Here is a 48,686-nt window from a genome sequence, read left to right on the forward strand (position 1 = left end):
AGAAGAACTTTCAGCCTCGGCAAGGATAGCAAGTTTTTCTTCAAGAGTAAAGTTTTTATGTGCTGCCATTGATTTTGACCTCCCTTAAGAGAAATTTTAGCATGTTGTGCGTTTTAGTCCAATTCTCTTAAGGGGCCAACAAGTGTGATACAATAAATGTAGCTAAAAATCCTAAAAGGATATTTATTATTACTATGAAAAGATATATCTCCCAATTTAAGACTTGCGTGTTCCCATAAGCCTCACCTATAGTAATTTACCTGTTTATATGGGGTTATTGATCATTTTTGATCATATCAACTACTGCTATCTTTCTTATATTCATAGATGATAGATATGTTGTTGCGATTGTTACTATAAAATTTACAGCTATAACGATCAAATATTCTCTGTATTGTATCCTGAAGATAGGATTTATATATATATCTAAATATTTATTATATAAAATATATTGAACCAATACTCCGAAGATAATTACCACTACGCTTGATATAGCTCCATATAAGAATCCTTCTGTCAAAAACATTTCTTTCAGGCTTTTGTCTGTAGTGCCGACAGCTCTTAACATACCAAATTCTTTCATTCGGGATGCTATATTGTATTTAATGTTATTCGCTATATTAAATACACCCATAATGAACAGTATCATTACAATCGCATTTATAAATCTGTGCTTATTTTCATTCAGTACATTAAAATTTTCTATTTCTTCATCTAAATCTCTTAAAATTACTCCAGGTTTCTTATCAATTATTGATTTAATCTTTTTATATAAGACATTATGATTTACTCCTCTTTCTTTGTTGATGCTTACAATCTTATACTGAGTTATCCCCGTATCCCTTTTAAATATATCCGAAGATAGGACAACATCAACGCTGTTATTCACAGTATAATAATTATCATAATCCAACAGATTGTTTACTATTGCCGCCACAGTATATTCCTTATATTCATAGCTATCGTCATTATAATTAATTTTCCAGCTTTCCTCAGAATTTGTGCCTTTGTTTGAAAAAGCAACTCTTATTTTATCTCCCACTTTGAAATTTGCAACGTAAGGCTTTTTATTTTCTGTATTTATGGGATTGGGTATCCTTATAACGGCAAGATTTTCTTTTTTCATCCTGTCAATATCAATTTTGCCTTTTACCAAATATTTCCTCAACTTGGCAAGAGATTTATCATCATAACCGTACATATTATCTTTTAAAATATATTCTTCCGATTTATCTGCCGCCTTTAAATTCTTGACTAACATTCCGTTCATCACATCTTTTATATATGGGGTGCTGTTTAAATTTTCAAAGTACATAGGTTCGGATATATGTTCACCGCTTAACATGAGTCTTGAATATATTAACTGTATAGCTGATAAATCCCTTACTCCGTTTAATGACCTTATTCTCTCTAGTTCTTTGCTGCTTAGCCCGTCGGTTTTTTTCGCACCGGGTACAAGATTTATTTTATAGTCGGAATTATACCCTATGCTATCTGCTATATTGTCTACTTGCCTTTCTTCTAAAAAACTTAAGTAGCTTGCATTTATAAAAAGTATGCCTGCAATACTTATTGATAGTATAATCATTATAAAGCTTCTGCTGTTAGAAAGAATATTCCTTATAGTTACAATTGAATATATGGACAGGTTTTTCCCTGAGGTTACTTTTTTATATATTTTTTTATTGTATTTTTCTCTGAGTCCTAAATTTTTTCTTATAGCTTCTATAGGTGATATCTTTGATATGGTTATATAGACTGCAATAACAATCAAAAGTATGACGGCTGCTGTAACAATTACAGGTATAATAAAGGCTTCCTTAATTATAACAAGCCGGCTTATATTGACAGCTCCTTCAGTAAATACATTTCCAACTAAACCGCTTAACAGCTTTGAACTGATCAAGCCTAATATAATACCTATAGGGACACCCATGGCACTCAATATAAGCAATTCACATAATGTTATTCCAATCAATTGCTTTCTACTGCTACTTATAGCTAATAAAATTCCGTATTCTGATATTCTTTGAAGAATTGATATGCTGTATATTCCGTATATAACTATAAAAGAAGCTGCCAATATTACAAGTAATGAAAAAATATTGTTTTTATATATATTATTTAATTTTCCATATGCCTCTATTAGCGTCGTATTTTTAACTATGCCATCGCTCTTCACATTCAGTTTCTTTGCCAATAAAGATGTCAATTTATTTATATTGTTTTCATCTTTAAATGTCACCATAGAAATGTTTCTGTTTCCTTTAAAATCATCACTAATAGGCAAAAATGCCTGTAAGGTCATACTTCTTTTAAATTCTGGTCTGTCTTCCAATATTCCCACCAATTTATACGTTTTTGTTTCCTTTCTGTCTTCCAGTTTAAGTTGCAGGTCACTGCCAATTTTAGATTCTTTCCCAAGAACATTTAAAACCCACTCTTCAGCGGCGATTTCATTGTCATTTTTCGGATATCTTCCTTCTTTGATAAATGAATTACCACTGAAAGAGCTTCCTAATTTTATGTATTCTTTATCTGCCCTTAGAATATTCAAATAAAAATCCTCGCTTAAGGCAACCGAATCATAATACGCTGCAAATCCTCTGTCTTTTATCGATTTATCCATTTTTATTTTCTTTATCTGATCATTGTTTAATTTTGTAAAAACAACATGGTAGCTACCTTCATCATATTTTATACTATCAATATTTGCCTGGTTGGCACTTTGGCTCAATATTATTATACTTGCAATAACGGCAACACTCAGGATTATAGCCACCAACACAGAAAGGGTCCTTTTTTTATAATATTTGATATATTGTAATGATAATTTAAACATGTATTATATGCCTCCTAACTCCGGAGATTATGCACTAAAAGGTTCAATTTTTGCAGTGTTACTCATGAATGCTTCATAAAACTTATTTGGAGCCATGAAATTTATACTCCCATGTCTTCTACGCTGGTTATAGTATTCCATATACTCTGTTATGATGGAATAAGCCTCCATAAAGGGGTAGCCATCGCCGCATGCTAATTCACAAAGCCGTTCTTTTATTTGGTCATCGGATATTTTCTCACCCTTGTTGGTTAAGGAATATCCCGGAATTGGCCTGCCACCAGCATTGCTGTTAGTAACAGATACGTTAGTTTCTGATTTTTCCTCATTAGCGTTATTTTGTCTTGAGATATTTTCATAAGGGTGTTATTTTCTCTCGCAACATCATCTAATTTTTTTGTATTTTAAAGATGTGTTTTTTGTCATTTATAGGCAACGGCTTAACTAACCCCTTTTTTCTGAAGCTTCGCATCCATCTATTACCATCTGAAAGCAGGATTCATTCCTGCTTTTTTTTATTCCTTCTTGTAAGGTGAGGCAGTTTAAAAGGCCTATACTTCCTTATCAGGAATATTATGAGTATTATGATGAGAATGGCTGGTAGTGCCGATATTATAAAAATCACTAAGTATAGCGCTAAGTTGACAATGAAATTCAGGGTGGATACAAACCCGTTCCTTATACGGACGGCTATCTCATTGCCTGAGAGTATATTCCAGTCTACATACTTAGACACCGCCACAGTCTCCCTGCTGGGCTGAAGCTCAATATTTACAAGGGACATGGCTGTAAGCTGGTCCCAGAGCTTGAGCTGGCCTTTTAGCTGCTCTATCCTCTCCTGCACAGAATCCATTTGCTGCTTTACCTTCAGGGTCTCATCAACTGTTTTAGCCTGCTTCATGATGTCCTTAAGCTGTGCTTCTTGTATTAGGGCATTATCCAGCCTGGCCTGGGCGTCATAATACTGTTCTGTGATATCCTCTGTGTTTATATTTTGATGGACGATTCTTCCAAGACCCTCTAAATAGTCCAGAAATTCCTGGAGTTTCTCTGCAGGTACCCTCACGCTCAGGTTATAAAACTTCCTGCCGTCATAGTCGGATATGTTTGAGGACACCAGATATCCACCCATGGCCTCGGCCTGCTTCAGTATGGAGTCATAGGATGCCTTTGTATCCTCCACCTGGATAGTGGTGTCGACGTTTTTAACCAGTTTCCTTATGCTTATATCCGAAGAGGTAGGATCACCACCTGCAGTCTGGTTTGCTTCAGGTTGGCCTTTGTCTGGTGAAGGCGCTTTTTCCTGTGAGTAGGTCACAGCCTGCTGGGTCTGCTGAGGTCTACCGCCTTGGCTGGCACAGGCAGCAATCACCAGGGCAAGAGTCAGGACCATTATCATAAGCATGACATATTTTTTAATTCCCATTGCTGCTCCCCCTTATTCCTTTTACTATTTAGATGCACAAAAAACAAAAAAGTTCCATATCCTATAAAATATTATAACAGTTTATAGCGACAATGGAAATAAAATTTAGAATATATTCACCAAGCTGAACCTCTGGTTTTCAGGTATATGCTTTACGAGCATCTTTAATGTATTGTACTCGGCCATTGCCTCTTCAGTATCGTTATACTGAACGAAACTTCTAAGCCTTACTAAACTCATATCAATCTTATCAATCTCATCATGATTTATAAGCACTGCCCATATCCCTTTTACGGACGACCATCTGTTAGATGCTTTGTTTAAATCATCAGTGGCCGTATCCCATTTTTCGTTTTCAATTTTTTCCGGCAGGGCTTCGATGCTTTGCGATATCGACATGGCCGTATCCTTAAGATAATAGTATGACCCTAAGTCCAGGACAAATATAAACGCCAGGAGTATTACAGTGATTACTATTGCCGTCTTCACTTTATGACCTCCTTTGCCTGTACGAATAGATTTCCGCTGCTGTCAATAGAGGCTAATAGGACCTCTGACACATCACTTATGCCGAATGCTTTTAGCTGACCTTTAAGCCATGCAAAGTCCTTGTTGGCCGCCTTTAACGTCTTAAAGTCTACTGTGCCGTCTATGACGACAGGAAGCGGCAGACCCTCATATGGAGGATTTAGGTTCAAGTCTTGCGGGGTTACGGGTCTTTTTTCCACCTTTGGTATTACGCTCAGGGTGCCATTTGTCTCAAGGATGGCATATTCTACATCGGCAATATTGTAGTATCCCTGGTTTCTCAGTGCCTCAAGAAGGTCATTTATGTTGTACCTCTCTTTTCTCATCTGGGCCTCTAATAGTCTCCCTTTCTCTATGAGGATGGTTGGTGTGCCGCATATTAATTCCCTGCCGCGTATGCTCTTCATGGATATGTATGACAGTGCAAGCTGGGATATAAGCAGGGTGAGGATTGGTATTATCCCGGCTAAAAGAGGTATGCCGGTATTCTGCATTGGCACAGCACCTAAGTCTGCTATCATTACAGCTACCACGAGCTCGTAAGGTTGGAGCTCGCCTATCTGCTGCTTACCCATTATCCTCATGACAATAACCACTAGGAAATACAGTATCAAGGCTCTTGTAAAAATTACGAGCATAAAAACACCTCCCTGACGTTATTATTCAAAAAGTCAAGGAGGTTTATACCTTGAATCTATTCCATGAGTTTTCTCTTTTTTTCCTCAAACTCCTCGTCGCTTATTTCACCTCTGGCATAGCGCTCTTTGAGGATTTCCAGAAGATCATTCATTTTATGCTGTCTTTTCGAGCTGTTGTTTATTAAGTAAATAACAAGATATATGACAGCGATTACAATAGCCGCCTGCATTATCAATGAGACGAGTCCCCATATAAAGCCGTTGGCCAACCATCTGCCATTCCATCCATTCATCATCCACCACATCATCTTTACTCTCCTTTTTTTTATTTTCATCATAATACTAACATAATCTTTTGATATAATTGTTAAAAATATGTGATGAAATTATGATAATTTATGATAATATATGCGGCAGTGCATACCTGACGTTGCCATCCCTGCCTGTTACGGTCTCTGCTGTATAGAGGGAGTCTATGACAGCCTCCTCGGTAGCCTCTACTACTGCCTTAAAGAGACTGCTCATGGCCTCACTGTTTTGATTTATTACTTCTATCGTATATACAGGGTTTTCCGGCGAATGTTCAATGATATTCTTTGTGGAAAAGGCCACGGCTATATCGCCACTGCCATTACTCATATATGAACCTGTCCTGGCCAGGCCAAGTGGCACTCTTCTTGCCAGCCTCTTTAAGCTATGAGGGCCTAAAGGGGCGTCAGTTGCCACAATGACTATACATGAGCCGTCATCACTATATCCATCAGGGTAGTCTTTTAACATCTCTCCTACTGGTATGCCCTTTATCATCAGGTCTTTCCTGCGGCCAAAATTGGTTAGGGTAAGCACACCCACTGTGTATCCTTCGGGTGTTATGCGTGAGGAGGTACCTATGCCCCCCTTGAACTCGAAGCACGACATCCCCTTGCCTGCACCAATATCCCCTGTCTCTATCTCTCCACCCTTAGCATTCTCTATGGCAGAAAAGACGTGCTCTTTTTTGACGTGCCTACCCTGTATGTCATTTAAGTAGCCGTCATTGCACTCTAAGACTACCGGGTTTACTGTGCCTGTGGTTATTCCTATCTCGGGGTTTTTGGTTATCATGTATTCTACAAGGGCGTCAGAGGCCAGGCCGACGTTTAGCGTATTTGTGAGTAATATTGGCGTCTCAATATAACCCAGCTCATCTATCTGGATAAGCCCAACTGACTTGCCAAATCCATTTCCTACATAGCAGGCTGCAGGGACCTTTTTTTTAAAGAGATTGCCTCCATGGGGCAGGACTGCTGTCACACCGGTCCTGGCTGGGCCCTTACCAGGGACGAGCTTACCCTCCCCAAAGCAGACGGTGGTATGCCCCACCAGTACGCCTTCCACATCGGTTATGGAGTTGTATTGTCCTGTATTCATACTGCCAATAGCGATTCCGTATTCCCTTATTCTTTTTCTCAATTTTTCACCCCCATATAAGACCCATTATATCAAACAGATGAAATTTTTCTCATTAATATTCCTGCTTTTATTTTATCTTGCGGTGACTGAATTCACAACCAGTATTTACAATAGATTTGATAAAAGTTTATTAAAGTGCTATTCTATTAATTAATGAGAAAATACCTGAACAAGGGGGACAGAGTCCGATGTATCATTTATATCTTTTAGAACGGCAGTACGGTAAATTTTTAATGATAGGTCTTGCATTGGTTATAGGACTTGGAGCTGGATTTGGAGCCGTTCTATTTAGATATCTGATTGATTTCATTACAAGGGTTTCATTTGTTGATGGAAAAGTTATATTTTCCTCATTCAATTTCTTATATATTTTACTTATACCAGCCATAGGCGGATTGATTGTAGGGCCGCTTACATATTTTCTGGCAAGGGAAGCCAAGGGACATGGTGTACCTGAGGTTATGGCCGCAGTTACATTTAACAAGGGCAGGATAAGGCCCAGGGTCATATTTGTGAAGTCGTTGGCATCAGCTATTACTATTGGTACTGGTGGTTCTGCTGGTAGAGAAGGGCCGATAGTACAGATTGGCTCGGGTATCGGTTCTGCTTTGGGACAGCTTTTAAAACTATCTGCGGAGAATATACGGCTTCTGGTGGCCTGCGGTGCCGCTGGTGGCATTTCAGCTACATTTAATGCACCCATTGCGGGCACTATGTTTGGGCTGGAGATAATTTTGGGCAAATACAATTCTTCATACTTTATACCTACCATTGTTTCTTCTGTTACTGCTGCATCTGTCTCCAGGTCAATATTGGGAGACAGTCCGGCATTCAGGATTCCACCGTTGGCTTTAAATTCATATTATGAACTTGTCCTGTTTGCAGTTTTAGGGGTTGTGGGAGGGCTTTTTGCTATCCTTTACATAAAGACCCTATATGGTATAGAGGATGTATTTGATAAAGTAACTATACCACCATATGTGAAACCAGCTTTGGGAGGCCTTATTGTCGGACTCATAGGAGTATTTTACCCGCAGGTCATGGGTACAGGGTATGAGTTTATAGAGAGTGCCATAGCAGGGAAAATGGGTATTGCTCTTCTTGCAGTCTTATGCATTTTAAAACTTTTAGCTACATCATTTTCAATAGGGTCCGGCGGTTCGGGTGGGGTTTTTGCACCCGGCCTGTTCATGGGGGCCATGCTGGGTGGAACTTTTGGATATGTTTTTCACAGCATTTTCGGTGGAGGCATTACACCAATAGGAGCCTATGCCTTAGCAGGTATGGGAGCTATATTTGCGGCTACAGCTCATGCTCCTTTGACAGCGATCATTATGCTTTTTGAATTAACCGATGGCTACCATCTCATACTACCAATAATGATAACGTGCGGTATAGCTACGCTTGTATCTACACACCTCCATAAGGAGTCAATCTATACCGTAAAGCTAAAGAGGAGGGGCTTAGATATATTATCAATCAGGGAGAGTGAGCTGAATACAGTAAGAATAAAGGATATTATGACTGAGGATGTGGTATTTGTTGAAAAACAATACACCATTAGTCAGACTGTAGATAAGATGAGGCATACCGGTCATTTCACAATGCCTGTCATGGACAACGGAAACATGGTTGGTATTATAGCCTATAAGGATATTGTAAATGCAATAATAAACGGTAATGAGGATGATACTATAGGTAAGTATATGACTAAAAATGTAGTAACAATATGGCCTGAGGCTACATTAAGGGAAGCCCTGCTCATAATGGGCGATGATGATATAAGTAAACTGCCGGTCATGGAGGATGGAAAGCTGGTGGGTATCGTCTCGAGGAATGATATCTTAAAAGCATCACATACCATTGTAAAAGCAGCATAATAAAGAGGACGGTCATATTGGCCGTCTACTTTTCTTCCAACCTTTTCTTTTTCTCCTCATATTCCTCTTCGCTTATCTCACCTCTGGCATAGCGCTCCTTTAATATTTCCAGAGCATCATTTCCCTTGCGATGTCCATTTCCATTTATGTTGATTAGATGAATGACAAGATAAATAACCCCAATTATGACAGCTATCTGTATTATCATTGAGAAGAGTCCCCAGATAAAGGTACCGGTTCCCCATCCACCATTCCATCCATTCAGCATCCACCACATCATTTTTTATTCTCCTTTCTCTTTTACTAATATAATACTAACATAATTTTTTGATAGAAGTGTTAAGAATATGTGAGGAATTTATGATTTGATGTGGGTTTTACATTGAGTGAATTTATACTATAATGGGAGTAGTAAGTGTTTATGAGGGAGAATAGTATGGTAAAGGGGATAGAGGAACTTCTTGGACTGCACCCGTATTTTAACGTGTGGTTTTATAGTGCCATGGTCAAGCCGCTGCCATACGGGGAGTTTGGACTGTATCCTGACGGTGAGGGCGAGATACGCGGCCTGGCCATGAGATACTTCAACAAGCTCATTGTGGTTGGAGAAAATACAGGACAGTTCTCAGGCATTATAAACGGCATATCCTCTATAAATGGTGAGCTTGAGGCTGTGTCAGAGATGGCTGATGAAATGGGTAGGACTGTAAGGGTACTGGACTATTGCCTTTTAGAGGATATAAAATCGGCTGAGGTAAGCCATAGGGTAAGGCAGGCATCAACAGGAGATGCAGGGGGGATAGTTAAATTTTATGATGGGGGCAGTTTCCCACAGAGCCTTTCTGAGGTGGAGTATACTATTGTGAATAACCGATGGTATCTGGTGGAAGATAGGGGAGAGATTGTATCTGCTGCCTGCACCTTCGCTGAGACTGATGACTATGCCATAATAGGGGTTGTTTATACCCCAGAGAAATTTAGGGGTCGTGGATATGCTACGTCCCTCATGTCAAAGCTTTCTTCAGACCTTTTGCATGAGGGGAAAAGACCGCTTCTATATTATGACAATCCTGTAGGAGGGAAGATATACCTTAAGCTGGGGTTTAAGCCCATAGCAAAATGGGGCATGATAAAACTGGAGGGATAGCATTTGAAATACGAGTTAGTGGTGACCGATATAGATGGCACCCTTGTGGATGACGATAAACAGGTTTCTGAGGTTACATTAAGGTATATAGATAAGTTCAGGGAAAAGGGTGGGCTTTTTACTATTGCCACAGGTAGAGGTGAGAAGGCGGCCAGGCCGTTTATAGAAAAACTTCATATAGACATACCCGCCATAATATTTAATGGTGGGGAATTGTATCATTCTGAGACAGGTCCACTGTATGTGCACTATCTGGATAAAAATATCTTTAATCTGGTGATAGACTGCTTTCTTGGTACAGACCTTGGGATAGTAACATATCATAGGGATAGGATATTCATATCCGATTATAAGCCACCCCATGACCTGTATATGGCTCAGGAGAGGGTAGACGTGGAGAGGGTACCCGACATAAAAGAAGTGGATGAGGTGAACAAGATTCTTCTGGTGGGTGACGTTGGCAAGGCAAAACAGCTGATAAGAAATCTGGAGGTAAAGAACGGGATAAAGATAAACCATGTCCAGACAGAGGATGTTTATTTAGAGGTGATCCCCGATGGGGTGTCCAAGGGAGAGGGTTTAAAGGAGCTCTGTTCCTACCTTGGGGTGCCCATTGAAAAGACTGTTGCTATAGGCGACCATATGAATGACATTGACATGATAATGGCGGCGGGCTGCGGCATAGCTGTGGAAAATGCCATGGATGAGGTAAAGAAGATAGCCAAGTTTGTTACAAAGAGGAATACAGAAGATGGTGTGGCGCATGTGCTGAAAAAGGTCTTAAATTTATAAAATTGCAGTATATTTTATGGTATAATGATAATACAGGATATGTGAAACAAGGGGAGGGGTTGATATGGCCAGGCCGCTATTGGTTATCTATATGATTGCAGTAATGGTAATAGTGGTCGAGGAGCTCTGCAGGCAGGACAGGGTCCTTGGTGCAACATTTTATAACAAAAATAAGCTCCTTTTTGACCTGAGATACAGGAATATAAGCGAAGACAGAAACCTCTTGATGATATATACTGCTGGTACCGTCCTCTTTGCCATGTTTATGTATCTCATGGGATACGGCCTGTCGGATTTTTTGCTTCTATTTGTCTCATATGCGGTGATACTCCTCTACCTTGCGTACAAGAGGGATATAATACTGGTGTACAGGGAGAGGCTTATACACCTTGGTAGTACAGTCCAGATGTTTGACTTTGATATATATAACACATACAGGATATCCTATGATGAAAAGGCACTGTACCTGTATACAGAGGATCCACTGGAAAAACCTGTAAGGATACCTGTTGACGTAAAGACAGAGGTGCTGGTTGAGCTCAATGATATACTATCTCCATATATAAGGCAGATGGTAAAGAAATAATAATAATAATCCATTTCATAAGGGATAATTTCTGATATATGGGGTGAAAACATGAAGAAACCAATGACAGGTGAAATGCCCCGCAACATCACATCGCATAAAGACACACTTATCTCAGAGAATGATATAACTATGTTTCATGAGGGCAGACACTATGAATGTTATAGGTTTATGGGGGCGCACGTCACGGTGGAGGGTGGCACCTCTGGGGTGCGGTTTACTACCTGGGCACCCAATGCGCTTACCGTCAGGGTAGCGGGTGATTTTAACAACTGGACACCTGATGACAGGTATGCCTTAAGGCGCATATCTTCTAAGGGACTCTGGAGTGCCTTTATACCGGGCCTGGCCGAAAATGAACTCTACAAATATGAAATTATCACATCTGAGGGAAGAGTGGTCTTAAAGGCTGACCCCTACGCATTCTATTCTGAAAAAAGGCCAAATACAGCATCTGTTGTGATAAACCCCAGGCCTTTTGAATGGAGGGATGATGAGTGGATTAAAAAGAAGATGGAGTCAAACATTTATGAGAGCCCTGTAAATATATATGAGGTGCACCTCGGCTCGTGGAAAAGAAACGAAAAAGGCGAGTTTCTGACGTACAGGGAAATGGCAAGTGTTCTCCCTGAATACGTCAAGGATATGGACTATACACATATAGAGATTATGCCCATCATGGAGCATCCATTGGATGACTCATGGGGGTACCAGGTGACCGGCTATTACTCCGTGACAAGCCGATATGGCGCCATAGACGACTTCAAATATCTTGTGGATGAATGCCACAGGCATGGTATAGGAGTGATCTTGGACTGGGTGCCAGGCCATTTTTGCAAGAACGACTATGGTCTTTTCAGATACGACGGTACACCCCTGTATGAGTATCAAGACCCGAGAAAGGCTGAGAACAAGGGATGGGGCACGGCCAACTTTGACCTTGGAAGGCCCGAGGTTAAGTGCTTTTTGATATCCAATGCCTTTTATTGGCTCAAGGAGTTTCATATAGATGGTTTCAGGGTAGATGCGGTAGCCAACATGCTTTATTTAGATTACAACAGGAAACCTGGCGAATGGACCCCCAACAGGCATGGTGGCAGAGAAAACTTAGAGGCTATAGATTTCTTACGTGAGCTAAATATAGCCCTGTTTGAAAAATACCCGCAGCTTTTGATGATAGCGGAGGAATCCACATCATGGCCTCTCGTGACACGTCCCGCCTATCTCGGTGGACTCGGTTTTAACTTTAAGTGGAACATGGGCTGGATGAACGATGTCCTAAAATACATATCTATGGACCCCATATTCAGGAAATATCATCACATTCTCATCACATTTTCCATGATGTATCACTACTCAGAGAACTTTATCTTACCCATTTCCCATGATGAAGTTGTTCATGGCAAAAAGTCTTTAGTTGACAGGATGTGGGGAGACTACTGGAACAAGTTTGCCGGTCTCAGGGTCTTTGCCGTATATATGTATACTCACCCAGGGAAAAAGACGCTCTTTATGGGTTGTGAATTTGCCCAGTTTTTTATGACTTATAATTTAATAAAAAATTTAACATAAGCATTTTCGTGTTAATTGTTAGCATAGTAAAAGCATTAAAGGGTGTTTCTACCCAGTTTTTATTCAAAAGTCATCCGGAGTTAAAAATCAGCTCTGGGACGGGCACCTTTGGAATTCTTCATATTACGTTGGAACAATAGGTCATATTTCTGAAGAAACGGTCAGAAAATATATTGAAAGTCAGAAAGCTGGTGATTAATCATGCTACATCTTTATGGATTTACAAAAACCAACAAGTATAGTATTCTAATGTCCAACGATATTGCACAGCAGCTCGAATACACCACCATACAATATCGTATTATCTCAGGGTGTTCCGGGAACATTTGAGTCTTTTGAAAGAAGGCCCATGGTTGAAAACTATACAGCCCACCTTTAATGGCAAATGAAATGCTTGACCTGTTAACTTTGAAAATTTGGGCAGATAAAAACATTAAGTTTTTAGATCCTTGCTGCCAGATAAAACCTTTTTAAGAAAAATCACTAAACGTCTTATTGAAGGGCTTAAAAATGAAATACCAGATTTGGAGGAACGGATAAATCATATTTCCATCGAACACGTATTTGATATCGGTATAATTGAACTTACGGTTTGATGAAGGGATTACTTTATGAACGTTTTGTAGATTTGCTTCGTAATTGCAACGAACTCTTTTATTTCATTCCGTTTATCGTCCTTATGCCATGCAATTCCGTAAGAAATCAAATCGCTTACATCCAAGGGAATGATGGATAGTTCGGAATCTTCTGGACATACAAAATTCGGCATCACTGCTATACCAATTCTCCCTTTGATCATTGTATAAGCTATGAGGGCCGTATCACTAAAATAAACGGTAGAGTCAGGACATTGTATCTGAATATTGTTTTGTACACGTGCCATTTCGGGTGGACATTTTAAAGGGTTTAATACAATAAGGGGCTGATGTCGCAATTCAGTTATTTTAATGATGGTTTTGCAAGATAATGGATGCTCTTTAGGTAAGACACATACAAATCTTCCAGTAAAAAGTTCTGCGTAACCAACCCCTGATAAATCTTCAATACTTTCTCTAACAGCAAAAATCAAATCCAATGCATTATTGTTAAATAGATTTCTTTTTTCTTCATAATCAGCCATTTTTAAGTAAAGATGTACATGAGGCAATTTTTTTTTGTAGGCACTTAATATATTTGGAAGATATTTTACTTCTACGTTTCCGTCATAACCAATCGATAAATTAGACTCAAATGCTTGAGAGTAGTTCTTTGCCTTTGTTACTGCGATATTTATTCTTGTAAGAATATCTTTTATATCATTATAAAATGAAACACCAGCTGGGGTAAGTTCTACTTTTTTCTTTGTTCTAATAAATAATTTTAATCCAAGCTCGTCTTCTAGTGTATTAATTTGATGAGTAACAGCAGGTTGAGTTATATATAAAAGTTGTGCAGTTCTAGAAAAACTCAGGGTTTCAGATAGATGAACGAAACATTCGAGCTGCTTAATATACATTTTGATTATCCCCCTGTATTTATAAAAGTTATTTATTAATTATAACATATTTCAATTGGAGTTCCAAACAGAAAAATGATAGAATTTGCATAAAGGATAACGTGAAAATTCTAACAAAGGGGCAGATATTAATTGCTAACTGATTGCATTATTCTTTCAATCCTTGATTCTGGTGTAAAAAGTGACTTTTCTGCCGGAGATGGCACGGCGCCTCCGCTTATTTTGCTGCTTCTTGCGTTTAGTCCTGCGCTTCGTGAAGATTCGCCGGTAATTCGGCCTGCTGCCTCAGATGCCCGCTGCCTCCGCCGGGTACCCATCGAATGGGGGTGTTGCCCTAAACTCAAGAGCGGCGATGGCTTCGCTAAATGGTCCTCTTGGCAATCTCCGGCAACGGACGTAGTTTCTACACCAGAATCATCCTTTAATTAAAAATAAATTTAAGGTAGTGCAAAAAGTTATATGAAGAACGTATATTGAGATGAATGATTTTCGTCCTCTGGTAAATTGTAATCTGCATCATTGAATTTTTGTCAAGGGTGAAATGAACGGGCTTTCAACCGGCCTTGGCAAAAATTCAGAAGCAGATTAAAGAAATTCTCAAGAGGATGAAAGTAAAAATCTGACAAAATCAAGGTAGATGGCAAGGTTAGGACACCTAAGCCTTGATAACAAAGCATTCGAACCATTTTAAGAGTAAAAACTTTTGACACTACCAATTTAAACTAGGAGGGGAAAATATGCGTTATGTTGTTACAGGAGTAGATGGGCAATTAGGTGGAAGAGTAGCAGAGAACATGCTACATGAGGTATCAGGAGAACAATTAATTTTTACATGTCCAGATTTAAAACGTTTACCAAAAGAAAAGGTACAGGCTTGGAAAAAACAAGGCGTTACAATCAGGGAAGCAAATTATGATAACAAGGAACAAATGACAGAAGCCTTCAGAGGCGGAGATCGTATTTTTTTGGTGTCCAGTATTATAAATGGACCAAAACGTGTTCAACAACATAAAAATGCAATTGATGCTGCTATTGCAGCTGGTGTAAAACATATTACGTACACTTCATTCCTAGGTGCTAATCGTGAAGAATATAATCAATATGTATTACCAGACCACACAGCAACAGAAAAATATTTACGTGAGAGTGGCGTAGATTATAACATTATGAGGAATAACCTTTATATGGAAAACTACTTAATTAATTCTGTTATACTAGCTAATATAAGCGACAACAAATGGATTACTCCAGCAGGTGATGGAAAAGCAACATTTGTGGCAAAAGATGATAGTGGTCGTGTTGCTACTGCATTGTTATTAGGTAAAGGAGAGCATAATAAGGATTATGATGTCACAGGTGGAGAATTGATCAGCGAGGGTGAAATCTGTGCTATGATTGCTGAAGCATCAGGTATTAATTATGAATATGTGCCAGTTAATCCTGATGAATTTTTTAAATATTTAGATTCAATACATGTTCCTCGTACTACAGATGGTGACTATTCTCAATCACCAGTTCCATTTTGTGGTAATGACATGGTAACTAACGAATTTAGCATTAGAGATGGTTTAATGGCAATTGAAACAGATACAATTGAAAAATTGACTGGCAGAAAACCATTGCGTGTTCGTGACTTGATAGATAAATACAGCTTTGTATGGAAAGAAAGAGTAAGTAGCTATTGGGATTTAGGTAAATACCTATAATATTAGCGATTTAAAGTAAATGAGAAAGTTGATTCTGGTGTAGAAACTAAGTCCGTTGCTAGAGGTGGCCAAGAGCACCGTTTAGCAAAGCTGTCGCCGCTTTTGAGTTTAGGACAACACCCATATTCGGTGGGTACCCGGCGGAGGCAGTGGGCATCTGAGGCAGCAGGCCGAATTACCGGCGAATCTTCACGAAGCGCAGGACTAAACGCAAGAGGCAGCAGAATAAGCGGAGGCGCCGTACCACCTCCGGCAGAAAAGTCACTTTTTACACAAGAATCAAAATCAAAAGTTTATCTGAAAAAATGTAATAAATTTAGAAAGGAACTTCTCAATGATTAACAAGAAATACTTCGAGCTTGTAATGAGTACATGGATTATGCTTGCCCTTGGAATGACTATGTCCATAGTAGTTCAGCTTTTGAACACTGGAAAGGTGGCTCTTATAACATTTTTTATAATGACATTAGAATCATTTGTCATTAACTTTATTACTGCCCTTATAATACCAGCTAACAAATTTGGTAATATGTTTGCAAAAAAGTGTGGTGCTAAGGAAAATACTTTGGGGTTTGCAGCATTAAGCAATTTGATAATTAATGGAATTTATGTTACTGTTATCAGTTTTACCATGACACTGATTAATGTGGGTTTTGTGCCTGGGCTATTTGTTGCATGGTGTCATGTATATCCAATTGTATTTGTTATTGGATATATTGTTTCTCTAGCCATTACTCCTTTGGCTTTTAAGCTTACAATAAAAATAGTAGCCAAATAATAGTCTCAAGGAGCGTATGGATGCATCTGCATCCTTTAGTTCAAACAGAGCATCAAGGGAGTAAAACCAGTTTACGTCAAGCTGGTCTCCCCCTCTATTAACCGCCTCAGAGGGCATGGCACGTCATGGATGTGGCACAAGGAGCAGGCCTCTCCTTTAAATGGTTTAGGGACAATTTCTGTGCATTGGAAATAGAGATTGCATCTTCAATGGAAGTAAGCCCCTATTACCTTATCGACAAGTAAGTCCAGAACTCAAGTATAGGAACAAACAGGCTGATATATCTCCCCTACCTTATAGGCGAAAGGACACCCCATATAGACCCAGACGCTCGTGGGGTGTTCTTTGGCCTTTCTGCGATACACGAAAAGAGGGATCTAATACGAGCGATAATGGAAGGCGTGGCCTTTTCGCTCCTTGACGCTTTGAATTTAATCAAGACTACAAGCGTAGGCATCGATGAAATGTTCCTCTGTGGAGGTGGAGGAACAAGCCCCTTATGGAGGAAAATCATATGCGATATATTCGACTGCCCTGTAAAGACCATTATATCAAAGGAGGGATCGGCCATAGGCGTCGCCCTCCTTTCAGCAGTGGTCTCCGGCATATATAAGAGTGTACAGGAAGCAGCCGCCATAGCTATAAAGACCGATACCGTCTGCTATCCCAAAATAAAAAACACTAAAGAACACATGATGAAGTATTACAAGATTTACCGGAACCTATATCCTACACTCAAGGAAGTATTTAAGAAACTGTCGAAGATAAGTGGAGCGACCCACACTTTTTGACACATTCTGAACAAATTGAACCTCGAAAATTTGATTCACATTATTTAACAATAAATCTGAACATTGAAAATATGATATGCAACATAGACTTTAGGGAGGCCATGGAGTACCATACCGACTCTGGCAATGATATAACTGTAATCTATAAGAGGGTTGATGATGCAGATGGACACTATTTATTAGCTGAGACACTCGGCATTGACAGGCATGGCAGGGTTGTAAGTGTCGGCAGAAATATAGGGGACAGTAAAGATGCCAGCATCTGCATGGAAATGTATATAATGAAGAGGGACTTGCTTATAGATATCATCAGGGGATGTATAACCACCGGAAAGTTCAGGAAGGTAAAGAATGCCATATATAATTCACTGGAAGAGTATCGGGTGGGTGCTTTTGAATATAAGGGCTACTTGAGGTGTATAAACTCCTTAGAGTCATATTATAAGACAAGCATGGAACTGTTAGATCACAACATATACAGGCTGCTCTTTTTAAGCAACAGGCCAATATTTACCAAGACAGGAGATGAGGCGCCTGCCAGATACTTAAAAGGGAGCAGTGTGAAGAACTCTATAATAGGTAATGGAAGCCTTATAGAGGGCTCTGTGGAAAACAGCATTATATTCAGAAAGGTACACGTAGGAAAGGGTGCGGCTATAAAAAACAGCATAATACTCCAGGGTAGCATTATAGGAGAGGGCTCCAAGTTGACCAACATAATAACCGACAAGTACACTGAGATAGCACCTGATAAAGAACTGAAAGGTGATGAAGAGATACCTCTTGTGGTTGAAAAAAGGAGAAGTTTTTAGCAAAAAAGGCCAGGCCGTTTTTTACCTGGTCTTCTCTTATGAAGTGGATTGAGCTATTTTAGGGCAGCAGGCAAAGGCCTATTTTCTTAATTTAAAGACGCACCTGGTTGGGTGTATGGTACGGGCATGGTACAAAAAGGACGGATGCTGTGGATTTAATTAATCCAGGAGGAATAGACCCAGTCCTAAAAATGTAAATGCCACGTAGCTTATTATACCCACGATGACCGGTATAAAGAGGTTTCGTGAGAAGTAAGCTGATATCACCGTAGGTATTGATGCTATAAGGTAGGGGTTTGTAATAGATATGTTAAGCCTGCCGTTTGGCATCATTATGCTTGGGAACAGCAGGGCAGACAGCACCGCTACAGGTATATAATCTAAAAACTTCAGACACCAGCCGGGGAGGTTGACTCTGTAAAGGCCCATGGCAGGTAACATCCTGGGTATATAGGTTACAAGGGTCATTCCCACAAGCACAGATATAAACCTCATATCCATTTTTCTAACATCACCCCCATAAAAGCACCGGACAGTGCGGCAATGATGACATTGAAGTTTCCTGGTATCAGATATATAAGTGCAATGGACAGTGCTCCCGAAAATGCTGCTACGATGAACTTCTTTATACCGACAAGCTGCATAAAAAGCAGTGCTATATACATGGCCGGAAGGGCATAATCAAGTCCCCAGTTAAGCCCCGAGGTCATTAGAAGTCTTTCTGAAAGGGCGCCTGCCAGCGAGGATATTACCCAGGCGGTATAGGATGTCAGGAACAGCTGATAAAAGTATGCTGAGTCTGGTTTTCTGCCATTCTGAAAGTCCGTGACGGACACGGCGTAGGTCTCGTCTGTTATAAAAAAGGAGAGCAGCGGGATGTGATGATGCTCGATTTTTTTCATGTAGCTGGAAAGAGACGTACTGTAGAGAAGATGCCTCAGGTTTACTATGAATATGGTGGAGACTATGGTGACTATGTCTACGCCAGTGGACAGCAGGTTTATCGCAATGAACTGGGCACTCCCTGCATAAACAAAGAGAGACAAAGAGACAACCTCCATGACAGTGAGGCCGTTGGCTGCCCCAAGCACGCCATATGCGAACCCTATGGGTATGTATCCTATAACTACTGGTATGGCCGACCTCATACCTCCATAGTCTCTTTTAAGTTCCATCTGTTTTAACATTTGATACCCCCCTGTAGTCGTTTTTACCTATTATATCACATCTTAATGGATTTACCTTATTTTTGTTGACGACATCCGTTTTGAATGGATGTATAATAAATCTTAGGAAAAAGATGTGGTCACTATGAAATTATCAGTGAAGGCGCATGAGGTGGTTCATATGAACGTCATATTTATAGAGATGGTGAACAGGTTAGGAACAATAGTAACCGTCGCCTTTATACTTTCCAGGCTGGATTTGTTTAAAAGGATTATACTTGGCCGTGATATAAACAGGGTCTCAAAGATTTTAATGACGGTAATTTTTGGGGCATTTGGAATACTTGGGACATATACCGGTGTACCGATAAATGGTGCTCTGGCCAACTCCAGGGCTGTGGGTGTTATTATTGCCGGGCTCTTAGGGGGACCATGGGTGGGCCTTGGTGCCGGTGTCATTTCCGGATTGCATCGGTGGGCCATAGATATTGGAGGTTTTACAGCCTTTGCCTGTGCAGTGTCTACAATTGCAGAAGGTTTTGTCTCAGGTATGTTGTCTAAGGGATATGCAAACGCTAAAAATAGTTTTGTATCTGCTTTTTTGATTGGGGCTTTGTGCGAGACGATGCAGATGGGGATAATACTCCTGCTGGCCAGGCCTTTTTCTGAGGCTCTTGGGCTGGTACGCATCATATGGATCCCCATGAGCATGATTAACGCTGCCGGAATAGCCATATTTATGATGATACTGGACATTATATATAAGGAACAGGAAAGACTGAAGGCTGGCCAGGCCCAGCTTGCTATGGATATAGCCGAAAAGACGCTCCCCTACTTCAGAGGCGAGTTTGATTCAGATAGCGCCTATAATGTGGCAAAAATCATCTATGAGATGACTGACCTTGATGCGGTGGCTTTTACAGACAGGGATAAGATTCTGGCTCATGTTGGCTGTGGGAGTGACCATCACGTAGCCGGGGACCCCGTACGCACCAGCCTTACCAGAGAGGTGCTAAGGACAGGAGAAATAAAGGTGGCTGTGCATAAAGAAGGAATAGAGTGCTCCCATGGGGGCTGTCCGTTAAGGTCAGCGGTCGTGTCACCTTTATATAAAAAGGACCAGATGATAGGGGTTCTCAAACTGTACAGGAAAAGGGAAAATGCCATTACAGAGACTGATATCAACCTGGCGAAAGGCCTGGCCGGCCTCATATCCACCCAACTGGAGCTTACAGAACTGGAGCTGCAGAATAAACTCCTGGAGGAAGCGAGGTTCAAGGCACTTCAGGCCCAGATAAACCCTCATTTTCTTTTCAACTCCATAAACACAATTATATCCGTATCGCGCATGGACCCTGAAAAGTCCAGGAAACTCCTTTTGGACCTGGCCACATTTTTCAGACGCAATCTGGAGATTGATAAGGCAAAAATACCACTGTCTAAGGAACTGGAACATGTGAGAGCCTTTGTAGCCATAGAAGAGGCGAGGTTTGGAGACAGGATAAAAGTGGAAATAAATGCTGACGATGTAGATGGCATCTTTTTGCCGCCATTGACCCTTCAGCCGCTGGTGGAGAATGCCATCAAGCATGGCCTCCTGCCAAAGGATGATGGAGGCAGGGTAAGGATAGACGTGATAAGAAGGGGCATGTATGCCGAGATAAAGGTTGAGGACAACGGCATGGGAATGGATGAAACCTTTGATACGAGGACACCGAATCCTGAACATGTTGGTCTCTATAATGTAGACTCGAGGCTTAGGAGTATGTTTGGAGATGGGTGCGGCATTCATATAGCAAGCACAAAAGGAAAGGGCACCACCATAAGTTTTGAGGTACCTTGTCAGGAGGTGGTTCAGTTTGAAAGCATTGCTGGTTGATGATGAAAAGCCTGCCAGGGATGAGCTCAAATATCTTTTGGAGGAGAGGCACGTGCATGTAGTAGGGGAGGCAGCCAACTATAATGAAGCTGTCAAAAAGATTTGTGAGCTAAGGCCCGATGTGGTATTCCTTGATATAGAGCTAGGAGGCAAGAGCGGGATGGATATAGCGAATAGGATCCGGCAAAACGCAAACCAGCCGTATATTGTATTTGTTACTGCCTATGACGAGTATGCTGTCAAAGCATTTGAGGTAGAAGCCACAGACTATATTTTAAAACCATTTTCTGAAGAAAGGTTAGACACGGCATTGAGCCGGATACGTGAAAGACTCCAGGTACACGATGTCGGCAAGATTTCTGTGCAGCAGAATAAACGGTTTCATCTCATAGACATAGATGATATATACTATATATATGCAGAAGGCCGTGATGTAATCATCAAAACAGGCGGAGGAGAGTACAGGACGTCAGCCACCCTTAAGGAGTTTGAGCAGAGGTTTGGCAGGCAGCTTTTAAGGACGCATAAGGCATATCTTGTGAATGTGGACAGGATAAAGGAGATTATACCCTGGTTTAACGGCACCTATATGCTTCATCTGAAAGATATTCCCGATGAAATACCGGTCAGCCGCAGCTATGTGAAAGACATGAAGGAGCGCTTTTATATGTAGCTTATACCGAGTTTATGCATCTTATACAGCTCATGTTGCATTTTATGCAGAAAACCTTCCCTTTAATATGCCGTTGTATGTAGAATCAGAGATGAACTACAGAGGGGAGGGTTAAGCTTATGATAACGTTTTTTGTATCAATAGTAATACTTATCTTAGGATACTTCACATACGGCGCATTTGTGGAAAGGGTTTTCGGAGCTGACGAGGATAGAAAGACACCAGCATACTTGAGACAGGATGGCATCGATTACGTTCCTATGGACTGGAAGAACAACAGCCTGATCCAGTTATTGAACATTGCAGGGCTTGGTCCAATTTACGGGGCAATACAGGGGGCTCTCTGGGGACCGTGGGCTTTCATATGGATTGTACTCGGTGGAATATTTGCTGGTGCGGTCCATGATTACCTTTCCGGGATGCTTTCTATAAGGAATGATGGGGCTAACGTCCCTGCTATGGTTGGGAAGTATTTGGGGAAAGGTATGCAGTCTTTTGTAAACATATTTTCCATTTTACTTTTAATACTAGTTGGGGCCACATTTACCACGGGGCCAGCAGGTCTGCTGGCATCCATGACACCATTGTCGCTGAAGGTATGGGTCATGATAATAATAGCCTATTATTTTATAGCAACAGTATTGCCCATTGATAAGATTATAGGCAGGATTTATCCTTTTTTTGGTGCCCTTTTGATAATAATGGCGCTGGGTGTTGGTGTAATGATGGTATATAACGGTGCTCCCATCCCTGAGCTCACTCTTGCCAATCTCCATCCCAAAGGAGCACCTGTATGGCCGCTGCTCTTTGTAACTATTGCCTGTGGCGCCATATCAGGCTTTCATGCAACCCAATCGCCCCTTGTGGCACGCTGCACGAAAAATGAGAAAGAGGGAAGGTTTATATTTTACGGAATGATGATTGCCGAGTCCATAATAGCCCTTATCTGGGCTGCAGCCGCTATGTCTTTCTATGACGGTACGGCAGGACTGGGTGCTGCATTGGCAAACCCTGCAGGGCCATCGGGTGTGGTTAAAGAAGTGTCAATGAAGCTCTTAGGACCTATTGGAGGGACACTGGCTGTGCTTGGTGTCGTTGTCCTTCCTATCACATCGGGAGATACAGCATTTAGAGGGGCCAGGCTTACCATAGCAGAGATCCTGAATATGGACCAGATAAAGCCGCTTAAAAGGTACCTCATAGCAGTACCGCTATTTATAATCGGTTTTGTACTCACCCAGATAGATTTCTCTATAATATGGAGATATTTCGCATGGTCAAACCAGACCCTTGCCATGATAATGCTCTGGACAGGGGCCGCCTATCTGGCAAGAGAAAGGAAATTCCACTGGATCGCCACAATACCTGCCACATTTATGACAGCGGTCAGCATCACATATATTCTTATGGCACCAGAGGGTTTCAAGCTTTCAACAACGATTGCCTATCCTGTTGGCCTGGCCGCAGCCCTTATAGCCTTCATAGCTTTTATGATCAGTGCATACAGATGGGCCGGGCAGCCGGTATATGAAGAATAGACAAAAAGGGCCGTTCACCAACGGCCCTTTTTGTGCAAAAAATGTAAATTCTTGAAAACATTGAAATCAATATTACATTAAACTATAATATAGGTGAGTCTACATAGAGGAGGGGTATAATGGACAACGCAAAAGAGCTTATCAGCAAAAAGATTGACGAGCTGAGGGATAGGCTTGTAGAAGCTACACAGGAGATAGTAAGGGTAAAAAGTGTGCTGGGTCCTGCAGAGCCTGGAAAACCGTTTGGGGAAGGGCCTGCTAAAGCTATAGAGACTGCTCTTAAAATTTCAGAGGAGTTGGGATTCAAGACAAAGAATGTGGACAACTATGTTGGCTATGCTGAGTATGGCGAGGGCAAAGAGATGGTAGGGGTACTGGGCCATTTAGACGTGGTGCCGGAGGGAGATGGATGGACATATCCACCATATGGTGCTGAGATACATGATGACAGGATATACGGCAGGGGCACCATTGATGACAAGGGTCCGACCATGGCAGCGTTGTTTGGCCTGAAGGCCATAAAGGAACTTGGGTTACCGATCTCAAAAAGGGTAAGGATACTTTTTGGTTCCAATGAGGAGTCTGGCTCCAATGAGATAGAGTATTATCTTGAACATGATGAGGCTCCAACCATTGGGTTTACTCCTGATGCCAACTTCACGGTCATATATGCTGAAAAGGGCATCACCCTCTTTGATGTGGTTATGAGGTTTGACAAAAAGCCAACATCCGGAATAAAAATAGTAAAAATAACCGGTGGAGAGGTTAAAAATATGGTTCCGAGGTTGGCCAGGGCTGTTTTGCATGTTGATGATGAAAGCCTCAAGAAAAGTGTCATTGAGGCTGTAGAGGACTATAGAAAAGAGAAAAATGTTGACCTGAGCTGTGAAGATAATGGCGACGGACTTACCATTGTGTCGACAGGGGTGGCTGCTCACGGTGCTACACCTGAACAGGGTAAAAATGCCATAATGCAGCTTTTCATGTTTTTAGATACCCTGGACCTTGGAGATACCGATGTAAAGAAGTTTATCCATTTCTTTGCGGAGAATGTAGGTATGGAGACCAATGGTAAAAAGTTTGGAGTATACCTTAAAGATGAGACTGGCGAGCTTACCTTCAACATAGGTACGGTGAGTGTTGATGAAAACGAGGGAAGGCTTGGCCTGAATATCCGCTATCCAGTGACATATACCTATGATGACTTTATAAAGCCATTCAATAAGAAACTTGAGGGAACAGGCATAGTGATTGAAAACATGGTTGCACAAAACCCCCTGTACTTTCCAAAAGACCATCCACTGATTCAGACCCTGTCAAAGGTATATCATGAGGTCACAGGAAATGAGCCGGTCTTATTGGCCATTGGAGGCGGCACGTATGCCAAGGAGATGAAGAATATGGTGGCCTTTGGCCCGAACTTCCCAGGTCAACCGGAACTTGACCATCAGACCGATGAGTATATTGCCATAGACCATCTTGTACAGCTTGCAAAGATATACGGAAGTGCAATATATGAGCTTGCCAAATAATAAAACCCGGATATAAAGGTGAGTTGGCTTTATCTGTCCGGCTAAGGTACGGGATATGGTGTATTCCGTACCTTTTATATTTTGTCCTCAGTATAACTAACCACTTAGTCAAATCTGCCGGGCCCAAAGCCTATTAACCCTATGATTATAAATAAAATCCACCATAAAAGGAAAAGTCCTAAAAATATGCCGCCTGCTACAAAGAGCTTTCTATACTGCTTGCCTTTATGCTTTAAGGCAATACCCCAGATAAACAGGAAAGCTGCGGCGGCAATAGAAAACACTGGCAGCCACGAGAAAATATTAAACAACATTATTTCTGTTTTAGTAAGCATAATCTTGCCTCCCTCAAGAGTGATTTCTGCTGTTTTGATTTATAATAAATAGTTTCTTTACAATAATATGATAGCTATTTGTTCCATTAGCATTTGCCTTCGACCAATTTAATGGGCTGTTAATTATTATAGCACAAATTATTGCAAATTTTTTACATAAACATTAAATTTAGTTAACAAATGAATCATATACGTATATTGATGGTATAATTGAAGCAGGTAGATTGAAAAAAGAAAAGGGGGGCTTTGTGAAATGAAAAAACTATTGTCTTTTATCCTTTCATTAGCAATGCTGCTCAGCATTGCGGTCATGCCGGCCTTTGCTGAGGAAGTGCCTGCGTATTCGTCAGACCAGGCAAAGAAACTGATTTCCAAGATTTCAGGCGTTGATGCCAGCAAGATCAGCGCCAACCTAGGCCAGAGATACGATGCGCCTGGCCAGGCCTGGAACCTATATTTCTATGACAACCTTGTAAATGTAAGTGCTACAGTGGATGCCACCACAGGCGAACTTGTAAACTACGGATATTATCTAAACTACTACCCAGGAGATAAAAATGACAATGTGCCTAACTATACAAGGGATGAACTCATAGATACTGCCCTTGACTTTATAAAAGAATATGCACCTGATAAATACGACAAGATAGACAAAAAAACCGATTATCAGTATGGCAGTTTCAACTATAAGAGCGGGCAAACAGTTTACTTTTACCACTTCAAGAGGAATTTAGACCAGTTTAAGGATCTAAATCAGGGTATAGACATAAGCGTTGACGCCACAACCGGTAAGGTGTGTAGCTTTAACCTCAACTGGACGGACATTGACAAGATTGACATGACTGGTGTCCTGAGTGAGGAGGAGGCATCAAAGAGGCTGGATGAGGTGATGGGCACCTACCTTGTACAGGCTCAGATATGGAGAGATGGAAAGGGATCGGAGAACAGGCTCCTCTATGAGCCAGCAAACAATGCAGGCATTTATCCTCTTCCCATGGGTATAGACGCAAAGACAGGTGCACCTGTAAGCTATAACGGGGATAGTTTTGAGGCTGGTAAGAGGGAAGAATACAGCGTAAACAATGCCGTGGTACTGGAGTCTCTGGGCAAAATGGACGAGAAGAAGGCTAAAGATTTCGCAGAGCAATATCTCAAGGATATTGGCAGGGACCCATCTAAAGCGCAGTTAGGTGTCAGCATAAATGACGGTTATCTCTATAATGGGGAAAATTTAAAGGTATATAATATATATGGCAATTACGGGGATGAAAAAGGCAGCTTCAATTTCAGTGCTGTCATCGACTCTGAGACTGGCAGGATATTAAACCTCAGCTATGGGGAGTGGCCCAACATGCCAGGAAGCCCTCAGGCGGATGGCAAAGGAGTTGGAATGGATAAAGCTGTAGAAATTGCCAAGGATTATATATCCAGGTTTAAACTCCCGTTTAAGAATGCCCTTGTTGTGTCGGGTAAAGACTACAACTATACGGTAAACTTCATTATGTACGAGGATGGGGTCCTTTACCCGATGAATAGTGTAAATGTAAACATTAATAATGAGGGCAATATAGTAGGGTTTAACATGAACTTTAGTGCTGTCGATAAACCAGATACCTCAGGGGTTATAACGCTTGAAAAGGCAAAGGAGGTACTTTCCAAATATCAAAAACTTCAGCTCTCTTTTGTGATACCAAGGGATAACTACACAGGCAACCCCAAGGGAGACCCAATCCCTGTGTATCAGTTATCATATATCAATGGGTATGGCATAGACGCTAAGACAGGGGAGTTTGTAGGATATGATAATTCTGCAAAGCCTGTACCTGAGGATGAAAAATTTGACCCGTATGGAACGGTAAGGGGAGATAAGAATGAGAGGGTTCTAAAGATATTCATTGATACAGGCATCATGCCGCAACCCATACCCGCACCGACTGAAAAGGCAACAGCAGGCCAGGCTGCACAGGTTCTTTTCAAGGCGTTTACTCCGGGCTACTATGCAAAGCCGATGATGGAGGGTGCAGCAGACGCCAGTCCCGAGGGTAACGCCCTGGAGGCCCTGAAGGACTATGGTGTAATAAAGGAGGATGTAAAACCATCGGATACAGTAACAAGAGCCCAGCTTGCACTGTGGCTTGCCAGGGCAACAGGTTATGATAAGCTGACAAACTCGGATGTGGCTTTTTCAACCACTGTGAAGGATATAGATGGCCTGGGCAAAGAGATAAAGAACAGCATAGCTATTGTAACGTCATTGAAGGTTATGGACGCAGAGAATGGGAAGTTTAAGCCAGATGACCCGGTGACCTTTTCAGATTTCTGTGCTGCAGTTTATAACGCCATGAAGAATATGTAAATAAAATACTGTCTTTTTATAGATTCTAAACCGCTGCCTTTACCTGCAGCGGTTTTTTATTTAATGTTTAATACCATCCCGTATGGTGAAAAATATTACGGGGTGGTGCCTTCATGGACTTTATATATGACATGGTCATCAGGTATGGCTACTATGGACTTTTTTTATGGACACTGGTAGATGGTACGGGTATACCAAACCCTGTACAGCTTGCCTTTATTGCTTCGGGATATCTCATCATGCACGGTGTCATGAGCCCTTATATTACCATAACAGTTGCAACACTGGGAAATCTCACAGGTAATATTATAGCGTACTATGCGGGATTTTATGAAGGCAGGTCTGCCATTGAGAGATATGGCAGGTATCTTCACATAGATGACGAGGATATAAGGAAGGTGGACCAGTGGTTTAGCAGATATGGAGGACTTACCAATATGGTGAGCCGCTGGATAGGTATAACAAGGACCCCCGCCATATGGGCCGCAGGGATCACCAGGATGAGCGTACGTACATTTGCCGTTTATTCCTTTGTGGGTGACCTGATTTGGGCAGTATTTTTGACCTACTTTTCATATGTGTTTTCTATGAACATTAATGTGTTTTTGACACTTCCGCTTGGCATAAAGATTACTGTCTCAGGTCTGGTAGCCTGTATAGTCATACTGTCGTGGGTTGTGTTTTTGAGGTATTATAAAAAGAAATGAGCAGGCTGCATCTGCCGCTTATCGAGAATATCATAGACTCGATTTAAGGTTGCGCTTGATGCTGCATATCATTCTCCAGCGGGTTTTTACACTGAAATCAATGATATTTTGCATTTGGCTCATCCTGTGTTATACTAAAAATAGAAACCCCATAGGGGAGGGGGTATTTATGAGAGAGGTTTCAGTTATAGCTTCATTTACAGCAGGGCTATTTTCTTTTTTTTCACCATGCATTGTACCGCTCCTGCCGGGCTACGTGTCCTATGTGGCATGTGGAGAGAAAAAGAGGAGGCTCTGGGGGCTTGTAAGTTTTGTACTGGGCTTCTCCATGGTCTTTGTACTGTTCGGGGCCTCGGCCACGCTGATAGGCGGATTTTTAAGGGGCAATATGTTCCTTTTCAGGAAGATAGGCGGGGCTGTGGTTATACTCTTTGGCATATACCAGACCGGCCTTGTACAGTCGTATTTCTTATCTCGTGAATATAAGGCCTTTAAACCGGGAGAGAACACAGGTCTTGTATCATCATTCCTTTTAGGTATATCCTTTGCGGCTGGCTGGACACCCTGTATGAGTCCGATACTGGGCTCAATACTGGTATATGCAGGGATGAGTGATACTGCGTGGACGGGCATGTGGCTCTTGGGCATATATTCCCTCGGCCTGGCCATGCCGTTTATTTCCCTTGGCCTGGCCGTAGACAGGTTTTTTGAATTCTCCAAGAGTATTAACAGATATCTCCCTTACATAAAGATTACCGGTGGGGTCATCTTAATCATATTTGGCACCCTCATATATACCGGTCTTATCACAAGGGTGAGCAGCTATTTTCTATAATGGAGGTGTCTTATGAAAAAGAATATTTTACTGGTTTTTCTTATAGTATTTGCCATGATGTTAGCTTCAGCATGTGGCTTTGCAAACAGTAAAGACAACACTGCTCCGCCGAAGGGGGAACAGGCAGCAGAGGCAGGACAGGACAACAGCGAGACACCTGAGGTAACGCCGGAGGGGAGTGGCTCAGTTGCCCATGAGGTGGGGGTTAATGTAGGGAATATTGCTCCGGATTTTACACTCAAGGATTTGAAAGGCAACGAGGTAACATTAAGCAAGCTTAAGGGCAAAAAGGTATTTTTAAACTTCTGGACCACAGAGTGCCCATACTGCCGTATGGAGATGCCTGAGATAAACAGGTTTTACAGGGAGTATGGAGATAAGATATCAATATATGGAATCAATTTAGGAGAGAACACCGAAAGAGTAGAACGGTTTATCTCAGATAATAAACTGGGTTTTCCCATACTCATGGATGATACCTTGGATGTGGGATATGCTTATAATATTTACTTTATACCTGAGAGTGTATTTATAGATGAAGATGGCGTAGTTAAGGCCGTTATAAACTCAGCAATGAACTATGATCAAATGGTGTCGATCTTTGAGGGCATGGATAAGCCGGAGTAATCCGGCTTCTTTGTATATTTGACACTGGCAATATCTGTATGGTATAATGTTCTTTGTAGATGCAAATAATTTGCAACTGGAGGTGAATATATGAGCCGTGCTTTTATCATATTGCTTGCTGTACTGTTTGCTGCGTCCATACTTATGACAGGATGTACGGCTGTCAGACCAGAGGCAGAAAATGGGAAACTCAATGTCTATATTACCACATATCCACTTTATGACTTTACAATGAAGATAGCGGGGGACAGGATAAATGCCACACAGATTATCCCTACCGGTGTTGATGCCCACGAGTTTGAGCCGTCTCCTAAGCTTATGGCAGATCTGGAACGAAGCGATGTCTTCATATTCAACGGCGGCGGACTGGAAGCCTGGGCAGAGAGGGTAGAGGACTCATTGAATAGGAAAGGTGTAATTGTGGTAAACACAGGGAAAGGTATTGCAAAAGACAACGACCCCCACATATGGCTCAGCCCAATAAGGGCCAAACAACAGGCTGAGAGGATTTATGATGCCCTGATAAAGGCTGACCCCGGTAATGCTGACTATTATACTAAAAACTTTAAGTTGCTGGAGGCAAAGTTTGACGATCTTGATAAAAAATACAGGGATACACTCTCTAAAGCAACATCCCGCAATATTATAACCACCCATGCAGCCTTTGCATACCTCTGTGAGGACTATGGCCTTAATCAGGTGCCAATAACTGGTGTTTCTCCTGGCTCGGAACCGTCACCCAGGAGGATGGCGGAGATAATTAAATTCATTAAAGAGAACAATATAAAATATGTATTCTTTGAGCCCCTGACCAGTCCAAAACTGGCAGATTCCATAGCCAGAGAGACGGGCATAGAAAAGCTGGTCTTAGACCCTGTAGAAGGGCTTACGGAGGAACAGAAGGCCAGAAATGACGATTATTTCTCCATTATGGAAAGAAACCTTATGAGTTTAAAGAAAGCGTTGGTGGAGTAATATGGAAAAGCTCTTGGAGTTAAATGATATAACCTTTGGCTATACCAGCGTTCCTGTCTTGGAAGATGTAAATTTTGAAGTGTACAGAGGAGACTACATGGCTATAATAGGGCCAAACGGTGCTGCAAAGTCTACACTGATGAAGTTGGCTTTAGGAGAGCTAACGCCGTGGAAGGGTACAGTAAAGCTTTTTGGTGTGGACATAAAAAGATTTAATGAATGGGGCAGGGTGGGTTACCTGTCGCAGTATGCTACCCATATAAATACAGCTTTTCCTGCCACAGTGGAGGAGATAGTGATGACGGGCATGAGGGAGTGGCTAAGGCCCATAGGGGGCGGTAACCTCCGCCACAGGGCTGAAAATGTGCTGGATATGGTGGGCATGGGAACTCTAAAACACAAGCTCATTGGGGAGCTTTCTGGTGGACAGAGGCAGAGGGTTTTTCTGGCAAGGCTTCTTGCAGGTTCACCTGAGATAATCTTCATGGACGAACCTACCACAGGCGTGGATGCTATAGCTGAGGCAGAGTTTTACGAGCTTTTAGACGACATGCAGAAGGTATATAACCTGACTATTGTAATAGTGAGCCACGATATAAATGCTGTTCTAAAGAGGGCTACCAAGGTAACCTGTGTAGGTGGCGGAAAGGTGCATGTCCATAATACACCCGATCTTACGCAGGACCATCTGGCGGAAGTGTTTGGATACAGGATCTATGAAGAGGAGTGAGGCAGAGTGGATATATTGAGTTATGCCTTTATGCAGAGGGCTTTTGCAGCCGGTATTATGATTGCCATAATATGTCCTGTAATAGGCACCTTTATAGTTTTAAGAAGGATGTCCATGATAGGTGATGCCCTGTCGCATGTGTCGCTCTCCGGTGTAGCGGCAGGTATGCTGTTTGGATTTTATCCATTTACTGGGGCGCTTATCATGTCAGCCCTGGCCGCACTGTTTATAGAATTTTTGAGGAACTATTTTAAAAAGTATGCTGAGGTATCCCTGGCGGTGGTTATGTCTGGAGGGATAGGCCTGGCTACAATTTTGATAAGTCTTGGGAGGTCCTTCAATGTGGACCTTTTCAGCTACCTCTTTGGATCTATTGTAGCTGTTACACCGGCTGACCTCTGGCTTATACTGGTCATTGGGATATTTATATGCCTCTCTATGGTTTATATATACAGAAGGCTGTTTTATATGACCTTTGATGAGGATGCAGCAAAGTTTTCTGGGATTGATACCAGGGCAATCAACATATTCTTTACGATGCTTACTGCACTTACAGTGGCGCTCTCCATCAGGGTGGTGGGTACACTTTTAGTATCTTCACTCATGGTGATACCGGCGGCCGTGAGCATACAGGTATCTAAGAGCTTTAAGGCCACCATGGCCATCTCGATTGTTGTGGCTTTGGTATCTGTAATAGTAGGGCTTATAGCCTCCTTTGTCTGGGATTTAGCCCCTGGAGGTACCATAGTTATAACATCTGTGCTAATCCTAGTAGTTGTACTGCTTTGGAAGAGGGGCAAGGAATAATGGATATTGAGAAGAGTTTCAGAGAAAAAGGCGTAAGGCTGACACATCAGAGGAGGGTACTCATAGATACATTGAGAGATGCACATAGGGCCATGACAGCCCAGGAGCTTTACAGGGAGGCCAGGATGGCCTGGCCTCACATCAACTTTTCCACAATATACAGGAATATTGAGACGCTAAAGTCCGTAGGGCTTATATGCGAGATGACGGATGGGATAGGTAACACCCTCTTTGCATACAGGGATGAGGAGGAGCACCACCACCACTTAGTATGCAAAGGCTGTGGCAAGACCATATCCTTTGACTCCTGCCCCCTGATTGAACTAAAGCAGGTGCTTGATGAAACAGGTTTTATGCCTACAGGTCACCGGTTTGAGGTATATGGGTACTGTAAGGAGTGCCGGAAAGACAGGGTATAGTGAATTATTTTTGATTCCTCACTTTAAGGTGCCTCCACCCTTTACATGCCGACTTTGCCTGCTTTGGACAGTTCACCTCACTCAACCTCTGAGGGCGGTATCTCCGACTTCTTGTCGCTTATGAGTGCCTTTTCCCAGTCAGGCATTGCAGGGGCCTGGCCGTTTTTTAAGAGCTCCTGCCACTTTTCGTCGGTTAGGCGGTCATTTATTGGCCATGTAAACTCGTAGTATGCGAATGTTGACCCTCTGGTGAGGTATATCTTGCCCATTATGGGCACAGCAACATATATCTCATTGGCCAGGCCGACCCCTTCCTCCAGACATTCATTATAGGAGGTATGGACATCAGCCACACATGCCATGTTTCTGTCTGTCTCTGAGGTTATCTCAAACCAGCGTACAGGCAGGTCCCCTTCGCCCTCTATGGTCGAGGAGGCTAAAGCCTCCAAGATGGCACCGTAGTTATATATGAAGTACCACTCGTCCTGGGTAAGCTCTTTACCTTCCAGCTCTTTTATGGATATATCCCGCAGGCTCTTCAGTGTGTCGCCCATCTGATTGAGGCCTTCTGATAGCCTTTGAATCCTATTGTTTTCTCCGCTATTTCCGATATATTCAACATATGCCTTCAGGGTGTCGTTAACCCAGAGCAGCCTGTTGTAGAATTCAGGCACGGGTTCCACATACCCTGTAGGAGTATATCCGCTGTAGCCATCGCCTCTCTCTGCACCAGACGGTTTACCATAGAGGATGGTGTCATGCCTTAGCTCGGCCCAGCTTGATAAGCCCGTTATAAGCTGCTTGCTGTTCCAGCTTTCCTTCTTCATGAATGAAGGGCTGGAGTCACTTTTTTCAAACAGTGCCTTTAATGACCACAGCCAGCCAGAGTATATGTTATCACGCCATTCCTCATCGCTGAGTGAATTAAATTCGGCGTTGATTTTATCGTAGTTTTCCGCATATTTACCCCATTTTTCATCCTCATTACAGTGATTAAAGAGGAGGTCGCGTGCTTTATTTGAACCCAGTATGCCCATCACATCCAGACCCTTGGGGAACGGCCTGTATTTAAAATGCGTGAGTTCCTGTAAAATCCGTGAGTCTGGTATATACCTCTGACCCATAAATCTAAACTGGATTCCGCCCGGGATATTCAAAAGGTCCTGCTGAATCATTGGAGGCGGCAATTTCTTTGCTTCTGCTGTTATGCTGTCCAGTATCGATGTGTCGCTGAGCCTCTCAACCCTCATATCATCCCCCATGGCTGCCTTTAAAAGCTTTTCGTAGTCGTAGATATTAAGGTCGTCGGTACGCCCCACCATAAAGCTGGTTATATCATACAGCTCTTTGTAGTCTTTATAGGCCTCAGGGTCATTTATTGTGCTTATGGCCATCATAGCGGCCTGGCGTATGGAATCATATGCCGGTGCCTCGTTTATTTCAAAGGGGAATGGTACGGTCCCATACCACATAAATGCCTTAAAATACCTCTGCAGTTTGTCAGAGCGGGTATAGTGGCCACGGGGTTTAAACTGGGTATAGTCCAGGTCGAAGTTGAATATGTCGGACGGGCCCCTACCCTCTGCGGCATTCACCTTTTCCAGCTCTTTTTCCACCATTGTCTGAATTTCCTTTGGAAGGACTATATCCTTATCTGGGGCCAACAGGTTCATGGCCACGGCAAAATAGGCTATATTCTTACCGGCAGCCATCTTTAACTTCTTGTCTTTAACATCACCATATAACCTTACTGAATCCTGATACATCCTGGATGTCATGTCTTCCAGCAGGGCGGCAAGGTGCTCGCTCTCCAGTGTCCTCAGGGTGTAGTCATAAAACATATGGAAGGAATGCAGGATGCTGTCGGAGGTTATAAAGCTGGGGATATTGTTATAGCTGTTAAGCTCATAGGTATAAAAAAGCTGTTCCTTGTCAGATGGTGCTATAAAGAAATAGTCATTAAGAAGCCTCTTTTTCTGGTTCTCCGTAAAATCACCGAACTGGGAAAGGTTTACAATGTCATCCAGTTTCTTAATCGTATAATCCTGATTTACCGGGTTTACAGCAACAGGAGCATATGTCCTATCGACAGTAAATGCAGGTGTTTCTGGTTTGACATCAACCTGCTCCTGCTTTTTGGCACTATCTGAAGTTTTACCTCCAAAGGTGCAGGCTGTAAGCAATAGAGCAAGCAGAAGTGTTAATGATATGAGTCTTTTCATTTAAAATACCCCATTTCTTTAACATTTTTCATAACGAACCCGAAGGAATCCCACTCATATATACCTCTTATTTTTTTCCCGTCCCTGCCGTATTCCAGCGAAACCAGTTCATCTACACTATCGCCATCCACGTCCTTAAAGTGGGCATCCAGTATGGGATGAGAAAGCCTGGAGCCAAGCCATTTGGCGTAAAGGTGGCCATCGAAGGTATACACAAATGGCCTGTTGTCCAGGACCGGGTCGAAGAGCGTCTTTTTATACATGAGCACTAAAATATCGGTCTTTCCATCCCCGTCTACATCGCCGCTGTCTATTTTCCAGGGCATCCTGTCAGGCATATACACCTCCTTGATTTTTCTCCCTGCACTGAGATTAAAAATATACAGCTTGTCTCCGTATTTACCCTTTTTTTCACCAGTTATGTAGTAGATATAATCCCCATCCGTCGTTATGTCCTTCATAAGCCCATCGGAAACATATTCTTGAATATTTGTACCCTTTGCCCAAAATCCGTGTCCCCACATAAAGACGGCAACGTCATCCTTATACAGGTATTTAAAAGGTGCAGCACGGAGATAAAACAATATAAAGGTGATCACTAAAATAGCAATTGACAGTATTTTCTTCATAATTACCACCTGTATACATTATAGCACCTGATGTTGAAAAAAAGGTTAAAAATTGGTTAAAAATTTAGCGAATGGCTGAACGATGATACCTATATGCAATTTATCACATTTGTATTAAAATTAAGATTGGAGGTGGAGATTTTTGAAAGAAAGATTAATAGAACTTATTGAAAATGAAGACAAGAAAAATCCATATACAGATGGTCAGATTGCCAAGATTTTAGGTTTGTCAAGAGGACAAGTTACTACGCTGCGTATGGAGATAGACATACCTAACTCTAGGGAGAGGCTTAAATCCGTTTTAGTTAAAGAAATAAATGACATACTATCAAAAAATGGGAACATGTCAGATAGAAAGTTAACAGCTATATTAAAAGGGCGTGGCTTTGATATATCGAGATACAGTGTAGCCCAAATTAGAAAAGAGCTTGGGATTGTAACTGAAAATTGTAGTACAGGATATATGAGTACTTATGATTGTGTTTCAAAAGAGAATGTTAATGCTAAAAGGCCTGTTGAAGGCGTATGTTCTGAAGCAAAAATAGCTGGTGAGGAAACGTTTGAAGAGCTGATAGGTTATAATGGTAGCCTAAAATTACAGATTCAACAAGCTAAAGCTGCTGTTCTCTATCCACCTCACGGGTTGCACACACTTATCATTGGCCCTACAGGTACAGGTAAGAGTATGCTTGCAGAGGCGATGTACAGATTTGCCATAAAGTGTGGTAAATTATCTGAATCTGCACCATTTGTTGTGTTTAATTGTGCTGATTATGCAGAAAATCCACAATTGCTTATATCTCAACTTTTTGGACATGTAAAAGGGGCATTTACAGGTGCACATACTGATAAAGAAGGGCTTGTGGAAAAAGCAAATGGAGGAATACTTTTCTTGGATGAGGTCCACAGGCTTCCATCAGAGGGTCAAGAACTGTTATATTATCTACTTGATAAGGGCAAATTTAGAAGACTAGGAGAGACTGGGAGTACAAGGAAGGCCAATGTCATGATCATTGCTGCAACCACAGAGGATATCCAATCGTCATTACTTTTGACATTCAGACGGAGGATTCCAATGGTCATTGAACTGCCTCTGCTTTCATCGAGACCTCTTATAGAGAGATACATGATTATCAATAATTTTTTTAACAAAGAGGCAACTAAAATAGGTGTCAGTATTGAAATATCTGGTGAAGCATTAAGACTTCTTCTGCTGTATGACTGTCCTGGCAATATAGGACAGCTCCAGAGTGATATTCAGGTTATATGTGCCAGAGGCTTTTTAGCATATATGAGCATTCCACACAGAAATAACAAAACCATTAAAATTGATTTAGATGATCTTCCACCACATATAAGGCAAGGTATTCTCAACGTACAGAAACGGCTACCAGAAATAGAGGAAATGGTTGAAAGCCACCTTCTTATAAATCCCGGTGAGGATAAAGAAGAGATTTTTGATTATAACAATCCATATGTGTTATCGGGTGAGATATATAGATACATAGAAAAAAAATACAGTGAGCTTAGAAATAGGGGTATGGGGGAAAGTGAGATTAAACGCCAGATAGGTGGCCAACTGGAGATCAGATTTAAACGGGTTATGCGGCGATTTGAAAATAATTTTCCTATTATGAGCCGTGAGGAGCTTGCGGAGATAGTTGGCCAGGATATAATTGACATGGTTGACAAAATGAGGTTTATTGCAGAAAAAGGGTTAAACAAAAGGATGAACAATCATATTTTTGCGTGTATTTCTATTCACCTGAATGCAGCTATAGATAGGATAAGAAACAATAAAACGATAATCAATCCAAGGCTTGATAAGATTAAATCTGATTACAAGCGGGAATATTATATAGCACGGGATATGATACAGATATTGGAGGATAATACAGGAATTAAGTTCCCTGATGATGAGGTCGGTTTTATCGCTATGTATCTCCGGATGCTAACAAGCCCAGAAGAGGTGGCGGTAGGAAAGGTAGGTGTGGTGGTGATAACTCATGGACATGTTGCTAAGGGGATGGCAGAGGTTGCAAATCGGTTATTAGGCGTTAATCACGCGATTGGTATAGAGATGTCTCTTGATGAAAAACCGGAATCCGCCCTGCTAAGAGCCACTGAAGCTGTCAAGATAGCTAATGAGGGGAAGGGTGTAATATTGCTGGTAGATATGGGCTCACTTGTGACCTTTGGGGAGATTATAACTCAAAGGACAGGCATACCGACCAGGACAATCAGCAGAGTAGATACAGTTATGGTTCTTGAGACCGTTAGAAGAGCTATACTCCCTGATGCAGAGATTGACGATATTGTAGAAGACATAGGAGGGGACATGGTTGGTATAAGCAGGCTTATGCCTGTAAATTCACAGGTGGTAAAGGACAGCGCTATCATCACCATATGTATTACCGGTGAAGGAACGGCGATGAGGATTAAAAATCTTTTGATGAAAATGATACCAGGTATAAATGATAGGGTAGACATCATCCCGTTAGGGGTACTAGATAGTGAGGATATAAATCTTGCTATAGATAGGATAAAAGCAGAAAAAGACGTTATAGCAATAGTTGGAACACTAAACCCTGGCAGGAAGGATATACCTTTTATATCTATAGAGGATGTTATAAATGGTAAGGCAGCTTCAAAACTTGGTAGTATTCTGGATATTGATTTAAAAGTTTTACCTGAGAGTTTTATTAAATTGTCACCTCTTTCCAGTGTAATATATCCAGAGCTCATAAGGATTCATCCTGAATATCATTCAAAGGATGAAGTACTTCAAGATTTGGTCCAACTTTTAATAGATAATGGTTTTGTTAATGAAAAATTTCTATTGGATGTGTATAGGCGTGAGATAATCGTGCCTACACTGATAGAGAATGGTATTGCCATACCCCATGGTACTCCTGAAAACGTATACAAATCAGGTGTTGCAATTGCAATCTTGAAAGAACCTATTAAATGGATGGAAAAAAATGTGGTAGATATTGTTTTTATGTTTGCAGTGAAGGAAGATGACAGAGAAATACCTGCCTATCTTTACAGGTTTATCAAAAACAAGGAATTTGTCAGGTACTTAAAACAACTCAAAACACCTGAGTATGTGAAAAATGCCTTTATTGATTTAAACTAAATTAAGAGACATTAGATTTACTGAAACTAAATGTGCAGAGTCACCCTCTGCACATTTTTTTAAGTGGTTAGTCATCATATTAAAAATAAAAACCAATTCTGCCATTATGTTGGCACGAAAATTGCTTCATATAATGGCAGACATGACGAAGGAGTGATTGTAGAAAATGTTGGATGAAGATTTAATTTTAATAAACTTTGTTGCAAAGGATAAAGAGGAATTGCTGGAGAAAATGGCAAGCATTATGACACAAAAGGGGCTAGTAAAAAAGACATATATACGTTCAATACTGGAAAGGGAAAAAACCTTTCCTACAGGTCTACCTGCTGATGGATTTGGTATTGCTATTCCACATACTTATCCTGATCATGTTGAGGAAACTGCCATGGTTGTTGCCACGCTCAAAGATCCGATAAGATTTCATGTCATGGGTAGCCCTGATAATGAAATAGATGTAAAAATAGTATTTATGCTGGCTGTTAAAGATCCAAACAAGCAGATACAACTGCTAAAAAACCTTATGAATATTTTTCAAGATAGGGAGGCATTGCAAAATTTGATTGATTCAAATGATAAAAAGGAGGTGTTAAACTTATTGAGCAAATATCTGAACATATAAAAGAAATTTTCAGTACAATATCTGACAGAAAATGGAGGGGTAAAAATGACGAAAGATAGGGTATTCAATGTATTGTCAATCTGCGGCTCAGGAACTGTAAGTTCATCAATGGTGGCTGAAAAACTCAAGGAGAGGCTTTCTGAAAAAGGAGTGAGGATTAACACCATAGAGGCCAGGCCAACTGAGGTAGCTAACTATGTCTCGAGAGGGGGAATAGATTTTATTGTAACCACGAGCCCGCTGCCAGGGGAATATGACATACCGGTAATAAATGCAGTGGGATTTTTGACAGGATTTGACGAGGAAGGATTTATGGACGAGGTCATAAATGTCATCAGCAAAATGCAATAGAAATTAATTTAAGGAGGGAATAAAGTGCTTGAAATTTTAAATAATATTTTCAATACCTTCAGTGCCCCGGTATTTGTACCTGTAATACTATTCTTTATAGCGCTGATTTTACGTGTAGATACTAAGAAAGCGTTTTTCTCAGCGCTATATGCAGGTATAGGACTTGAGGGTTTTACACTCCTTTTAAACTCCTATGTTCCTATTGTTGTACCAGTAGTGCAGAAAATGGTTACAAATACAGGCGTTAATCTTCCAATATTTGATATTGGATGGCAGGCAGCATCAGTTGTGGCTTATTCAACAACTGTGGGAATGATATTCCTGGGTCTTGGTATAGTGCTTCAATTGGCCCTATTCCTGGTTAGATGGACAGACATATTTCAACCCAGTGATCTATGGAATAACTACTCATATATGGCATGGGGCTCTATGATATACCTTATAACAAAAAACATGATGCTCTCGATATTATGTATGGTGGTATTAAATCTTTACAGCCTCCTGTTTTCTGAAATAGTAGCTAAGAGATGGTCTAAATATTATAATTATCCAAACTGCACCATCATTCAGCTTCACCATGTTGAGACAGTTCCTTTTGCAATATTAATGAACTGGATACTCAGTAAACTTGGAGCTGACAAGATAAAATTGGATCCTCCAACTCTGCAGAAAAAACTTGGATTTATAGGAGAACCCATAACCCTGGGTTTACTTTTAGGGTTACTCATTGGGATACTTGGCAATTTAAGTTCTCTTGGCACACTTGCAGCATGGGGACAGATAGCCATATGTGGTATATCAACAAGTGCTGTTATGGCAATATTCCCAAGGATAGCAGGTCTTTTTGCACAGGCTTTCCTACCTTTGACGGAAGCTACAAAGAAGAGTGTAAAGGGAGCTACTAAGGCTCGTGAATGGTATCTTGGTGTAAATGATGCAACAGGTTATGGTGAAACAGCTACGCTGACAACAGGAATAATATTGATTCCTATTATGGTACTACTGGCTATCATACTTCCAGGTAACAGGACTTTGCCACTTGTTGATCTCATAGCACTCCCATATATGGTTGAGGTATTTGTAGCAATGTCCAATGGAAATATGTTTAAGTCCATCATTTCAGGAGCTATATGGTTTAGCATCGGACTTTATATCACAACCTTTACAGCACCATTCTTTACACAGGTGGCAGCACAGGTCGGTGTGAGTATACCAGAAACAGCACTTATGATAACAAGCTTTGGAATACTTGCAAAACCGCTTGTTTCGCTGATATTCCTTGCTTTTTTGAGCCAGTCATGGCTTCTAATTGGGATTGTGCTGGCAATTTATTTTGTAATATTTTTCTACTTCAAGAGGAACAAGTCTGTTATATACAATTATATTGAAAGAAGTGCAGTCGGCAATGATGAGTCTGAAGGTGATTTAAATACAGCGAATTCTTAACGTGAGTGTAGTTGTTTTAATATAATGGACACCTTCTAGAAGGTGTCCATTATAAATCTGTGGTTTCCATAGAATGAAGCTGTATTTCTGCCATACTATAATGACAACTTTAATAGATTTAAAAATTTGAATATAGAAGGATGTGATGTAATATGTCTACCAAAATTGTAGTGGTGGGAGACATATTTGTAAGTCCTGATAACCTGGAAAGGGCAGCAGAAAAATTAAATCTACCGGATAAAAAAATCGTTAAACTGGAATGGAAGACAAAAGACAAAGACAAATTTCAAGAAAAGGCCTTGAATATCGAAAAGAATGGTCCAGAGTCGGAAGATACAGCAGAAGGTTTATTAGGTGAGATAAAGGATGCCGATGTACTCTTAGTACACTTTGCACCGATACCCAGAAGGATAATTGAGGCGGCGGAAAAACTGAGATTTATAGGCTGCTGCCGTGGTGGGTTTGAAAATATCGACATTGAGGCGGCCACTGAGATGGGTATACCTGTACTGCATGTAATCAGAAATGCTGAGCCAGTAGCAGAATACACTGTTGGGCTTATACTAAGTGAGATAAGAAACATTGCCAGAAGTCATGAGGCCATTAAGAGGGGAATATGGAGAAAAGAGTTTTCAAACAGTAATATCCTCTCCACAATTAAAGGTAAAAATATAGGAATTGTGGGCCTTGGGCATATAGGCAAATTGGTCGCAAAAAAGTTGTCGGCTTTTAATGTCAATCTTTTAGGTCATGATCCCTATGTCATTGAATCAGATCTTAAAGAGCATGGGATTGACATACAGATGCTCCCCATAGAGGAGTTGTTTAAAGAAAGTGATATAATTACAATACACGTAAGGTTAACAGAGGAAACAGAAGGTATTATAAACCATAGGCTGATTTCATTAATGAAACCTACTGCATACCTGATTAATACTGCGAGAGCAGGGCTTATAAATGAGGCAGATATATGCAGGGCTTTAGAAGAGAAACGGATTGCAGGGGCAGCACTGGATGTGTTTTGGCAAGAACCGATACCTGAAGACCATATACTGCTTAGATTAGATAATGTCACGCTTACATCGCATCTTGCCGGTGATACGGTAGATGCCATACCTCAGTCGCCAAATCTACTCGTTGAAGTAGTTAATGACTATATTGAAAAGGGCAAAAGTGATATGATAGTAAATCAGATTGCATTACAAAAAAAGAGGAGGTAATAAACTATGCTACTTGAAGAAGAGAGGAATTTAATTGTTGCGTATGGAAAGAACCTTATAACACATAATCTTACAACCGGCACAGGCGGCAATCTCAGTATCTTTAATAAGAAAGAGGGCCTTATGGCGATAAGCCCAAGCGGGATTGACTACTTTGAGACAAAGCCGGAGGACGTTGTCATAATGGACCTTGAGGGAAAGATAGTAGACGGAACAAGAAAGCCATCCAGTGAGTATGAGATGCACAGGATATTTTACAGAAAGAGGGAAGACGTTGGAGCTGTGGTTCATACACACTCTACTTATTCTACAGTTATTTCCTGTCTCAGATGGACAATCCCAGCGGTACATTATCTGGTAGCCTTCGCAGGTAAGGACGTGAGATGCGCAGAGTATGCCACATTTGGTACAAGAGAGATTGCTGAAAATGCCTTTGAAGGAATGAAGGATAGAAACGCCGTCCTGCTTGCCAACCATGGTCTTTTAGCAGTTGGCCCCGATTTACCCTCGGCCTTTAATACTGCAGAAGAGGTTGAGTTTTGTGCAGAGATCTATTACAGGACAAAGTGTATCGGCGAGCCTGTGGTCCTTCCGGACGACGAGATGGAGCTGATGATGGAAAAGTTTAAGACTTACGGCCAGAAGAGGTGATAGTATGAAAGTAGCACTCTATTATGGTCCGGAGACGATTAAGATAGAGGATAGACCCATACCTGAACCAGGGCCCGGAGAGATAGTTATAAAAAACAAGATTGCATTTACATGTGGTACTGACGTTAAGACCTTCTTTAGAGGATATCCACTATGGGACCCGCCATATCCCTTTGGACATGAGGCTGCCGGAGATATCTATGCAGTAGGTGAGGGAGTAGAAGGATTTGCTATAGGAGATAGGGTTATAGCCCATAATTCTGCCCCGTGCAACAGGTGCTATTACTGTAAGAAGGGCCAACATTCCATGTGTGAAAATCTACTCTTTAATCTGGGGGCTTTTTCAGAGTATCAACTTATTCCTAAAGAGATTGTGGAGCAGAATACTTTTAAAATACCAGATGGTATCGACTATAAGGATGCTGCGCTTACAGAGCCATTTGCCTGTGCAGTCCATGGGATTGAGGAAGCAGGGATATCACTGGGAGACACAGTCATTATAAATGGGGCAGGTCCTCTTGGTCTTATGATGACGAGGTTGGCATATCTAAAAGGTGCCAGGGTAATAACTGTAGATCTATCTCAAAAAAGATTGGAGATGGCAAAAAAGCTTGGGGCTTCAATTGTTATGAATGTCAGGGACATTGAAGATCAGGTGGCTGCAGTCAGGCAATTTACTGAGGATAACAGAGGGGCTGATGTGGCAATAGAGGCTGTGGGGTCACCAGAGTTATGGGAGAAAACTGTAAGGATGGTCAGAAAGGGTGGGACATCCATACTGTTTGGGGGACCCAAAGCAGGTACAACAATAACACTGGATACAAACTTCATGCATTATTCACAGATAACAATCAAGGGTATTTTTCATACAACACCGAGGTTTGTCCAGGCCGCATTTAATCTTATCTGCCAGGGAGTTATCCATGGCAATGACTTTGTCGGCAGTGAGTATCCGTTGGAGAAATTGGAGGAAGCTATAAGGAGCCACAAAGAAGGAAGGGTAATAAAAAATGCCATTGTGTTTGAAGATTGAATAACAAAAACCCGGGGATTATTGCCCGGGTTTTATGCATACTTTCTTATGAGCTTATTTAATACATCGATATGAAGCAGTTCCTCATCCCTTATATGAAACTGGTTATTTTGTTTTAAACAAGGCTGAATACTCCTTTGAGCCATGGACGATGTGATAGACATAAACCGTATTGCCAATCAGCTTATAAATGCAAACATATTTGTCACATACAAGCATCCGGTATTCCTGCATCCTTAATTCTTCATCGGGGACATAGGGACATGACAGTGGATACTGCTTAAGTCGTTCAAGGGCTGAGATAATATTATCGGTAACTTTTTTTGCGGAATTAATACCAACGGTGTGGAGATGATACTCCGCAATTTCATCAAGCTCTATCCACGCTGGTGGCAGGATTTCAACACTATACTTCTGCATTGTTGTATTTCTCCTCAAGCCGTCTCTTTGCCTCGTCTAAAGAAACTGTTGGTTCGCCGGATAGTCGAGACTGTTCTGCAGCCATCAGTTTGGAACGAAGTCGAATTAACTGCTCCCTTTTCTCAAATGCCTCAATGCTCATTACCACAAGGTCACCCTCCCCATTTTTAGTAATGTAAATCGGCTCATCCACCTCATGTGCGAGGGAAGAAATTAAACCGTAATTATTTCTAAGGGTTGTAGAAGACTTAATAATCATAGTAATCACCTCAAAAAATAAATTATTCTTGTATTATTATATTATAATTCTTGTGCAATATCAATTATATGTGGTCCGTATTTTATAGATTGATGTGAGTGGCAAGATAAACTGACATGGAAATTAGATTTACCCTCGGCCTTTAATACTGCAGAAGAGGTTGAGTTTTGTGCATAGATCTATTACAGGACAAAGTGTATCGGCGAGCCTGCAGTTCTTCCGGACGACGAGGTGGAGCTGATGATGGAAAAGTTTAAGACTTACGGGCAGAAGAGGCAAAAGAGGATAAAAGCCCGGGTATTGCCCGGGTTTTATGCATACTTTCTTATGAGCTTATTTAATACATCGATATGAAGCAGTTCCTCATCCCTTATATGGATTATTACATCCCGTATTGACTGTTCTGGGTTCATGGCCAAAATTTTGTTATACGCATCCACACCCGCCCTTTTAATTTCTATATCGGACTGCAGTCTGTCTCTCAGGCCGGTACCAACATATACATGGTCAGAACTCCAGTATTTCCAGCCGGAATCACAGGGGTATTCATAAGGAATCTCATAGCCCATCTTTAATATTATCTGACCCAGCTCATGCATATGGTGCATATCTGTATCACCTATTGCTTCAAGGTAAGGGCCTACCTCCTTGGGCTCAAAGACCATATAGTGCATGTGATGGTTGTGCTCCTGCAGTGTTAGTGTGAGCTCGCTCTTAGGCCCGGCAAAAAGGTCAAAAAGCATGGGAAGGAGCCTGTTATCCGGCCTTGTTACGTTGATTGGGCCATGGTTTGGCAGTACAATACGTGGGGATGGTGAACTGGACATGTGATATTCCCTCACAGCCTCGCTCTGTTCTGGTATGCATATAATCTGGCCGGGATATATTACATCAGGGTCATCCACCTGTGGATTGGACCTTATGAGGGTGCGCAGGTCCACCCCGAATTTTTTGGCAATGTCATACATTGTGTCGCCAGGCATTACTTCATATAAGAAACCGCTGCAGGTTTCAGGTAATGGAAAGCTCATATATATCACCTCCATATATTCTATGAGAGTATATATGGGGGTGACACCTGAATTATTTTTTTTGTTTTTCTTCCAACGCTTTTATGTCTTCTAATACGATCTTTGACTTAATTTTTATTAGGTTCTTATTTTTCTCGTCTAAGGAGTTTTTGAGTTCATCTATGGATGTCTCCAGTTTATTTGTCTCATTTTCACTGCCTTTTTTGAGCTGCGGTTTTACAGACTTCCATTCGTCCGTTATCATAGATATATCACTGACTGCTGTTTTTAGCTCTCCGCTGAAGGTGGAGTACAGTATGTCTCTGGTGTAGTATGTGAGTCTTTTTAGGCCTGGAACGGTCTGAGACTTTACCTTTTCTTCTATGTCTGGCATGAACCTGTAGAACTCATTGATTGCTTTGAGGAAGGCCAGGCCATCCTTGGTATCCATTACAGTGGTGGCCTTGTTCAATGTTTCAGAGGTACTGCCAATGGTTGTTTTGTCTACTCCCCTTTTTAGAAGTTCAGGTTGAAGACCGTTCCATGTCTTGTGTATGTTCTGTATTTCTCTTTCAAGTTCTGGGAGCATTTTGGATATATCATTCGGATTCTGCTGGGAGGTGGCCTGGCCGCTTTCTTGCTGGCTTCCCCCGCCATCACCTTGCTGATCTGATTTACCTGCCTTTCCGCTGCCCTGTTGCGATTGTCCACCTTGTCCGCCGCCTGACTGTTTGCCCTGTTGCTGCCCTTGATCTTGCTGCAGAGGTTGCTCTTCTGGGGTTTTTAATACCTGCTCCTCTACCTTAGTCATCATCTTGTCCAGATCTTTTTCCAGGTTTAATAAAGCCGGAGGGGGACCGTTATCAAGGTTCTGCGTCTGCTCCTTGCTCTTCTCACCACCGCTTATACGCTTTAATGTAGAACAGGATGTCAAAGACAATATGAGTATGGATATCATCAAAAAAGCCGCTATTTTTCTCTTCACACTAAATCACCCCGGGTTTATTATTCCCGGGGAGCTTATTTAAAATACTTTTTTACATTTTAATTCGTCCTGTATTTTATCCAGGGCCTCTCCGAATCTCTGGAAATGTATGACCTCCCTTTCTCTTAAGAATGCCAAGGTATTCCACACCTTTTTATCATCGGTAAGGTCCATAAGGTGCTCATAGGTTGCTCTGGCCTTTTGCTCTGCTGCCAGGTCTTCATGAAGGTCTGCCACCGGGTCGCCATGGGCCTGGATGTATGCGGCAGTCCATGGATTTCCTGTAGGGTCTGTGTAGAATATGGCTTTATCCCTTATGGCATAAAAGTCGTCAAATCCATATTTTTTAAGCTCTTCCATGGAAGCACCATCTGTCAGCTTATATACCAGAGCCGCAATAATCTCCAGATGAGCCAGTTCCTCTGTGCCTATGTCTGTCAAAAGAGCCTTGCCGTAATTGGACGGCATGGTGAATCGCTGAGTTAGGTACCGCAGTGATGCACCTAACTCACCATCAGGGCCTCCATACTGCGCTATAATTTCTTTTGCAAGCCTTGGGTTTATCCTTTCAACGTCTGCCGGGTATTCCAGTTTCTTTTCATAGACCCACACTTCCCATCCCTCCTAATACTTTATTTCCCAGGGCCACGGGTCATTTATCCACTGCCATGGATAGCAGCTCTGGGTGCTGTTATTTCTTAAAGGGCCATACATTCTTTCATAGTTCATCATAATATTTTGCTGCTGTGTCACCAGGTTGTTATATGCTGCGAGGGCGTTCATATCATCAGGATGGGTATCCAAATAGAGCTCAAGCTCTATCACGGCAAAACCTACCTCTTGCAATGACTTTAATATATTTATTCTGCTCTCTTCCATATGGGTCCCCCCTTCTTATATGGCCTGTTGAGTTCGGGGAAGATTGTACCTTCTCTCAGGCCCTCTTCAAGACTATACATTTGGCAGAATATCTGCGGAAGAACATAGGCCTCGGTGAGTTCCGGCCTACCGAATTTATCTTCATAGGGGTATCCGGGGTAATAGTTCGTCATTAAACATCACCTCTTATCATACTTCTATTACATACTATTCATAAATACTGTTTAGGTTACAGGTTATGAAGGGGTCGCTTTACCTGAAGCTTAGCAGAAAGCCCCGTTACTTGTGACGGGGATGAATACGCAATATAAAACAACAAGACATGCTAAGTTTTTAATCAACTATCATTTTGTTTGGATACCAAAATACAGGAGAAAAATATTAGATGATCCTAAAGTTGTTGATTTAATAAAAAATACAATAATAGAATTAAGCGAAAAATACAATTATGATATACTTGCGATGGAAATAATGCCAGATCACATGCACTTGCAAATTAGTGCAATTCCACAATATAGCCCTGCTGAATTGATGAATAAAATAAAAGGTGTAACAGGATTTAGAATATCAAAGCAGTTTCCTGAATTAAAGGCAAGGGGCAAGATATGGACTAATTCATATTTTTGTGCAACAACAGGTAATGTGAGTACAGAAACAATAAAGAAATACATAGAAGAACAGTGGTCAAAGATAGAATGAGGTGTACTGGCCCCCGATTATTTGGACTTAAACGACTAACACTCCTCGACTCACATTATTTCTTAAAATTTCTTCATAAAATTTGCTTGGCGTCATATAG

The 48,686-nt window shown here is 41.4% G+C and carries 51 protein-coding genes and 1 pseudogene; 31 read left to right on the forward strand and 21 right to left on the reverse strand.

Features of this window, described 5'->3' with window-relative positions; genetic code table 11:
* Positions 1–274: 274 nt before the first annotated feature.
* The 6 genes from FWJ32_RS10860 to FWJ32_RS10885 all read right to left on the reverse strand — a co-directional run bounded on the left by FWJ32_RS10860 (position 275) and on the right by FWJ32_RS10885 (position 6,886).
* Positions 275–2,788 carry an ABC transporter permease gene (locus FWJ32_RS10860; RefSeq protein ID WP_162523606.1) on the reverse strand — a complete coding sequence of 838 codons (2,514 nt, stop codon included), beginning with the start codon at positions 2,786–2,788 and terminating at the stop codon, positions 275–277.
* A 553-nt stretch (positions 2,789–3,341) separates the two neighbouring features.
* Positions 3,342–4,268, reverse strand: a complete 927-nt coding sequence (locus tag FWJ32_RS10865; RefSeq protein WP_149545981.1) for a DUF4349 domain-containing protein — start codon at positions 4,266–4,268, stop codon at positions 3,342–3,344.
* Between the two features lie 105 nt (positions 4,269–4,373).
* Positions 4,374–4,757: a DUF4363 family protein gene (locus FWJ32_RS10870; RefSeq protein ID WP_162523607.1), complete on the reverse strand. Its 384-nt coding sequence runs from the start codon at positions 4,755–4,757 to the stop codon at positions 4,374–4,376.
* A complete protein-coding gene (locus FWJ32_RS10875; protein ID WP_149545983.1) occupies positions 4,754–5,434 on the reverse strand; it encodes a DUF421 domain-containing protein in 681 nt (226 codons plus the stop codon). Before FWJ32_RS10875 ends, FWJ32_RS10870 begins: the two co-directional genes overlap by 4 nt.
* 56 nt (positions 5,435–5,490) lie before the next feature.
* Positions 5,491–5,742 carry an SHOCT domain-containing protein gene (locus FWJ32_RS10880; protein WP_149545984.1) on the reverse strand — a complete coding sequence of 84 codons (252 nt, stop codon included), beginning with the start codon at positions 5,740–5,742 and terminating at the stop codon, positions 5,491–5,493.
* Between the two features lie 88 nt (positions 5,743–5,830).
* Positions 5,831–6,886 carry a DmpA family aminopeptidase gene (locus tag FWJ32_RS10885; protein WP_203227741.1) on the reverse strand — a complete coding sequence of 352 codons (1,056 nt, stop codon included), beginning with the start codon at positions 6,884–6,886 and terminating at the stop codon, positions 5,831–5,833.
* A gap of 188 nt (positions 6,887–7,074) precedes the next feature.
* Between FWJ32_RS10885 and FWJ32_RS10890 the strand changes: the two genes are divergently transcribed.
* Positions 7,075–8,766: a chloride channel protein gene (locus tag FWJ32_RS10890; RefSeq protein ID WP_149545985.1), complete on the forward strand. Its 1,692-nt coding sequence runs from the start codon at positions 7,075–7,077 to the stop codon at positions 8,764–8,766.
* A 25-nt stretch (positions 8,767–8,791) separates the two neighbouring features.
* Here FWJ32_RS10890 and FWJ32_RS10895 read toward each other — a convergent pair whose 3' ends face one another.
* Positions 8,792–9,046 carry an SHOCT domain-containing protein gene (locus tag FWJ32_RS10895; RefSeq protein WP_149545986.1) on the reverse strand — a complete coding sequence of 85 codons (255 nt, stop codon included), beginning with the start codon at positions 9,044–9,046 and terminating at the stop codon, positions 8,792–8,794.
* A gap of 141 nt (positions 9,047–9,187) precedes the next feature.
* Here FWJ32_RS10895 and FWJ32_RS10900 point away from each other — a divergent pair, with 141 nt between their 5' ends.
* The 5 genes and pseudogenes from FWJ32_RS10900 to tnpA (FWJ32_RS10920) form a co-directional block, all read left to right on the forward strand.
* Entirely contained in the window at positions 9,188–9,913 is a 726-nt protein-coding gene (locus FWJ32_RS10900; RefSeq protein ID WP_149545987.1) for a GNAT family N-acetyltransferase, read from the forward strand.
* A 3-nt stretch (positions 9,914–9,916) separates the two neighbouring features.
* Positions 9,917–10,705 carry a Cof-type HAD-IIB family hydrolase gene (locus FWJ32_RS10905; RefSeq protein ID WP_149545988.1) on the forward strand — a complete coding sequence of 263 codons (789 nt, stop codon included), beginning with the start codon at positions 9,917–9,919 and terminating at the stop codon, positions 10,703–10,705.
* Between the two features lie 64 nt (positions 10,706–10,769).
* Complete coding sequence (locus FWJ32_RS10910) at positions 10,770–11,291, forward strand: hypothetical protein (RefSeq protein ID WP_149545989.1); 522 nt, start codon at positions 10,770–10,772, stop codon at positions 11,289–11,291.
* Positions 11,292–11,342: 51 nt separating this feature from the next.
* Entirely contained in the window at positions 11,343–12,863 is a 1,521-nt protein-coding gene (gene glgB, locus FWJ32_RS10915) for a 1,4-alpha-glucan branching protein GlgB (RefSeq protein WP_238988868.1), read from the forward strand.
* Positions 12,864–12,886: 23 nt separating this feature from the next.
* Positions 12,887–13,062 (forward strand): annotated as a pseudogene (gene tnpA / locus FWJ32_RS10920) (IS200/IS605 family transposase); the annotation flags it as partial.
* 405 nt (positions 13,063–13,467) lie between these two features.
* On the opposite strand, the gene FWJ32_RS10925 reads toward tnpA (FWJ32_RS10920), so the two are convergent.
* The gene (locus FWJ32_RS10925) at positions 13,468–14,358 is read right to left on the reverse strand and encodes a LysR family transcriptional regulator (RefSeq protein ID WP_149545990.1); all 891 of its coding nucleotides are present in this window, start codon (positions 14,356–14,358) and stop codon (positions 13,468–13,470) included.
* Between the two features lie 128 nt (positions 14,359–14,486).
* Complete coding sequence (locus tag FWJ32_RS10930) at positions 14,487–14,675, reverse strand: hypothetical protein (protein WP_149545991.1); 189 nt, start codon at positions 14,673–14,675, stop codon at positions 14,487–14,489.
* Positions 14,676–15,095: 420 nt separating this feature from the next.
* Between FWJ32_RS10930 and FWJ32_RS10935 the strand changes: the two genes are divergently transcribed.
* The 5 genes from FWJ32_RS10935 to glgD all read left to right on the forward strand — a co-directional run bounded on the left by FWJ32_RS10935 (position 15,096) and on the right by glgD (position 18,445).
* Complete coding sequence (locus FWJ32_RS10935; RefSeq protein WP_149545992.1) at positions 15,096–16,064, forward strand: NmrA family NAD(P)-binding protein; 969 nt, start codon at positions 15,096–15,098, stop codon at positions 16,062–16,064.
* Between the two features lie 129 nt (positions 16,065–16,193).
* Complete coding sequence (locus FWJ32_RS10940) at positions 16,194–16,406, forward strand: hypothetical protein (protein ID WP_149545993.1); 213 nt, start codon at positions 16,194–16,196, stop codon at positions 16,404–16,406.
* Positions 16,399–16,842 carry a DUF2798 domain-containing protein gene (locus FWJ32_RS10945; RefSeq protein ID WP_203227743.1) on the forward strand — a complete coding sequence of 148 codons (444 nt, stop codon included), beginning with the start codon at positions 16,399–16,401 and terminating at the stop codon, positions 16,840–16,842. The genes FWJ32_RS10940 and FWJ32_RS10945 overlap by 8 nt, the downstream gene beginning before the upstream one ends.
* A gap of 278 nt (positions 16,843–17,120) precedes the next feature.
* Positions 17,121–17,633 carry an FGGY-family carbohydrate kinase gene (locus FWJ32_RS10950; protein WP_275266299.1) on the forward strand — a complete coding sequence of 171 codons (513 nt, stop codon included), beginning with the start codon at positions 17,121–17,123 and terminating at the stop codon, positions 17,631–17,633.
* Between the two features lie 71 nt (positions 17,634–17,704).
* Entirely contained in the window at positions 17,705–18,445 is a 741-nt protein-coding gene (gene glgD, locus FWJ32_RS10955; protein ID WP_149545995.1) for a glucose-1-phosphate adenylyltransferase subunit GlgD, read from the forward strand.
* A gap of 159 nt (positions 18,446–18,604) precedes the next feature.
* Here glgD and FWJ32_RS10960 read toward each other — a convergent pair whose 3' ends face one another.
* The gene (locus FWJ32_RS10960; RefSeq protein WP_149545996.1) at positions 18,605–18,946 is read right to left on the reverse strand and encodes an AzlD domain-containing protein; all 342 of its coding nucleotides are present in this window, start codon (positions 18,944–18,946) and stop codon (positions 18,605–18,607) included.
* Positions 18,937–19,632, reverse strand: a complete 696-nt coding sequence (locus tag FWJ32_RS10965) for an AzlC family ABC transporter permease (RefSeq protein ID WP_149545997.1) — start codon at positions 19,630–19,632, stop codon at positions 18,937–18,939. The genes FWJ32_RS10960 and FWJ32_RS10965 overlap by 10 nt, the downstream gene beginning before the upstream one ends.
* A 160-nt stretch (positions 19,633–19,792) precedes the next feature.
* Here FWJ32_RS10965 and FWJ32_RS10970 point away from each other — a divergent pair, with 160 nt between their 5' ends.
* The 4 genes from FWJ32_RS10970 to pepV all read left to right on the forward strand — a co-directional run bounded on the left by FWJ32_RS10970 (position 19,793) and on the right by pepV (position 25,233).
* Positions 19,793–21,490 (forward strand): sensor histidine kinase, encoded by a 1,698-nt coding sequence (locus FWJ32_RS10970; RefSeq protein ID WP_162523608.1) that lies wholly within the window; start codon positions 19,793–19,795, stop codon positions 21,488–21,490.
* Complete coding sequence (locus FWJ32_RS10975) at positions 21,471–22,163, forward strand: LytR/AlgR family response regulator transcription factor (RefSeq protein ID WP_162523609.1); 693 nt, start codon at positions 21,471–21,473, stop codon at positions 22,161–22,163. The genes FWJ32_RS10970 and FWJ32_RS10975 overlap by 20 nt, the downstream gene beginning before the upstream one ends.
* 119 nt (positions 22,164–22,282) lie before the next feature.
* The gene (locus FWJ32_RS10980; RefSeq protein WP_149546000.1) at positions 22,283–23,701 is read left to right on the forward strand and encodes a carbon starvation CstA family protein; all 1,419 of its coding nucleotides are present in this window, start codon (positions 22,283–22,285) and stop codon (positions 23,699–23,701) included.
* 119 nt (positions 23,702–23,820) lie between these two features.
* Entirely contained in the window at positions 23,821–25,233 is a 1,413-nt protein-coding gene (gene pepV / locus FWJ32_RS10985; RefSeq protein WP_149546001.1) for a dipeptidase PepV, read from the forward strand.
* Between the two features lie 104 nt (positions 25,234–25,337).
* Here the strand turns inward: pepV and FWJ32_RS10990 are convergent, their stop codons facing one another.
* Positions 25,338–25,568, reverse strand: a complete 231-nt coding sequence (locus tag FWJ32_RS10990) for a hypothetical protein (RefSeq protein ID WP_149546002.1) — start codon at positions 25,566–25,568, stop codon at positions 25,338–25,340.
* A gap of 253 nt (positions 25,569–25,821) precedes the next feature.
* Here FWJ32_RS10990 and FWJ32_RS10995 point away from each other — a divergent pair, with 253 nt between their 5' ends.
* The 8 genes from FWJ32_RS10995 (at position 25,822) to FWJ32_RS11030 (ending at position 33,024) form a co-directional block, all read left to right on the forward strand.
* Positions 25,822–27,924, forward strand: a complete 2,103-nt coding sequence (locus FWJ32_RS10995) for a YcdB/YcdC domain-containing protein (RefSeq protein WP_149546003.1) — start codon at positions 25,822–25,824, stop codon at positions 27,922–27,924.
* Positions 27,925–28,037: 113 nt separating this feature from the next.
* Complete coding sequence (locus tag FWJ32_RS11000; protein ID WP_149546004.1) at positions 28,038–28,631, forward strand: DedA family protein; 594 nt, start codon at positions 28,038–28,040, stop codon at positions 28,629–28,631.
* 169 nt (positions 28,632–28,800) lie between these two features.
* Positions 28,801–29,466 (forward strand): cytochrome c biogenesis CcdA family protein, encoded by a 666-nt coding sequence (locus tag FWJ32_RS11005; protein ID WP_162523610.1) that lies wholly within the window; start codon positions 28,801–28,803, stop codon positions 29,464–29,466.
* 12 nt (positions 29,467–29,478) lie between these two features.
* Positions 29,479–30,093 carry a TlpA family protein disulfide reductase gene (locus FWJ32_RS11010; RefSeq protein ID WP_149546006.1) on the forward strand — a complete coding sequence of 205 codons (615 nt, stop codon included), beginning with the start codon at positions 29,479–29,481 and terminating at the stop codon, positions 30,091–30,093.
* A 90-nt stretch (positions 30,094–30,183) separates the two neighbouring features.
* Positions 30,184–31,068, forward strand: coding sequence for a metal ABC transporter substrate-binding protein (locus FWJ32_RS11015; protein WP_149546007.1), 885 nt, complete (start codon positions 30,184–30,186; stop codon positions 31,066–31,068).
* A gap of 1 nt (position 31,069) precedes the next feature.
* The gene (locus FWJ32_RS11020; protein WP_149546008.1) at positions 31,070–31,798 is read left to right on the forward strand and encodes a metal ABC transporter ATP-binding protein; all 729 of its coding nucleotides are present in this window, start codon (positions 31,070–31,072) and stop codon (positions 31,796–31,798) included.
* A gap of 6 nt (positions 31,799–31,804) precedes the next feature.
* The gene (locus FWJ32_RS11025) at positions 31,805–32,605 is read left to right on the forward strand and encodes a metal ABC transporter permease (RefSeq protein WP_238988870.1); all 801 of its coding nucleotides are present in this window, start codon (positions 31,805–31,807) and stop codon (positions 32,603–32,605) included.
* Positions 32,605–33,024, forward strand: a complete 420-nt coding sequence (locus FWJ32_RS11030; protein ID WP_149546009.1) for a Fur family transcriptional regulator — start codon at positions 32,605–32,607, stop codon at positions 33,022–33,024. The genes FWJ32_RS11025 and FWJ32_RS11030 overlap by 1 nt, the downstream gene beginning before the upstream one ends.
* Positions 33,025–33,101: 77 nt before the next feature.
* On the opposite strand, the gene FWJ32_RS11035 is transcribed toward FWJ32_RS11030, so the two are convergent.
* Both FWJ32_RS11035 and FWJ32_RS11040 read right to left on the reverse strand, forming a co-directional pair.
* Entirely contained in the window at positions 33,102–35,246 is a 2,145-nt protein-coding gene (locus FWJ32_RS11035) for a DUF3160 domain-containing protein (RefSeq protein WP_149546010.1), read from the reverse strand.
* Positions 35,243–35,875 carry a hypothetical protein gene (locus tag FWJ32_RS11040; RefSeq protein WP_149546011.1) on the reverse strand — a complete coding sequence of 211 codons (633 nt, stop codon included), beginning with the start codon at positions 35,873–35,875 and terminating at the stop codon, positions 35,243–35,245. Before FWJ32_RS11040 ends, FWJ32_RS11035 begins: the two co-directional genes overlap by 4 nt.
* A gap of 142 nt (positions 35,876–36,017) precedes the next feature.
* Here FWJ32_RS11040 and FWJ32_RS11045 point away from each other — a divergent pair, with 142 nt between their 5' ends.
* From FWJ32_RS11045 to FWJ32_RS11075, 7 genes are all read left to right on the forward strand, one after another.
* The gene (locus tag FWJ32_RS11045) at positions 36,018–39,014 is read left to right on the forward strand and encodes a sigma 54-interacting transcriptional regulator (RefSeq protein WP_149546012.1); all 2,997 of its coding nucleotides are present in this window, start codon (positions 36,018–36,020) and stop codon (positions 39,012–39,014) included.
* Positions 39,015–39,180: 166 nt separating this feature from the next.
* Entirely contained in the window at positions 39,181–39,633 is a 453-nt protein-coding gene (locus FWJ32_RS11050; protein WP_149546013.1) for a PTS sugar transporter subunit IIA, read from the forward strand.
* 45 nt (positions 39,634–39,678) lie between these two features.
* The gene (locus FWJ32_RS11055) at positions 39,679–39,984 is read left to right on the forward strand and encodes a PTS sugar transporter subunit IIB (RefSeq protein ID WP_149546014.1); all 306 of its coding nucleotides are present in this window, start codon (positions 39,679–39,681) and stop codon (positions 39,982–39,984) included.
* 24 nt (positions 39,985–40,008) lie between these two features.
* On the forward strand, positions 40,009–41,430 hold the full coding sequence (locus FWJ32_RS11060) for a PTS galactitol transporter subunit IIC (protein ID WP_149546015.1): 1,422 nt from the start codon (positions 40,009–40,011) through the stop codon (positions 41,428–41,430).
* 152 nt (positions 41,431–41,582) lie between these two features.
* A complete protein-coding gene (locus FWJ32_RS11065; protein WP_149546016.1) occupies positions 41,583–42,650 on the forward strand; it encodes a 2-hydroxyacid dehydrogenase in 1,068 nt (355 codons plus the stop codon).
* A gap of 6 nt (positions 42,651–42,656) precedes the next feature.
* Entirely contained in the window at positions 42,657–43,301 is a 645-nt protein-coding gene (locus FWJ32_RS11070) for an L-fuculose-phosphate aldolase (RefSeq protein WP_149546017.1), read from the forward strand.
* Between the two features lie 4 nt (positions 43,302–43,305).
* The gene (locus FWJ32_RS11075; protein ID WP_149546018.1) at positions 43,306–44,334 is read left to right on the forward strand and encodes a zinc-binding dehydrogenase; all 1,029 of its coding nucleotides are present in this window, start codon (positions 43,306–43,308) and stop codon (positions 44,332–44,334) included.
* A 105-nt stretch (positions 44,335–44,439) separates the two neighbouring features.
* Here the strand turns inward: FWJ32_RS11075 and FWJ32_RS11080 are convergent, their stop codons facing one another.
* The 7 genes from FWJ32_RS11080 to FWJ32_RS11110 form a co-directional block, all read right to left on the reverse strand.
* A complete protein-coding gene (locus FWJ32_RS11080; protein ID WP_149546019.1) occupies positions 44,440–44,754 on the reverse strand; it encodes a type II toxin-antitoxin system RelE/ParE family toxin in 315 nt (104 codons plus the stop codon).
* Positions 44,741–45,013: a type II toxin-antitoxin system Phd/YefM family antitoxin gene (locus tag FWJ32_RS11085; protein ID WP_149546020.1), complete on the reverse strand. Its 273-nt coding sequence runs from the start codon at positions 45,011–45,013 to the stop codon at positions 44,741–44,743. Before FWJ32_RS11085 ends, FWJ32_RS11080 begins: the two co-directional genes overlap by 14 nt.
* A 311-nt stretch (positions 45,014–45,324) precedes the next feature.
* The gene (gene safA, locus FWJ32_RS11090) at positions 45,325–46,044 is read right to left on the reverse strand and encodes a SafA/ExsA family spore coat assembly protein (protein ID WP_238988871.1); all 720 of its coding nucleotides are present in this window, start codon (positions 46,042–46,044) and stop codon (positions 45,325–45,327) included.
* A gap of 52 nt (positions 46,045–46,096) precedes the next feature.
* Positions 46,097–47,008 carry a hypothetical protein gene (locus FWJ32_RS11095; RefSeq protein WP_149546022.1) on the reverse strand — a complete coding sequence of 304 codons (912 nt, stop codon included), beginning with the start codon at positions 47,006–47,008 and terminating at the stop codon, positions 46,097–46,099.
* Positions 47,009–47,047: 39 nt separating this feature from the next.
* Entirely contained in the window at positions 47,048–47,620 is a 573-nt protein-coding gene (locus tag FWJ32_RS11100; protein ID WP_149546023.1) for a manganese catalase family protein, read from the reverse strand.
* Positions 47,621–47,632: 12 nt separating this feature from the next.
* Positions 47,633–47,887 carry a spore coat protein CotJB gene (locus FWJ32_RS11105; RefSeq protein WP_149546024.1) on the reverse strand — a complete coding sequence of 85 codons (255 nt, stop codon included), beginning with the start codon at positions 47,885–47,887 and terminating at the stop codon, positions 47,633–47,635.
* Positions 47,869–48,060, reverse strand: coding sequence for a spore coat associated protein CotJA (locus FWJ32_RS11110; RefSeq protein WP_149546025.1), 192 nt, complete (start codon positions 48,058–48,060; stop codon positions 47,869–47,871). The genes FWJ32_RS11105 and FWJ32_RS11110 overlap by 19 nt, the downstream gene beginning before the upstream one ends.
* A gap of 121 nt (positions 48,061–48,181) precedes the next feature.
* Between FWJ32_RS11110 and tnpA (FWJ32_RS11115) the strand changes: the two genes are divergently transcribed.
* Positions 48,182–48,586: an IS200/IS605 family transposase gene (tnpA, locus tag FWJ32_RS11115; RefSeq protein ID WP_149546026.1), complete on the forward strand. Its 405-nt coding sequence runs from the start codon at positions 48,182–48,184 to the stop codon at positions 48,584–48,586.
* The last annotated feature ends 100 nt before the right edge of the window (positions 48,587–48,686 follow it).

The organism is Calorimonas adulescens, from assembly GCF_008274215.1.
Classification (GTDB): Bacteria; Bacillota; Thermoanaerobacteria; order Thermoanaerobacterales; family UBA4877; genus Calorimonas; species Calorimonas adulescens.

Bases quoted from the DNA above. Each gene is read 5' to 3' on its own strand.
- FWJ32_RS11105 (WP_149546024.1), bottom strand. From the start codon at position 47,887: ATGGAAGAGAGCAGAATAAATATATTAAAGTCATTGCAAGAGGTAGGT.
- FWJ32_RS10990 (WP_149546002.1), bottom strand. From the start codon at position 25,568: ATGCTTACTAAAACAGAAATAATGTTGTTTAATATTTTCTCGTGGCTG.
- FWJ32_RS10930 (WP_149545991.1), bottom strand. From the start codon at position 14,675: ATGGGTACCCGGCGGAGGCAGCGGGCATCTGAGGCAGCAGGCCGAATT.
- FWJ32_RS10980 (WP_149546000.1), top strand. From the start codon at position 22,283: ATGATAACGTTTTTTGTATCAATAGTAATACTTATCTTAGGATACTTC.
- FWJ32_RS11050 (WP_149546013.1), top strand. From the start codon at position 39,181: ATGTTGGATGAAGATTTAATTTTAATAAACTTTGTTGCAAAGGATAAA.
- FWJ32_RS10865 (WP_149545981.1), bottom strand. From the start codon at position 4,268: ATGGGAATTAAAAAATATGTCATGCTTATGATAATGGTCCTGACTCTT.
- FWJ32_RS11040 (WP_149546011.1), bottom strand. From the start codon at position 35,875: ATGAAGAAAATACTGTCAATTGCTATTTTAGTGATCACCTTTATATTG.
- FWJ32_RS10965 (WP_149545997.1), bottom strand. From the start codon at position 19,632: ATGTTAAAACAGATGGAACTTAAAAGAGACTATGGAGGTATGAGGTCG.
- FWJ32_RS10880 (WP_149545984.1), bottom strand. From the start codon at position 5,742: ATGATGTGGTGGATGATGAATGGATGGAATGGCAGATGGTTGGCCAAC.
- FWJ32_RS10900 (WP_149545987.1), top strand. From the start codon at position 9,188: ATGAGGGAGAATAGTATGGTAAAGGGGATAGAGGAACTTCTTGGACTG.
- FWJ32_RS11110 (WP_149546025.1), bottom strand. From the start codon at position 48,060: ATGACGAACTATTACCCCGGATACCCCTATGAAGATAAATTCGGTAGG.
- FWJ32_RS10970 (WP_162523608.1), top strand. From the start codon at position 19,793: ATGAACGTCATATTTATAGAGATGGTGAACAGGTTAGGAACAATAGTA.
- glgD (WP_149545995.1), top strand. From the start codon at position 17,705: ATGATATGCAACATAGACTTTAGGGAGGCCATGGAGTACCATACCGAC.
- FWJ32_RS10910 (WP_149545989.1), top strand. From the start codon at position 10,770: ATGGCCAGGCCGCTATTGGTTATCTATATGATTGCAGTAATGGTAATA.
- FWJ32_RS10875 (WP_149545983.1), bottom strand. From the start codon at position 5,434: ATGCTCGTAATTTTTACAAGAGCCTTGATACTGTATTTCCTAGTGGTT.
- FWJ32_RS10995 (WP_149546003.1), top strand. From the start codon at position 25,822: ATGAAAAAACTATTGTCTTTTATCCTTTCATTAGCAATGCTGCTCAGC.
- FWJ32_RS11000 (WP_149546004.1), top strand. From the start codon at position 28,038: ATGGACTTTATATATGACATGGTCATCAGGTATGGCTACTATGGACTT.
- pepV (WP_149546001.1), top strand. From the start codon at position 23,821: ATGGACAACGCAAAAGAGCTTATCAGCAAAAAGATTGACGAGCTGAGG.
- FWJ32_RS11005 (WP_162523610.1), top strand. From the start codon at position 28,801: ATGAGAGAGGTTTCAGTTATAGCTTCATTTACAGCAGGGCTATTTTCT.
- FWJ32_RS10960 (WP_149545996.1), bottom strand. From the start codon at position 18,946: ATGGATATGAGGTTTATATCTGTGCTTGTGGGAATGACCCTTGTAACC.
- FWJ32_RS11075 (WP_149546018.1), top strand. From the start codon at position 43,306: ATGAAAGTAGCACTCTATTATGGTCCGGAGACGATTAAGATAGAGGAT.
- FWJ32_RS11015 (WP_149546007.1), top strand. From the start codon at position 30,184: ATGAGCCGTGCTTTTATCATATTGCTTGCTGTACTGTTTGCTGCGTCC.
- FWJ32_RS11030 (WP_149546009.1), top strand. From the start codon at position 32,605: ATGGATATTGAGAAGAGTTTCAGAGAAAAAGGCGTAAGGCTGACACAT.
- FWJ32_RS10935 (WP_149545992.1), top strand. From the start codon at position 15,096: ATGCGTTATGTTGTTACAGGAGTAGATGGGCAATTAGGTGGAAGAGTA.
- FWJ32_RS11085 (WP_149546020.1), bottom strand. From the start codon at position 45,013: ATGATTATTAAGTCTTCTACAACCCTTAGAAATAATTACGGTTTAATT.
- FWJ32_RS10895 (WP_149545986.1), bottom strand. From the start codon at position 9,046: ATGATGTGGTGGATGCTGAATGGATGGAATGGTGGATGGGGAACCGGT.
- FWJ32_RS10925 (WP_149545990.1), bottom strand. From the start codon at position 14,358: ATGTATATTAAGCAGCTCGAATGTTTCGTTCATCTATCTGAAACCCTG.
- FWJ32_RS11070 (WP_149546017.1), top strand. From the start codon at position 42,657: ATGCTACTTGAAGAAGAGAGGAATTTAATTGTTGCGTATGGAAAGAAC.
- FWJ32_RS11080 (WP_149546019.1), bottom strand. From the start codon at position 44,754: ATGCAGAAGTATAGTGTTGAAATCCTGCCACCAGCGTGGATAGAGCTT.
- safA (WP_238988871.1), bottom strand. From the start codon at position 46,044: ATGAGCTTTCCATTACCTGAAACCTGCAGCGGTTTCTTATATGAAGTA.
- FWJ32_RS10890 (WP_149545985.1), top strand. From the start codon at position 7,075: ATGTATCATTTATATCTTTTAGAACGGCAGTACGGTAAATTTTTAATG.
- tnpA (WP_149546026.1), top strand. From the start codon at position 48,182: ATGAATACGCAATATAAAACAACAAGACATGCTAAGTTTTTAATCAAC.
- FWJ32_RS11065 (WP_149546016.1), top strand. From the start codon at position 41,583: ATGTCTACCAAAATTGTAGTGGTGGGAGACATATTTGTAAGTCCTGAT.
- glgB (WP_238988868.1), top strand. From the start codon at position 11,343: ATGAAGAAACCAATGACAGGTGAAATGCCCCGCAACATCACATCGCAT.
- FWJ32_RS11010 (WP_149546006.1), top strand. From the start codon at position 29,479: ATGAAAAAGAATATTTTACTGGTTTTTCTTATAGTATTTGCCATGATG.
- FWJ32_RS10945 (WP_203227743.1), top strand. From the start codon at position 16,399: ATGATTAACAAGAAATACTTCGAGCTTGTAATGAGTACATGGATTATG.
- FWJ32_RS11035 (WP_149546010.1), bottom strand. From the start codon at position 35,246: ATGAAAAGACTCATATCATTAACACTTCTGCTTGCTCTATTGCTTACA.
- FWJ32_RS11020 (WP_149546008.1), top strand. From the start codon at position 31,070: ATGGAAAAGCTCTTGGAGTTAAATGATATAACCTTTGGCTATACCAGC.
- FWJ32_RS11055 (WP_149546014.1), top strand. From the start codon at position 39,679: ATGACGAAAGATAGGGTATTCAATGTATTGTCAATCTGCGGCTCAGGA.